Here is a 55,826-nt window from a genome sequence, read left to right on the forward strand (position 1 = left end):
CTTCTGGATGTAGTTTCTTTCAATCGTCCGATCGAAGCTGTTGTCGCGCATCGAAGCCTCCCTGATGGGTGGATTCGATCACCGAATTGTTGAACATGCACAGCAATGACGGGGAGAGGCCGTGCCTTTGCCGCAGGTAAGGACGACGGACCGCGCCCTTACCCGCCCAGCGCGGCGCTGATTGCTCTTGCTGCATGTGCCAGCGCCGGGCCGTGGTGCTCGATCAGTTGCTGCTGCGACACCAGATAGGCGGGGCCGCCGAAGCTCAAGGCATACACCGGGCCGCCATTCGGCGGCATGATTGCGGCGCCGACCGCGTTGATGTCCTTGCGCCACTCGCCGGTCGAGATGCAGAAGCCCTGTCGGGCCATCTCACGCATCGATTTGGTGATCGATTTCTCGATCTTCGGCCAGTCGGCGCCGTGGTGGTCGCGCAATTCCGCCAGCAGCGCCCGGCGCTCATCCTCGCCGATCGTCGCCAGATAGGCTTTGCCGAGCGACGTTGTGGCGAGCGGCACGCGGGAGCCCGGTGGCAGCCGCAGGCCGATCAGCGCGTCGCTCTCGCAGCTTTCGATGTTCAGCATCATCAGCCGTTCGCGGGTGCCGAGCCCGACATGCAGCTGGCTGTCTTCGGCCAGCTTGGTCATGATCGGCAGTGCGGCTTTGCGGACGTCGAGATTGGCGAGCGCCGCGTAGCTCAGCGCCAGCGCGCGGGCGCCGAGCTGGTAGGTCGCCGAGCGCGGCTCGTAGGTAAGGTAGCCGAGCTGGATCAACGTGTGTGTCATCCGCGAGATCGTCGGCTTCGGCAATCCGGTGCGCTCGGCGAGCTCCTGATTGCCGAGCGCGCGGTCGCCGGCGCGAAACGCGCCGAGCACGTCGAGGCCGCGCGCCAGCGCCGAGACGAACAGTCGGCCGCCGGCATCATCGCGTTCGGCGGCGTCGGCGCGGGGCCGGCGCGATGCGCGCTGCAGCGATTGTCGCTCGGCGCGGCGTTGCGCGCGATCTTCCGAGCTCGCAGCAGGAGGTCGCTTCGCGACTTTCGCTCCACCGCGTCGCTTGGCGGCTGCGGGCCCGCGCGTGGTTGTCTTCGCCGCCATGATCGTGGTTTCCGTGCGGCGCGGCCGCGAGTCAAAGATGTTTGCGAAAATCGATTTCGCATATTGTGCGACAGCCACCGCGGTGGCAAGCTGCACAAAAACAAGAGGAAGCGGAAGGATGCCGATCGACCCCGCGCGCTTGCGCAACTGGCCCATTCCCGACATCGAGCAGAGCTATACGGAACGCGACACCATGCTGTACGCGCTCGGCGTCGGCTATGGCGACGCCCCGCTCGACGCGAAGCAACTGCGTTACGTCTACGAGCAGAATTTGCAAGTGCTGCCGTCGATGTCGGTGGTGCTCGGCTATCCGGGGTTCTGGCTCGGCAATGAGGACACCGGCGTCGACTGGCGCAAGGTTCTGCATGGCGAGCAGGGCTTCGAGATCTTCAAGCCGCTGCCGCCGAAGGCGACGGTGGTGGGGCGTTCGCGCGTCACCGGTCTGTTCGACAAGGGCGCCGGCAAGGGCGCTGTGTTGTTGTCGGAGCGCGATGTCGTCGACAAGGCGACCGGCGAGCTGCTGTGCCGCCTGACCTCCACTACGATGCTGCGCGGCGACGGCGGGTTCGGAGGACCTTCGGGGCCGTTGCCGGTGCCGCACGCGCTGCCCGATCGTGCGCCTGATCTGTCGCTGCGGATCGCAACCTCGCCGCGCGCCGCGCTGCTGTATCGGCTGTCCGGCGACTACAATCCGTTGCACGCCGATCCCGACGTCGCGCGCAAGGCCGGATTCGACAAGCCGATTCTACACGGGCTGTGCAGCTTCGGCGTGGTGTGCCGCGCCTTGGTCGAGCTGTGCTGCGATGGCGATCCGACACGGCTGACCAAGATGCAGGTGCGGTTCTCATCGCCGGTGTATCCCGGCGAAACCATCGTCACCGAAGTGTGGAACGATGCAGAAGGGCGAGTTTCGTTCCGCGCCAAAGTGGCCGAACGGGATGTCGTTGTGATCAACAACGGTCTTGCCGCGGTTTCGTGACATCGCCCGGATTATTCCGCGTGCAGGAAAACGATGCGGCTGGCTTCCAGGCTGGTCGCATCGCCGCAACAGCCTCCGCGCGACTGCGCGAGAACGACGCCGTCACAACGTAGGCTGGTAGTTAGGCCGGCGTTTAGAGAGTGACTTTCGGCGGGCATCACGTATAAGTCCGCCGACGCTGCAACAACAACGAACAACAAAGAGGAACGCCCGTGTCCATTTCCCGACGTTCATTCGGAATCGGTGCGACTGGTCTGGTGCTCGGAACGGTCGCAGCGCCTTGGGTTCGCAACGCCAGCGCCGAGCCGGCGCCGATCAAGATCGGCGTGATCAATTCGATGAGCGGCGGTCTGTCGGCCTACGCGCAGGAAGGCAAGCCGGCGTTCGACTACATCATCGATCAGATCAACAAGAACGGCGGCATCAAGAGCAAGGATGGCGCCAAGATTCAGTTGCTGCAGGCCGACGATGCCAGCCAGCCGGCGCGGACCGCGACCGAAGCGCGCCGCCTGATCACCGAAGAAAAGGTGCCGCTGCTCACCGGCACCATCCTCAGCGCCCAGATGCTGGCGCTGACGCCGGTGCTCGACGAATTGAAGGTGCCGACGCTGTCGATCTGGGCCGGGGGCGCCAAGTCGAACTACATGTTCTCGCTCGGCTACCCGTATGACCGCGGCTACGCGCAGTCGATGCACGATTTCATCGTGTCGCTGCGCGACAACGACAAGTTCCCGATCAAGACCGCGGTGATGTGCTACTCGAACTACGAGGCCGGCCAGCAGGTCAACAAGTTCCTGGTGGAGAAGCTGAAGGCCAGCGGCATCGAAGTGATCGGCGAGGCGCCGCTCGACACCAAGGCGCAGGACCAGACCTCGGCGATGATCCGCATCCGCTCGCTCAAGCCGGACGTGGTCACCGGGTTGGTGACGCCGCGCGACGGAATTCTGATGCATCAGGCGCGCTATAACCTGAATTACCAGGGCAGTCTGTTCGTCGGCGGCACCGGCGGCTATTCGGACCTGTCGCTGTGGAAGGATCTCGGCCCGGAGATCGGCAAGGCGGTGCTGACGCGCAACCTGTTCGGCATGACCGGCTTCAGCGCCGGTGCCAAGATGGACTCGATGCAGAAGATCATCACCGAGCTGCGCGACGTCGCCAAGCTCGATCGCATCGGTCAGGGCGCGGTTCAATACGCCCAGGGAGCGCGCGTGCTGCAGCAGGTGCTGGAGAACGCCAAGTCGCTGGAGCCGGACGCGCTGCTGGAGGCTTTCAAGAGCTTCAAGATCCCGTTCGGCGATCCGCATCTCTACATCGCCAAGCCGAAGGGCCTGCAGTTCGCCGAGGATCGTCTGCTGACCGACGGCTCGGCGATGATGATCCAGTGGATGCCGGATCAGAGCCAGGAGGTCGTGTTCCCGAAGGAGTTCGCACAGGCAGCTCCGCGTCCCAAGAGCTGATCTCGTCGTGGCCCTTCTCGAAGTCGACAACATCAGCAAACGCTTCGGCGGCCTGCTCGCGCTGAACGACGTCTCGTTCGGCGTCGAGAAGGGCGAGATCCTCGGCATCATCGGCCCCAACGGCGCCGGCAAGACGACGCTGTTCGGCGTCGTCTCCGGCTTCATTGCGCCGTCGAGCGGCGACGTTCGGTTCGACGGCCAGCGCATCACCGGCATTTCGCCCGACCGGCTGACGCGCCGCGGCCTGGTGCGCAGCTTCCAGATCGTCCAGACCTTCGCCGACATGACGACGCTCGAGGTCGTCACCACGGCGGCGCTGACCCGGAGGCCGTTGCGGCAGGCGATCGATTATGCAGCCGAGGTGCTTACGCGCGTCGGCCTCGGCGCGAAGCTCGATGAAACGCCGGCGACGCTGTCGCTGCAGGACAAGAAGCTGCTCGAGGTCGCCAAATGCGTCGCGACCGATCCGCAGTGCATCCTGCTCGACGAGGTGATGGCCGGCCTCACCATGGCCGAGACCGAAGCGCCGATGGCGATCATCCGCGAGCTCAACCGCTCCGGCGTCACCATCGTGATGGTCGAGCACGTGATGCCGGTGATCATGCGGATGGCGACCCGGATGGTGGTGATCAATTTCGGCGAGAAGATCGCCGAGGGCACGCCCGACGAGATCATCAAGGACCGCAAGGTGATCGACGCTTACTTCGGAGAGCATCTCGATGCTTGAGGTCGAAGGTCTGGTCGCAGGCTATGGCGGCTCGCCGATCCTGCGCGATGTGTCGCTCAGGCTCGCGTCCGGCGAAATCGTCGGCCTGCTCGGCGCCAACAATGCCGGCAAGACCACGCTGATCAACTGCCTGTCAGGGATCGTGACGCCGATGTCCGGCCGCATCCTGTTCGACGGCCAGGACGTCACCCGCGCCACCGCGCGCGAGCGCGTCGAACTCGGCATCATCCAGGTGCCCGAAGGGCGGCTGGTGTTTCCGGAGATGAGCGTGCGCGAGAATCTGCTGCTCGGCGGGTTCTGCGACCGCGCCCGGCCGCATCGCCCCGCGCAGATGGAAAAGGTGCTGGATCTGTTCCCGCGGCTGAAGGAGCGGCTGACACAGGCCGCCGGCACGCTGTCCGGCGGTGAGCAGCAGATGCTGGCGATCGGCCGCGGGCTGATGGCGGAAGCGCGCATTCTGATGCTGGACGAGCCCTCGCTCGGCCTGTCGCCGCTGTTCGTTCAATACATCTTCGAGATCATCGACCAGTTGCACCAGAGCGGCCTCACCATGCTGCTGGTCGAGCAGAACCTCAATCTGACGCTGCGCCATGCGCAGCGCTGCTACGTGCTCGAACGCGGGCAAGTCGCGGTCGAGGGCGCGGCCGATTTGGTCAGGGACGATCCGCGCACGCGGCAGGCCTATCTGGGCCTGTAAACGGAGACGGCAAGTGAGCGAATTCTGGCAGGCCTTGGCGCAAGGCGTTCTGATCGGAAGCACCTACGGGCTGCTCGCGCTGGGCATGGGCCTGGTGTACGGCGTGTCCGGCATCGTCAACTTCGCCCATGGCGACTTCATTTCGCTGGCGATGTTCATGGCGCTGGCGCTGTTCTCGGCGTTCGCGCTCGATCCGTACGTGTCGGCGCTGATCACCATCCCGGTGATGGCGCTGATCGGTGGGCTGGTCTACCGCTATCTGTTACGGCCGATGGCCGGGCACCAGTTTCTGATGATCGTGCAGCTCACGCTTGGTCTCAGCCTGGTGCTGCAGAACGGCATCCTGATGGTGTTCGGCGGCCAGCCGGCGCGCACGCCCTCGATCGTTGAATCCAAGCTGATCATCCTCGGCGACGTCGTGCTGCGGTTGCCGCATCTGATCGCATGTGCGGTCGCGTTCGCGATGGCGATCGGGCTTTACGTGATGCTGCGCTCGACCGACTTCGGCCGTTCGATCCGCGCTGTGCATCAGAACGCGCGTGCCGCGGCGTTGATGGGGGTCGACGTCGGCCGTGTTCAGGTCGTCACCTTCGCGATTGGCGTCGCGATCCTCGCCGTCGCCGCGGCGCTGCTGCTGCCGGGCACGCCGATCACACCGACCCAAGGCCTGCAGTACACCGTGATCACGCTGCTGGTTGTGGTGCTCGGCGGCATGACCAATTTCGTCAGCATCATGCTCAGCGGCCTGGTGATCGGCATCTCCGAGGCGTTCGGCCAGATCTACGTGTCGGATACGCTCGGCCGTCTGGTGCCTTACGCGATCTTCGTGCTGATCATGCTGTTCCGGCCGCAGGGCCTGACCTGGAGGACGTCATGATCGGCAAGGGCTTCTACCAGACCCTGGCGTCGCCGTGGCTGTGGGGCATTCTGGTTCTCGCGGCCTGCCTGCCGCTGGCGCTGAACAGCTACCACCTGCACCTTCTGACCCTGGCGCTGGTCTATGTGGCGCTGGCGTCGGCCTGGAACATCGTCGGCGGCATGGCCGGGCAGGTGTCGCTGGCGCACAGCCTGTTCATCGGCATCGGCGCGATGCTGTCGACCGCGCTGCTGGTCAAGTTCGGCATCAACATGTGGGCCGGGCTGGTGATCTCCGCGGCGATCGCCGGCGCACTCGGCGCCATGATCGCCTGGATCGACTTCCGCTTTCAGCTCGGCCATCTCTCCTTCGTGCTGATCACGCTGGCATTCGCCGAGATGGGCGCGATCATCGTCGAAGGCTGGGAATTCCTCGGCGGCGCCTCAGGCCTGCTGCTGCCGCGTGACACCGGTGATTTCTGGGCGTTTCAGTTCGGTGGCGGCCGCGGTGCGTTCTGGGTGATGCTGGGACTGGCGGCCGCTGTGGTGCTGGTCAACGTCGCGATCCTCAATGCGCCGCTCGGCTATTATCTGCGCACCATCCGCGATAACGAGAAGGCCGCGCAGGCGATCGGCGTCAACGTGCTGCGCCACAAGATCACCGCGATGACGATCTCGGCGGTGCTGACCTCGATCGTCGGCACCTGCTATGTGCGTTACCTGACCTTCGCCGATCCGTATCTGCTGGCGACTCCGACGATCACGATCGAGATCGTGCTGTTCGCCACCGTCGGCGGGCTCGGCCGCGCGTTCGGCCCGGCGCTCGGTGCGCTGCTGCTGGTGCCGCTCGGCGAGGTGCTGCGCGGCCAGCTCGGCGGTGCGGTGCCGGGCCTGCACTATTTCATCTATGGCGTCGTCGTGATCGTGGTGATCCTCGTCACGCCGCGCGGCCTGCTGCCGCTCGCCGAACGGGCGTGGCGCAGCTTGCGCCGCCGCGGCCCGGAGCCGCGGCCGGCTTCAGCGTCTTAAGCCAGCCATCAGCGGCCGGGAGCAACTACGCTCCCGGCGCCAGCGCCGCACCGGCCTCGCCGCGGCGGGCTGCGCGGTTCAGCCTAAAGCCTTCGATCAGGCCGTAGATCGCCGGGATCACGATCAGCGTCAGCAGTGTCGACGACACCATGCCGCCGATCATCGGCACCGCGATCCGCTGCATGATCTCGGAGCCGGTGCCGCTGCTCCACAGGATCGGCAGCAGGCCCACCATGATCGCCACCACGGTCATCATCTTCGGCCTGACGCGCTCGACCGCTCCCTCCATGATCGCGTCCTGCAGATCGCGCGGAGTCAACCGTTGGCCTTCAGCGGCGCATCGCGCTTTGGCTGCGGCCAGGGCGTGGTCGAGATAGATCAGCATCACCACGCCAGTCTCTGCTGCGACACCGGCCAGCGCGATGAAGCCGACTGCGACTGCGACCGACAGATTGAAGCCGAGCGCCCACATCAGCCACAGCCCGCCGACCAGCGCGAAGGGCAGTGACAACATCACGATCAGCGTCTCGGTCAGCGATCGAAAGTTCAGGTACAGCAGCAGGAAGATGATCGCGAGCGTGAGCGGCACCACGATCTTCAGCCGTGCGGTGGCGCGTTCGAGATACTCGTACTGCCCGCTCCAGGTCACATAGGTGCCGGGCGGGAAGCTGACGACGGCCTGCACCGCCTGCTTGGCGTCGGCGACGTAGCCGCCGAGGTCGCGATCGCGGATATCGACATAGATATAGGTCGCCAGCTGGCCGTTCTCGGTGCGGATCGAGGTTGGGCCGCGCGCCGGCTGCACCGTCGCCACCTCGCCGAGCGGCACGGCGCCGCCGGCCGGCAGCGGCACCAGCACGTCGCGGGCGATTCCTTGTGGATCGTCGCGCAACTCGCGCGGATAGCGCATGTTGACGGTGAAACGCTGCCGGCCTTCCACCGTCGTGGTCACGGTTTGGCCGCCGAGCGCAGTGGCAATGGTGTCCTGCACGTCCTGGATCGCGAGGCCGTAGCGTGCCAGCGCCGTTCGATCCGGAACGATCTCCAGGTAATAGCCGCCGATGGTGCGTTCGGCATAGGCCGAGGAGGTGCCGGGGACGGTCTTCAGCACCTGCTCGACCTGTTTGGCGAGGCGGTCGATCTCGGCCAGATCGGTACCGATCACTTTGACGCCCACCGGCGTGCGGATGCCAGTCGACAGCATGTCGATCCGCGCCTTGATCGGCATCGTCCAGGCATTGGAGACGCCGGGGAATTGCAGCGCCTTGTCCATCTCGGCAATCAGCCCGTCGGTGGTGAGACCCGGTCGCCATTCTGCTTTCGGTTTGAGGTTGATCACCGTCTCGAACATTTCGGTCGGTGCCGGATCGGTCGCAGTCGAAGCGCGGCCGGCCTTGCCGTACACCGAGGCGACCTCGGGGAAGCCGCGGATGATGCGATCCTGCATCTGCAGCAGCTCGGCCGCCTTGGTGATCGACAGGCCGGGCAGGGTGGTCGGCATGTAGAGCAGCGTGCCTTCGTCAAGCGAGGGCATGAATTCGGTGCCGAGCTGGCGCGCCGGCCAGATCGAGACGCCGAGCACCACCAGCGCCAGCACGATCACCAGCGTCTTGGCGCGCAGCACGCCGCGGATCACCGGACGATAGATCCAGATCAGCGCGCGGTTGATGATGTTGCGATGCTCCGGCACGATCTTGCCGCGGACGAAGATCACCATCAGGGCCGGCACCAGCGTCACCGACAGCAGCGCCGCTGCCGCCATCGCGAATGTCTTGGTGAAGGCGAGCGGTCCGAACAGCCGCCCCTCCTGCGATTCCAACGTGAAGATCGGCAGAAACGACACGGTGATGATCAAGAGGCTGAAGAACAGCGCCGGTCCGACTTCGGAGGCAGCCTCGATCAGGATCACGACGCGTGATTTGCCCGGCTCGGCGCGCTCCAGGTGCTTATGGGCGTTCTCGATCATCACGATCGCGGCGTCGACCATGGCGCCGATGGCGATCGCGATGCCGCCGAGGCTCATGATGTTGGAGCCGAGGCCGAGCAGCTTCATTGCGGCGAAGGCCATCAGCACGCCGATCGGCAGCATCAGGATCGCCACCAGCGCGCTGCGGACGTGCAGGAGGAAGATGATGCACACCGCGGCGACCACCAGGCTCTCTTCGAGCAGGGTGTGTTTCAACGTATCGATCGCGCTGTAGATCAGCGTCGAGCGGTCATACACCGGCACGATCTCGACCGATTTCGGCAGGCTGCTGGCGATTTCCTGGAAGCGCTTCTTGACGTGTTCGATCACGTCGAGCGCGTTGACGCCGAAGCGCTGCAGCACGATGCCGCTGGCGACTTCGCCTTCGCCGTTGAACTCGGCGATGCCGCGGCGTTCGTCGGGGCCGAGTTCGACCCGCGCCACGTCCTTCAGCAGCACCGGTGTGCCGCCGCTGGCCTTCAACACGATGTTGCCGAGGTCGTTGATGTCCTTGATGTAGCCCTTGCCGCGAATGACGTATTCGAACTCCGACAGTTCGACGGTGCGGCCGCCGACATCGGCATTCGACGCGCGGATCGCCTCGCGCATCCGCGCCATGGTGATGCCGCGGTCACGCATCCGCTGCGGATCGAGCACGACATTGTACTGCTTGACGAAGCCACCGATGCTGGCGACCTCGGCAACGCCTTCGGCCTTGGCCAGCGCAAACCGCAGATTCCAGTCCTGGATGGTGCGGGTGTCTGCAAGGTTCAGCTGCTTCGACATCACTGCGTATTGATAGACCCAGCCGACGCCGGTGGCGTCCGGGCCGATGCTCGGCGCGACGCCTGCCGGCAGGCGCGAGGCGGCGCCGTTGAGGAATTCCAGCACCCGCGACCGCGCCCAGTAGATGTCGGTGCCGTCCTCAAAGATCACGTAGACGAACGACACGCCGAAGAACGAGAAGCCGCGCACCACTTTCGACTTCGGCACCGTCAGCATCGCGGTGGTCAGCGGATAGGTGACCTGATCCTCGATCACCTGCGGCGCCTGCCCGGGATATTCGGTGTAGACGACGACCTGGGTGTCGGAGAGATCCGGTATGGCGTCGAGCGGCAGATGCAGCAGGGCGTAGAGGCCTGCGGCTGCCGCGAAGCCGGTGCCGAACAGCACCAGCAGCAGATTGCGCGCCGACCAGGCGATGATCCGGGCAATCATGGCTGGGCTCCGGCGTGGTCGTGTGCGTGATTGTGAGACGACGTCTGCGGCTCGTTGGTCGGGGCGTTCGCTCCGTCGGCAAAGCCCTTTAGCGCGGCCTTCAGGTTGCTCTCGGCGTCGATCAGGAAGTTGGCGGAAGTGACCACCGCCTCGCCTTCGTCGATGCCGTGTTTGACCTCGACGACGCCGTCGCCGCGGCGTCCGAGTGTCACCGTCCGCGGCTCGAACCGGCCGTCGCCCTTGTCCACCAGCACGATGCGGCGGCTGCCATTATCAAGCACGGCGGAGGTGGGGATCGTCAGCGCCGGCTCATCGCCGGCGATGTCAATCTCGGCATCGACATACATGTCCGGCAGCAGCTTTAGGTCCGGGTTTGCCAGCTCGACGCGCAGCCGCGTAGTGCGGGTGTCACGATTGACCTGCGGATAGATCACCGCGATCGTTCCGGACAGCGCGCGATCCGGGAAGGCGCGGGCCCGGATCGTTACCTTCTGGCCGACAGCGACAGAGCCGAGATCGCGTTCAGCGACGTCGACCAACGCCCACACCGTTGAGATGTCAGCGATCCGAAACAGCACATCGCCGACATTGGCGCGCATGCCGTCGATTGCATTGCGCTCCAGCACGATGCCGTCGCGAGGAGCGCGCCATTGCACCGTCACCGGCGCGGTCCGCGTCCGCTCCAGTTCGGCGATGGTCTCGTCGGGCACGTCGAGATTGACCAGCCGCTGCCGCGAGCCGCGGCCGAACGCTTCGATCGTGCTGGTGGTCTTCGAGTTGATGGTCGACAGATATTCGGCTGCAGCCGACGCGATTGCCGAGCTGTAGATCTGCATCAGCGGCTGCCCGGCCTTGACAAAGCTGCCGGTGGTGACGTCGGCGATCTTCTCGACGAAGCTCTCGCTGCGCATCGTGATCACCGAGACGCGGCGCTCGTCGAGCTGGATCACACCCGGCGCCTTCACCATCACATGCAGGGCGCGGCGTTCGGCGGGCTCGGATTTGACGCCGCTGCGCTGGATCTTACCGGGCGACAGCTTCACCGTGCCGTCCGCACTGTCCTCGCCCTCATAGACGGGGACGTAGTCCATCCCCATCGAGTCCTTCTTCGGCACCTTCGAGATGTCGGGCAGCCCCATCGGATTGCGGTAGTACAGGATCTTACGGGTGGGATCGGCTGCGGGCTTCGGCGCCGGCTGCGCAGAGGGCTCGTCGGCCTCATACACCGGCAGATAAGCGCGGCCTTGCGCATCGGCCTTCGGCACCGCCGACCAGCGCGGCGCACCGGATGGATCGCGGTAGTACAGCGGCGACCGGTCGTCGGCCGCAGCGGGCGACGCGAGACAGAGGCCGATCAGAAACAGCAGGGAGGGTGAGCGCAGCTTGGTCATGACGTGCACCGTCGCGCGCCGCGAGGGCGCATCCGAATTCGGGAGATAGGAAGGATGGCGGCGCCGCGGCTGCGGCGCCGCGCTGGCCTATTTGAACGCCTTGACGATCACCTTGCCGGTGACGGTCTCAGGCTCGCCCTGGACCTTCGCCGACAGCGTGATCTGGTAGCGGCCGGCCATCGGCAGGTCGGTCTTGAAGGCGTACACGCCGGGCTCCGGCGACGGCAGCGCCGTCACCGGCGACACCATGTCGGCCATGTTGTCCGGCGCCATGTCGACGCGGGTCTTGAAGATCACCGCCCCTTCCACCGGTTTGCCGGTGGTCTTGTGGGTGAGGCGGATCGCGACGGTGACGTCGTCGCCCTTCTTCATCTCGGGGGTCTTGGGCTCGAAGGTGTAGTCACCCGCGTCGGCCGTTGCGGCGGTCGCAAACAGGGTGAGTGCGGCGGCGCAGGCCGCTGCGGTGCTGAATTTCGCAGTCATTATGATCTCCAAACGTGTCTGATCTCGTGCTGCGGCCGAACGGCACGCAGCATTTGTCGGCGCGGGCGAAACGCCAGCGCGGCGGTCAGCGAGAGATCAGACGCGAGGAGGCCGGAACGGCGGGCTGCCGGCGTGGTCCGGCACGAACAGGTCGGCCGGGGGGAACACCGTGCCGGCGCGTTGGGCGATGAACTTCACCGGCACCGTAGCCACCGGCGAGAAGCCGACCGAGGCGCCGACGCAGCAGAACCCGAGCGGGCACTTGGCCGGATGTTTCGGCAGGGAGGGCGTTATTGGCGCCGCATCGGCGGTGGCGCCGTGGCAGGATTCGACGGCGGCGGTGACGTGGGTGCCAGCGTGATGCTCGTGGTGCTGGACGTGCTGCGCAGCTTCCGCCGGCCCGGTAGGCAGCATGACGGCCGACGCCGAGCCGACCGGCAAAGCCGCCAGCGACAACGCCATCATCAGCGCCAAGATCGTCCGGAACAGTCGCATCCCGCTTTCAGCTCGCCAAGGGCTATCGGTGATCCGATAGCACGACGCCAGAGGTAAGACTTGTCACGCGTCAATTTCAAGACCGACGCTTATGGAAGGTGCAACGGTCTCCATTTTGATAACTATACCCCTGCAGGGTATCCAGGCGCAAGGGTGCCGTTTCGGCATCCGCCACGGGGCTGGCGCGCGCGCCGGCTGCATCGAGCCCTTCCTGGTGCGGTGACACCGGTCCGGCGCCTACTGCCGGCCCCGCAGTGGCCGCCGGGCCACAATTCCACATCCATCTAAAGAATTATTCTCGTGGCGCGAAGGAACTCATTCTTCGATGGGTGCCTTCGAGAAAATGCACTGCTAATCGCCCGGGCTGAATCGACAGCTATGAGTTGAGTGCATCTGTTAGTAGAAATCTATTCTATTAGTTGCGTGTTTGGCGACAGATCGCTGACATGGACACAACTCAAATCTTCTCCTATTCCGCGAAGGTGGTCCATTTGAGCGACGCGCCGGCACTTGGGTGCCGCGGCGCCGAGGGTAGTGATTCATGACTGAAGATACCGAAGTCCGCAGGACGCTCGCTGAAGGCGCTGCGCGCCAACTCGCCAACGCGACCAAGACCCGTGCGCAATGGGGCGGCATCTCACCGCGCTGGCTGGTGCCGCTATTGCAATGGACTCCGGTCGAGGCTGGTATCTTCCGTCTCAATCGCGTCAAGGAAACGCGCGGCGCGACCGCATCTGCCTCGTTCGATGTCGAATGCAGCCCGCGGCGCGACCGCGATCCGGATCTGCCGGAGACCTTCGTCGACTACGAGGAGCATCCGCGCGAGTACTTTCTCAACGCGGTGACGACTGTGCTGGACGTGCAGACCCGCGTGTCCGACCTCTACAGCCATCCGTTCGATCAGATCCAGGAGCAACTCCGGCTGCTGATCGAGAAGGTCAAGGAGCGCCAGGAAGGCGAACTGATCAACAACGCCGAATATGGCCTGCTCGCCAACACCGCGCCGTCGCAGCGGATTTCGACCCGGAAGGGCCCGCCGACCCCGGATGATCTCGATGAGCTGATCACCAAAGTCTGGAAGGAGCCGGCGTTCTTCCTGGCGCATCCGCGCGCGATCGCTGCGTTCGGTCGCGAGTGTACCCGCCGCGGCGTGCCGCCGCCGACCATCAACATGTTCGGCTCGCCGTTCCTCACCTGGCGCGGGCTGCCGCTGGTGCCGTCCGACAAGGTGCCGTTCGACGAAGCCGGCCGCACCAAGATCCTGCTGCTGCGCACCGGCGAGAAGAAGCAGGGCGTGGTCGGCCTGTTCCAGCCCGGCGTGCCAGGCGAAGTGGCGCCGAGCCTGTCGGTGCGGTTCATGGGCATCAACCGCAAGGCGATCGCCTCGTATCTGATCTCGCTGTACTGCTCGCTGGCGGTGCTGACCGAGGACGCGCTCGGTGTGCTCGATGACGTCGAGGTCGGTACGTATCATGAGTACACCTGAGCCGACTCTGCCGCATCCCGGCTCTGCGGCTCTGCCGCAAGGCGGAGCGCTGCCGCATCCGGCGTCGCTGGAGCAGGCGTCCGCCGCAGCGGTCGGTGCACCGGATGTCGCCTCGATTGCGCGGCTGGCCAACGCGTTCTTCTCGGCGTTGCCGACCGGGGCGGTGCCGGAGCCCGGTGCGGCGCTCGGCTCGGCGCCGCTGTTTGCCGCCGAGCCGCTGCACAATGCGATTCCCGGCACGCCGGCGCTATCGCCCTCCTATAAGCCGAACCACAATCCCGGCGCGGCCTCGCCGATCCCCACCGTGGGCGCGGCGCGGCCGTCGGCACCGATCTTCGCGCTCGATCCTAATCTGGCGCCGGAGCCGACCACGGCGGTTGGCTCGTTGCCACAGGAGCTGAAGGTGCCGCTCGCGGCTCCGCCGGTGGCGCCGCCGCCTCCGTCTGCACCGGCGGTGCAGCCGGTGTTCGCGCGCGACACTGATCTGGCCGCGCTACCAGGCCGGCTCGACGAATCCCGCAGCTTCGTGCCGCGTACTGCATGGCCGAGCGCGGGGCCATTCGGTGCCGACGCCGCGGCGACGGCAGCGCCGCTGTACTTTCTTGCGGACCATCCGGCCCTGGCCCATGCGACGCCGGCATCGGCCGCGCCGCCCCGTGTCGAGACCTTCGACCTCACCGGGCTGGCGCCGCAGCATCGCACCGACGTTCATGTGCTCGATCTGTCCGGTGCACGGCCGTTCGACGCCAACGTCTTCAAGCGTGATTTCCCGATCCTGCGCGAGACCGTCAATGGTCGGTCGCTGGTGTGGCTCGACAACGGCGCCACGACGCAGAAGCCGCAATGCGTGATCGACCGGCTGGTGCAGTTCTACACGCACGAGAACTCCAACATCCATCGTGCCGCCCACACGCTGGCGGCACGGTCGACCGATGCCTATGAGGCGGCCCGCGACAAGGTGCGCGGCTTTATCAACGCGCCTTCGGTGAAGGATATCGTGTTCGTGCGCGGCGCCACCGAGGCGATCAACCTCGTGGCGCAGGCCTGGGGCCGCCGCAATGTCGGCGAAGGCGACGAGATCGTGGTGTCGCATCTCGAGCACCACGCCAACATCGTGCCGTGGCAGCAGCTCGCGGCCGAGAAGGGCGCTCGCTTGCGCGTCGCGCCGGTCGACGATCACGGCCAGATCCTGCTCGACGAATACGAGAAGCTGCTCGGGCCGAAGACCAAGATCGTTGCGTTCACGCAAGTCTCCAACGCGCTCGGCACGGTCACCCCGGTCGCTGAGATGACCGCGCTGGCGCATCGCCACGGCGCCAAGGTGTTGGTCGACGGCGCCCAAGGCGTCTGCCACATGCCGGTCGACGTCCAGGCGCTGGATGTCGACTTCTACGCCTTCTCTGGTCACAAGATGTTCGCGCCGACCGGCATCGGCGTGCTGTACGGCAAGGCCGATGTCCTCGAAGCGATGCCACCGTGGCAGGGCGGCGGCAACATGATCGCCGACGTCACCTTCGAGAAGACGATCTTCCAGGGGCCACCGGATCGGTTCGAAGCCGGCACCGGCAATATCGCCGATGCGGTCGGTCTTGGCGCGGCGATCGATTACTTGACGCGCATTGGCATGGCCAACATTGCGGCGCACGAGCACGAGCTGCTCGCCTATGGCACCGAGCATCTGCTGACGGTGCCGGGCCTCAAGCTGATCGGCACCGCGCGCGAGAAGGCAGGCATCCTGTCGTTCGTGCTCGATGGCTGCCGCAGCGAGGATGTCGGTAAGGCGCTCGACCGCGAAGGCATCGCAGTGCGCGCCGGCCATCATTGCGCCCAGCCGATCCTGCGTCGGTTCGGTCTGGAAAGCACGGTGCGACCGTCGCTCGCCCTTTACAACACCCATGACGACATCGACGCGCTGGTCGACGCGTTGCGCCGACTGCAGAGTGGGCGAGGTGTGCGAGCGTGATGGTCGTTGACCAAACGAAACACTCATCAAGCTCGTCATTGCGAGCGCAGCAAAGCAATCCAATGCCCTGGACGCAGCTGGATTGCTTCGTCGCTTCGCTCCTCGCAATGACCCGTGGATAGGCGCGAAACGCACGTTACAACCACTCACCGGAGCTGACCCTGCATGTCGCAATCCGCCGAGCCCCGTGTCGTCACTGAGCCAGCATGGGACCTCGGCGAGATCGTCGCCGAACTCGCAGGGCTCCGCGCCATCTCTCAGCGGCGGCGCTATCGCGGCCGGTCGCTTCCGGAATTGCCGTCGCGCGAAGCGGTGGCGGGCATCGTTGATGCGCTGGTCGCGGCATTGTATCCGCGTCACTTCGGCCCGGCTGGCCTGTCGGAAGACAGCCTCGACATCTATGTCGCCGACACCATCGAGCAGGCGCTGCGCCGGCTGCGCCGCGAGGTCGGGCGCGAATTGCGCCTTGCCGATCTCGACGGCGCCGCCAAGCCCGGCGAGATCGAACAGCAGGCGCTGACTATCGCGGCGGATTTCGCCCACGACCTGCCGCGCATCCGGGCGCTGCTCGACAGCGATATCCGCGCCGCGTTCGATGGCGATCCGGCAGCGAAGAGCCTCGACGAAGTCGTGTTCTGCTATCCGGGCGTCGCCGCGATGATCCGGCATCGCATCGCGCACCGGCTGTACGTGCTCGGCGTGCCGATGCTGGCGCGGATCGTCGCCGAGATCGCCCATGCGCAGACCGGCATCGACATTCATCCCGGCGCGACCATCGGCGAGAGCTTCTTCATCGATCACGGAACCGGCGTGGTGATCGGCGAGACCGCGCGGATCGGCAAGCGGGTGCGGCTGTATCAGGCGGTGACGCTTGGGGCCAAGCGGTTCGAGACAGATGAGCACGGCCGCATCGTCAAGGGTGGCGACCGGCATCCAATCATCGAGGACGAGGTCGTGATCTATGCCGGCGCCACGGTGCTCGGGCGGGTCACGATCGGGCAGGGCTCACAGGTTGGCGGCGGCGTCTGGCTGACGCGCGACGTGCCGCCGAACAGCGTCATCACCCAGGCAAAGGCGCGGTATGACGCCTTCGAGGACGGTGGTGGTATCTGAGGTCGCGCGCCTGCGAAAGAATTTTCTCCTGTTTGGCGCTTTCGGGTCAGATCTTGGTCGCGATTTGCTGTCAGTGCGACGGACGCGTTGTTTTTATTCTCCAGGCATTGCGATGCGGGAGGCCGGCCGGTAGTCGATAGGGAACGCCGCCACGCGGGCGGCCACCTGGAATCGATGAACGAGCCCATCATGAATGCTCCCTGGCAACCGCCCGCGGGAGAGCGCCCCGCCTTTGTATCGTCGCAGCCGACGACCGGTATCCTGATCGACCGTGTCCGCAAGGTGTATCCGGCGCGGAAGAGCAGCGCCGAAGTGGTCGCCCTCGACGACATCAGCCTGACCGTGCCGAAAGGCTCGATCCTCGGCGTGATCGGCCGCAGCGGCGCCGGCAAGTCGACGCTGATCCGGCTGATCAACGGCCTCGACAAGCCGTCGAGCGGTCGCGTCGTCGTCAACGGCGTCGAAATCACCGCGCTGTCCGAACGCGATCTGCGCACTGCGCGGCGCTCGATCGGCATGGTGTTCCAGCACTTCAATCTGCTGTCGTCGCGCACCGCGTTCGGCAACGTCGCACTGCCGCTCGAGATCGCCGGCACGCCCAAAGCCGAGATCGAAAAGCGCGTGCTGCCGCTCTTGGACATGGTCGGGCTCGCCGACAAGCGCGACCGCTATCCGGCGGAGCTGTCCGGCGGCCAGAAACAGCGAGTCGGCATTGCGCGCGCGCTCGCGACCGAACCCTCGGTGCTGCTGTCGGATGAAGCCACATCGGCGCTCGATCCGGAAACCACCGATCAGATCCTCGAGCTGCTGAAGCAGATCAATCGCGATCTGCATCTCACCATCCTGTTCATCACCCACGAAATGGCGGTGGTGAAAGCACTGGCCGACCGCGTCGCGGTGATTGAAGGGGGCCGGATCGTCGAGGACGGCGCAACCTTCGACGTGTTCGCCACCCCGCGCCACGAGGTGACGCGGCGGTTTGTCTCGTCGGTGACCGGCAGCGGCGCGCCGGACTGGCTTTTGGAGAAGCTGCAGCCGCAGCAGCCGCCGGGCGGCCAGGCGGTGCTGCGCATCACCTTCAAGGGCAGCGACGCCAACCAGCCGCTGCTGTCGCGGGTGTCGCGCGATCTCGGCGTCAATCTCAACATTCTCTCGGGTCAGGTCGAGATGATCGCCGGCCATCCGTTCGGCACGCTGATCGTGTCGCTCGACGCTGGCCCCGACGTGCTGCGCCAGGTGATCGCGCAACTGTCGGCGGGCAACAATCTGGTGGAGCAGCTCGGCTATGTCGCCTGAACTCATTCGCATGATTGCGTCGTCGACGCTCGACACCCTCTATATGGTCGGCTTGGCGGGGCTGTTCGGCACGCTGATCGGTCTGCCGCTCGGTATCTTCCTCGCCACCTCTCAGGCCGGCGAGCTGTTTGCCGCGCCGATCGCCAATCGCCTGATCGGCGTCGTCGTCAATGCGACGCGCTCGACGCCGTTCATCATCCTGGTGGTGGCGATCGTGCCGTTGACCCGGCTGATCGCCGGCACCTCGATCGGCACCGCGGCGGCGACCGTGCCGCTGACGATCGCTGCGATCCCGTTCATTGCCCGCGTCATCGAAGCGGCCATCCGCGAGGTCGATCACGGCCTGATTGAAGCCGCGCGTGCGTTCGGCGCCAGCCCGCTGCAGATCGTCCGCAAGGTGCTGCTGCCCGAAGCGATGCCGGCGGTGACGATGGCGCTGACACTGACCATCGTCAGTCTGCTCGGCTATTCGGCGATGGTCGGTGCCGTCGGCGGCGGTGGTCTCGGCGACCTCGGCATTCGCTACGGCTACCAGCGCTTCATGCCGGAGGTGATGCTGACCGTGGTGTTGGTGCTGATCGCGCTGGTGCAGGGCGTGCAGACACTCGGCGACACGCTGGCGCGCAAGCTCGATAAGCGCCGCATCCGTCGTCACTAATTTTCGCTGTTCAGACCAGGAGTATTCGAATGCGCCGTCTTGCCGTTTCCCTGATCGCGCTGGCTTTCGCCGGCGCCGCCCATGCCGAAACCATCCGTGTCGGCGTCACCGCCGGTCCGCATGCCGAGATTCTCGACGTGGTCAAGAAGGTCGCCGCCGAGCGTGGCCTCGACATCAAGCCTGTCGAGTTCACCGACTACGTGGTGCCGAACCAAGCGCTGGCGCAGAAGGAACTTGAGGCCAATTCGTTTCAGCACGAGCCGTATCTGAAGGCGCAGGTCGCCAAGACCGGCTGGAAGATCGTCAAGGTCGCCAACACCATCGCGTCGCCGCAGGGCGTGTACTCGGTCAAGGTCAAGGCGCTGGCCGATCTCAAGCAAGGCGCCACCGTGGCGATCGCCAACGATCCGTCCAACGGCGCGCGCGGCCTGCAGATCCTGGCGCTGCATGGCTTGATCAAGCTGAAGGAGGGCGTCGGCGCCACCGCGACGGTCGCCGACATCATCGACAATCCGAAGAAGCTGAAATTCGTCGAACTCGACGCCGCGCAGCTGCCGCGCTCGTTGCAGGACGTTGATCTGGTGTCGATCAACAACAACTATGCGGTGCAGGCCGGCCTCGATCCGTCCAAGGACGCGCTCGCCCGCGAGAACGTCGAAGGCCCCTGGGTCAACATCATCGCGGTGCGCGAAGAAGACAAGGACAAGCCCTGGGTCAAGCAGCTGATCGACGCCTATCACTCCGACCCGGTCAAGCAGTTCGTCGAAACCCGCTTCAAGGGCACGTACATTCCGGCGTGGTGAGGATGCGCCGCGCTCTGCGGCTACTCCTGACAGATGCGTCATCGCCGGGCTCGACCCGGCGATCCATCAGTCTTTGCAAGATGCGCGCTACGCGCGCGATGGATCCGCGGGTCGAGCCCGCGGATGACGCTGTATTTGCGGTGACGCCTCAACTTCAATCAACCTGGCCAAACAACTACGCCGCCTCGATCCGCAGAACGTAGCCCGGATGGAGCGCAGCGCAATCCGCCGGGTCCTTTAATAACGCCGTGCTTAACGGCAGGCGCTGCCCCGCATTTCGCTTCGCTCCATGCGAGCTACCGGACTCGTCGCCTGTTAGCAACGCCCCCATTCCCCGTCATTGCGAGCGCAGCGAAGCAATCCACAAGGCCGCGCGTACGGAGCTGGATTGCTTCGTCGGCTTCGCCTCCTCGCAATGACGGTGCGGAGAGGTGCGGCGGAACGCTGACACTCCGCCGCCTGATCCTCCGGCTTCTTCCTCAGCTCCACACCCCGCTGCGCCGGTCCTCGACCCGCTTGGCCTTGTGCGTGGCCCGCGGCAGGGTGTCGGGCTTCAGCACCGAGACCGCGGCCGAGACGCCGGTGATGGCCTTGAGCTTGCGTTCGAACCGGTCGGCGAGCGTGTGAGTCTCGCCGTTGTAGCCGTGGATGTGCTCGACCTCGACGGTGAGACGGTCGAGGTGATTGATCCGGTCGACCACCAGCCGATATTCGCCGGTCAGCTCATGATCCTGCCGCGCTACGGCTTCGACGTCGCTCGGGAACAGGTTGACGCCTTTGATGATCAGCATGTCGTCGCGCCGGCCGTGGACGCCGTTGAGGCGGATCGCGGTGCGGCCGCAGCGGCACGCCTCCGGATTGAAGCTGACGATGTCGCCGGTGCGGAAACGGATCATCGGCCGCGCTGTCTTCTGCAGTGTGGTCAGCACCATCTCGCCGCGGTCGCCCGGCTTCACCGGCTCGCCGCTGTCGGGATCAATCACTTCAACCAAGATGTGATCCTCGGCCCAGTGCAGCCCTTCCTTCTGCTCGCACATCCCGGCGCAAGAGCCGAAGATGTCGGACAGGCCGTAATAATCGTACACCGACGCGCCCCACAGCTGCTCGATGCGGCCCCGGGTCTCGGGGATCGAGCCGCCGGGCTCGCCAGCGACGAAGATCCGGCGGACGGCCAGATCCTTGCGCAGGTCGTAGCCTTCCTTGATCGCGGTCTCGCCGAGGTACCAGGCGTAAGACGGTGTAGTCCAGATCACCGTGGCTTGGAACTGGCGCAGGATCTGCAGCAGCCGGTCGGACGGAATGGTGCCGGCGTGGATCGTCAGCGCGCCGAGCTTCTGCGCACCGAGCACGCACGGGCCGCCGATGAACAGCGAGAAGTTCAGCGAATGCACGTAGCGATCGCTTGGCCGCATCCCGGACGACCAGAATTGCCGCGCCTCATAGTCGATCCAGCCGTCGAAGTCGGACTGCGTGAACGGCGAGGCGGTCGGCACGCCGGTCGAGCCGGACGACGCGGAGATATAGACGATGTCCCGTTCCGGCACTGCGACGAGATCGCCGAACGGCGGTACTGCGATTTGGCGGTCACGCAGCGTGCGCTTGTCGATGAACGGAAAGCGGCGGATGTCGTCGAGCGATTTGATCTGGTCGGGCGAAACCTTCGCGGCGTCGAACGCGGCGCGATAGGCCGGCGAGCCCGCATAGGCGTGGGCGACGTGCTTTTGCAGCAGCGACAGTTTCAGCGCGTCCCAGTCGGCGCGCGATTGGGTTTCGAGCTTGGCGTCCCAATACGGCCGCTCGTCGGAAGTCGTGGTCATGTGCAGTGTTCCTGAATGCCGACGACCGGCCGCAGGGCGGCCGGTCGCGTTGTCGATGACAGAAATGGCGTGGATCGTCGTCGCGGCGGCCGGTCTCACCAGGTAGTGAGAATTGTGCCGTTGAAGCGCTTTTCGGTGAAGGCCTTCACCTCCGGCGAGCGATAGATCTCGACGAACTTCTTCAGTGTGGCGTTGTCCTTGTTCTTGGCGCGGACCGCGAACACCAAGTTCCAGTTGGTATCGGCGCCTTCGAGCAGCAACGCGCTCTTCGGATCAAGCCCCGCGCTCAGCGCGTAGTTGAGGTTGACCGCCGAGAAGTCGAGATCGTTCAGCGAACGCGGCAGCTGTGCGGCGTCGAGTTCGACGATCTTCAGATGCTTGGGATTCTCGGCGATGTCGGCGATTGTCGCCTTGATGCCGATGCCCGGCTTCAGCTTGATCAGCCCGGCTTTCTCGAACAGCTGCAGCGCACGAGCGCCGTTGGAGGGATCGTTCGGGATCGCGGCGCTGGCGCCGTCCTTGATGTCGGTCAGCGTCTTGACCTTGTTCGAATAGATTCCGATCGGCACGATGATGCTCTTGGCGATCGAGACGATGTCGTAGCCGCGCTGCGCCACCTGGTTGTCGAGATAGGGCTGGTGCTGGAAGTTGTTGATGTCGAGATCGTCCTGCGCCAGCGCCGCATTCGGCACAGTGTAGTCGGTGAATTCGGTGATCTTCACCTCGATGCCCTGCTTGGCGGCGAGGTCGCCGGCGTAGCGCAGGATCTCGGCGTAGGGACCGGCGGTGGTGCCGATCCGGACCACCTCGGTGCTGAAGGCCGGAGCCGCGGCGGTGAGCGCGGCGAAAGCGGCCGCGGCGAAAACGAGTTTACGAACCATGGGAATTCAACCTCGATACGTGACCATCTTGGTGGTCGTGGTTTGCGGGGAAACTATCGGCCGCCCGATCCGGCGGCCATTTCGAAATCCGCGGCGGAGCGAGATCGGCATTTCCCGATCCTGCGCTGCCGCAGAAGATTCGTGTCGTGGGCGCGGCTCATGGTGCCAGCCGCGCCTCCGCGACGATCACGTCGCGAAAGCGGCTTTGGCGAGCCGTTCTGGATAAGGGAGAGAAACGCTGCCGCTCCGGGCTATTGCAGCCGCGGACGACCTTCCTTCCAGCAGCGGGTCGCGGCCTTCTGGGCGGCGACCAGCGAACCGAACGAGCGGCGCTCCAGACTGTTGAAATCGTGATGCGCGGCGAAGAAGCAGAACTTGCGTCCATCCCGGACGACGATGCCGGCGGTGCGGGCTTGAACTTCGATAACGTAAGCGTCGGACATGAATCTCCCACTGGCAAAGCCAGCGCCTTCTGATCTCTGATGATGTCGGTGGTGTCGAAACGGCGTCGGCGTCAGCCGAGATTCATTCGACAGCTACGACAGAGGCCGGAGCGGGAGAGTGCGTGGCCCGACGAGATCGCACCGCGCGAGGCCGAGACGGCCGTGATGAGCGCAAGCGGAGTACCGAATTGCGGTGCAGATAAGTCAGCAATGATCGAGATGTTGGCGTTCATGAGCCGATCTCCGTCAACAAAGGAGCCCACGAGCCGTGTCGTGGCGCTTTAGCGATTAAACCCGCGGCGCAAGCTGCTCCGTCAAATCCCGCGATCCGCGCTCACGAAGAACATCGGACGAGCCAACTCTGCCAAACGCCGTTGTGAAGTCAACGTGCGCCGAAAAATAAGATCGATTTGGCGCGGGATCGCACGAATGAGAAAACGCCGCGGTTTGCGCGATCGGATGAAGAGAACTTTCTGCTGCGGCGCACGCACCCGCGAACCGGTTCGAAACAGGCGCTCTGTCCGCGAATCTCTGTTGAGTACGGAAACGATGGCTCGCTTGAAGAGGTGTCATCCAGGATAAGTTGCGAGTCACTCGTGATCAGAGCAGCTGCCCCCTCCGACAGGTGGGCTTGATGAGGGACCGATGTCCCGATCAAATGCAGCGTCGGCACTCCGGTCTCGCAGCCACGCATGGACGAACCTATCCCTTCTCCTCCGGTGAGCGAGGATCCCGAACGCTGGTACTGCACCAATATGGTGGGCGTGCCGGTCGGGCTGATCGGCTCGACGGCGTTCAATCGCTGCCTGCGGCGCATCACCATCCATGGCACGCGAGAGACCCATCCGGGGCTGTTCCGGCTGCTGGCCGCCTGCGAGTATCCGGCGACGGCGGCCGAAGTGTTCGAGCACTACATGGAGCTCGAGTTCGGCCTCGCGCCTGGAGCGCAGCAGCCCGGCTCAGCGCGGCATCCGACCAGCTATCTCGATCTACTGCGCGGCTGGGGTGTCGAATCCGACTGCCCGAAGGCGGCGGTGCTGAAAGGCTGGGTCGAAAGCCGGTTCGGTCTGGTGCCGACCTTTCACAAGCAGCGGCTCGGACTATTTCCGTCGGCGGCGTGGGCGACTTACTTGCAGGAAAAGACCGACGCCCGCTTTCACAACAACTGCATCTTCCAGCAATTCGATTTGCTGTACGAATATTGCCAGTGGAGCATCCGCCGCTTCAAGACACCGGGCCCGCGCTTCGTTCGGTTGTGGCGCGGCACCAATGATGTCGAGCAGCAGCTGGTCGAGGGCGATGCAAGACAGCGGTTATGCACGGTTCGGCTGAACAATCTGGTGTCGTTCAGCGACTCCAAAGAACGCGCCGAGGAGTTCGGCGACTGGGTGCTGGAGACCGAGGTGCCGACAGTGAAGCTGCTGTTCTTCCCCGGCCTGCTGCAGCGCCAAGTCCTCGGCTATGAAGGCGAGTTCCTGGTGATCGGCGGCAACTACAAGGTGCGCGCGTATCACGGGTGGTTTTGAGGGCCGCTCAACGTCTGTGCTGTTGTGAGGCGTCCTGCACTTCCGCCAGTCATTCCGGGGCGCGAGCGCAGCTCGCGAACCCGGAATCTCGACGTTCAGAGCACCTCGAGATTCCGGGTTCGTGGCCCTTCGGGCCGCGCCCCGGAATGACGGCGTTGGGAGGCTGATCCGATAAATCGGTCTCGCCGGGCTGCTCGGGGCGCGGTTCGCCGAAGCCGTAGGCTTTGCCCTTGATGCTGTCGATGTCGATCCGGATCACCTTGGTGATGCCGAGCTTTTCCGCTGGATAGTCGAACTTGCGGTCGGTGAAACGGCTGACAATCAGGTCCAGCGCCCGGGTCTTCTCGGCGACGTCGTCGACGAAGCTGGCGCGGCCGAAGCCGATCACGGTGCGGTGCTTGGCTTCGAAATCACAGGCCGCCTCTGCCGTCACAACGCCGTTCTCGGTCGTCACTTCGAAGCAGACGCGGTTGTTGGCCTTGAGGATCTCGATCTTGGTGCCGGCGCTGGCCGAATGGACATACAGCGCCTTGCCGTCGAAGCCGTAAAACACCGGCACCAGGAACGGCACGTTGTCGCGCGCCAGCGCCAGATGCAGCACTCTGTCGCTCGCCAGAATCGCGTCGATCTCGGCGCGGTCGGTGATTTCGCGGCTCCGCCGCCGCATCGGTCGGGACAACAGGTCGGAGGCGGGGTCGGTCATTCCAAGTCTCCTAATGGCGCGGTGCTCCGGCTTTGCCGGGACCGCTGGATCACATTGTCAGCAGGCGCAGGACAGCTTCGAGGCCAGCGCTTTGATGTCGGTGTTCATCTTCGGCACCGGATAGCGCGCCTGCACCGCAGGGCAGGCTTCGAGCGCTGCGATTGCATGTGCCGGCAGGCCCCGGGCGCGCGCGCCGGCGAGAATGAAGTCGAGATAGTCGCGGCTTGCCGGCTGTTGCGGCCCCATCTCGGTCTTGCGGTGGAACAGCGCGTCGAGCGCCTGGCCGTGCTCATCGATCACTTCGACCGGGTAGTGGAAGTACGATCCGCCGCCGTCGAGCTTGACGCCCTGCCAAGCATCGAAGCGGTCGAGTTCGGTGGCGGAGAGCTCATAGAGCACGCCCCACACCTCCGCGCCGGGCTCATCAACCAGGGTTTCGAGGCCGCTGTCCCAGATCTCCGAGTGGCCGTGGAAGCCGAGCCGGTAGTCGGGCAGCCGGGCGATCGCGCGGACCTTCGGTTGGCACAGTCGCACCATGATGTGCTCGGGGTTCAGCGTCGCCCCATAGGCAAACAGCAGCGTGGTCGGACGGCGGGCGGGCTTCGCGCGCGGCGCGGTCGGGAGCGGCGTGGTGATCGTCGGGGTCATGTCGCCTCAGCCTGTTGTTTCGGGGTGATGGTGGCGGCGACGCCGAGGCCTGGCAGCTCCATGATCTCGGCATCCATGTTGAGCGCGCGCATGGCACGGGAGAACCAGCGCGGAATGTGGTCGCAGACGAGATCGAGCTGACGGAATGGCGTGCCGGTGAGGAACGGGATCAGAATGTCCCAGGAATTCAGCCCGGGATCGTCCTGCAATAGCCGCACCAGATCGAGCCGGAAGTGACCGCTGTCGTCATCACCGACCAGCACCGGCTTGATGTCGTCGAGATCATTGCCTGCGCCGTCCTGGTGATGGCGCCGTCGGCGCGAGCGCCGCTCGGCTCTGGCGGCCTTCACACTCTGCTGCGCGCGCTCGTTCTCTTTGCGGGCGATTGTCTCGAGCTGGGTGAACAGCGGGCCGTGCGACTGCCAGGTCTGCACGCCCAGCTCCTGCAGCAGCGAGTTGACGACGCCGCGCACGCTCCTGGAGAGAAACAGCCGGCAGTCTTCCAGCTCGGGGACCATGGCGGCGAGCGATGCGTGGATCTCGGCCAGCCCATCGTCCGGCCTTACCACGAAGCGGATCGTCTTGCGGACCTTCCAGACTTCTCCCTGCTGCTCGAACAGCAGGATCACGCCCTTGTCCGAGACCTTGGCGACTTCGCCCTCGGCGTTGACGTAAACTGCGATCTTCATTGGTTGTCTCGCGGCCGTCAGGAGAAAGAAGAGTCCGGCGACGGACATGGCAAACCGTCGCCGGACCAGATCATGACCGTGATCACCACACGTTCAGGATCCATTCGCGGTTCTTCTTGACCTCCATGTCGTTGAACAGCGTGTTGGCCATCTGTTCAGCGAGCCAGGTCGCGCCGGCGTAGCCGACGACGGGGTAACGATACAGGCCGGCGCGGTCATAGGTCGGGAAGCCGACCCGCAGCATCGGGATGTTGTAGTCGATCGCGACGAACCGCCCCTTGGAGTGGCCAAGGATCAGGTCGAGTTCGAGCCCGTTCTTGATGCGGTCTTCGAGTTCGAACAGGTCGGCGTTGGTGATGATCTCCATCGGATAGTCGACGTTGTCCTTGAGCGCCGCGATCCGCGGGTCGGTGGCGTAGCCGGCGTGCTCGTCGCCGAGCAGCAGCAGTACCGGCTTCATTTCCAGATCGAGGCAGTATTCGGCGAGGCCGAGCACCAGATCCGGATTGCCGTAGATCGCCACCTTCTTGTCGGCCAGGAACATGTGGGCGAGGTCGGTGATGGCGTCGAGCGCGATGCCACGTTCCTTGACCAGCGATTCCGGGATCGGCTTGCCGGTCATCTCCTTGACGTTGCGCAGGAAGGTGTCGGTGTTGCGGATCCCGATCGGAGTTGGGCCGATCACCGCCGGCACGTCCCAGCGGGTCTGCAGCCAGCTGGCGGCGAGGCCGCCTTCGTAGCGATTGAGCGCGATGGTGCCTTGCGCGTCCGCGGTCGCGGTCAGGTCCGCAATCGTGGTCGAGCCGTGCGACACCGCGCTCTTGTCCGGCATCAGCGGACTATCGAAGCTCTCGATCTCGAACAGCACGTTGGCCTCGACCTGCATCTCGGCCAAGAGATGCTTGAGCTCCTTAACGTCGCCCGGATTGACCCAGCCGGTGATCAAATTGATCTTCAGGCTCGGCTTGTCCTTCTTGGAGAAGTGCTTGACGAAGTCGCGCACCGCGACGTCGTAGCCCGTCACCATGCTGCCGACGAAGCTCGGGCAGTGGATCGGGATCAGATGGACCTCGCGGTCCGGATATTTCACATCGAGCAGCTCTTCCTGGAGCTTGGTGACGACGCCGTCGACGTCGTCGCCGATCACCTCGGTCGAGCAGGTGGTGATGATCGGCACCACCTTGACGTGGGGATAGCGCATCAGCAGCACGTCGACCGCTTCCTCGACGCGGTCGAGCGCGCCGAACACCGCGCCGTCCTCGTGCACCGACGAGGAGGCGATTTCAAAGCTCTCCTTCAGGTGCTGCGAGATCAGCAGGCGGACGAACATCACGCAGCCCTGGCCGCCGTGCACGATGCCGATGCAGTCCTTGATGCCGATCGAGGCGTATTGCGCGCCGGCCGGCTGGCAGGTGAAGATCGGATTGATGGTGCCGATCCGATCCTTCGGCTTGAATTGACAGTTCATGGCGGGATCCAATCAGTAGTGCTGGTCGGTGAGCTCTTCGTTGAGCGAGCCGGTGACGGTGAGATAGTCGACGCGGGCGTGCAGATCTTTCATCAGCGCCTTGATGTCGTCCTTAGACATCGTGGCGAGCCACGGACAGGTGGCCTGATAGGCGCGCTGCAGCGTCACCGAATCGACCCAGTAGCAGCGGTCTTCCGGCGTCTCCGGCGTGAACGGCTCGCCGGCGAGTAGCTTGGCGGCGATACCGAGGATGCCCTCGTTCTGCCGCTTGCGGTCCCACGCCCGCGAGTGGAACTGCCAGAGGCAGTTCTTCATGATCCAGTCGACCATCTGGTCGACACGGGCTTTGGTGACATCGTCGAGCGCCTCATAGGCCGCGAGTGAGGCGGCCGCTGCGGCGGCGTCTGCGGGGAACGGATGTTCCGAGGCGACTTTGTAGGTAATCTTGGTCATGGGGCTCTCGTCTCACTCGGCCGCTTCGGCTTTGACGATCGGGGTGAAGTAGGGCGCGTTCTTCTTGCGCAGGTCGGAGATGATGTCGTCCTTGCCGGTGTAGCGCCGCAGCGTCTCCGACTTGGCGATCTCCTCCGGCAGCTTGGCGTCAGACAGCATCCGCTGCGTGACGAAGCCGCGATCGGCCGGGATCTCGTCCTTGCTGATGTCGAGCCCGGAGAGCTGGTGCATCGGCGAGTAGATGCCGTTGTAGATGTCGCGGGCGAACCGCACCCAGCCTTCGAAGCCCTTGTACGGACCGTTGTGATAGGCGTGAGCGTTGAGGTAGGGGACGCGCACCTTCTTGGCGACTTCGCCGGGGCGCTTGCCGGTGAAGATGATGTCCGGCTGCAGCTTCTCCAGCTCCTCGAGGCCTTCGAGTTCGTTGGGATCGTCGATCGCCAGCGCATCCTCGCCGCAGCGCGCGATGCCCTTCTCCATGTCGCCCTGGTGGCCGAACTTGGTGTAAACCGAGACGACCTTGACGCCCATCTCCTCTTCGATGGCGTGCGCCCAGTGCCACAGCTTGGAGCCGCCGGGCCACAGGCAGACCTTCTTGCCCTTCAGCCGTTCCTTGTACCAATCGAGTTCCGGCTTCCAGCGTGCGGTCTCTTCGGCGATGATCGCTTCGGCGCGGTCTTCGATGCCGAAGAACATGCCGATCTTGCGCAGCGACTGCGACAGCGGCTCGAAGCCGAAACCGTCGATATCGAGCCGCGGAATGCCGTAGCGGACGCGCAGCTCGTTGCAGATGTATTCGGCGGAGCGGGCGCATTCGAGCACGTTGAGATGCGCGCGGTGCATCGCCCGCAGGCCGTCATAGGTGCCGTTGCCGGTGAAGGTCGACAACACCTGGATGCCCATGCGGGTGAAATAGTCGAGCATCACCTCCTGGTCGCCCTGGATGTTGTATTCGCCGACATAGTTGATGACGTAGTCCGAGGTGATCTCGGGCTCGACGGTGCCGACTTTGTCGTTGATCCAGGCGATGTTGATCTTGTGGTGGCCGCCGGACTGGCTCGGGCCCCCGAAGCCGGGCGAGTTGCAGGTGAAGATGTCGACGTCCGGCATCTCCTCCATCACCTCGGCGGCGACCGCGTTGATGTCGTCGCCGATCAGCGCGGTGGCGCAGGTCTGGTAGATCGTCATCCGCTTGATGTCAGGGCAGGCCTTGAACGCCTCGATGATGTTCTGCTTCAGCAGACCTTCTGCGCCGAACACGATGTGCTTTTCGCGGACGTCGGTGGCGAAGGTGTATTTGAGCTGGAAATTGTTGTTGTCGGAGATGTAGCGCTTGGTCTGCCAGGTGTCGTAGGTGCAGCCGACGGGGCCGTGACTCATGTGAATCACGTCCTTCATCGGCGTGCCGATCACATGCTTGGCGCCGCAATAGGCACAGCCGCGCTCGGAGATCGATCCCGGGATGGTGTTGAGATAGCCGAGCGGCAGTGCGGTCGCCAGATTGTCGCCCGCGCCCTTGGTGACGGCGTGCTTCTGACGTTCGGGGAGGCATTTCGAACAGTCGAACTCGTGATATGGCATCTTGTTGTCCTCGTGCGGGAAGTACGCCGTCAGGCGCGGGTGCGCAGGTCAGTCCATCAGGCCGTATTTCACGACCATCTTTTCGAGTTCATCCATCGTCAGCGGCTTCGGGATCACGAAGTCCTTGTTGTCGATGATGGCGGCGCCGAGCTGCTTGTATTCGAGCGCCTGATCGGCGGCGGGATCGAACTCGGTGACGGTCTTCTTGTTGAACTCGGCCTTCTGCACGATGTTGTCGCGCGGCACGAAGTGGATCATCTTGGTGCCGATCGCCGCGGTGAATTCCTCGAGGAACTCGCGCTCGCCGTCGACCTTACGGCTGTTGCAGATGATGCCGCCGAGACGCACGCCGCTCTGCTTGGCGTATTTGACGAGGCCCTTGCAGATGTTGTTGGCGGCGTAGATCGCCATCATCTCGCCCGAGGCGACGACGTAGACTTCTTGCGCCTTGCCGTCGCGGATCGGCATCGCGAAGCCGCCGCACACCACGTCGCCCAGCACGTCGAAGAAGATAAAGTCGAGATCGTCGGTGTAGGCCTTGTTGGCCTCCATCAGGTCGATCGCGGTGATGACGCCGCGGCCGGCGCAGCCGACGCCCGGCTCGGGACCGCCGGATTCGACGCAGCGGATGTCTTTGAAGCCGCTCTTCACGACGTTGTTCAGCGTCACCTTTTCGGCGCCGAGCGTGCGCAGCGTGTCCATCACGGTGTCCTGCGGCTTGCCGCCGAGGATCAGGCGGGTCGAGTCCGCCTTGGGGTCGCAACCGTGAATGAAGATGTTCTTGTCGTGATAGTAAGCGAGCGCCGCTGCCGTGTTCTGAGTGGTCGTCGATTTGCCGATGCCACCCTTGCCGTAGATCGCCACCTTGCGGGTCATGGTCCGAAGCTCCTGCGATGAATTGACGGGACGATGAGTGATCCATCGCCTCGCCATCCTTAAGAGCAACGGACGTGCCAACGCGTGCGCATTGCGCAGTGCTGAATCGGAATTACGCGAAGTGGCAAAAGCGCGTGAGACTCGAGAGAGAAGGATGTTAAGCGTTCGCATGTGTCGACGATGACGTGACGTCGCGGCGCGATGACGGATCGTGGCGAGCGCCATGGAATCGGGTACTTCGGCCGCGGCGGCGGCGAGTTGATGAGTGGACGAGAAGGGTCGATCTCTGGTCGCGTCGCGAGCTCGCAGCGAAAATGTTCTGGATGCGTAAATTCCGATGGAGGCGTGACGCAGGGGGTAACTTCCTGCTCCTTTGTGCCGGGCGCGGCAAAAGTTACGTCAGGCGTAGATTTCAGGGACAAGAGTTACCCGGCGGTCGATTGCGTGGGAGCCCTCCGCCAACGCAAAACGGCGGCTCGTGAGAGCCGCCGTTAGAGTCTTCAACGCATCGGGCGAGAGGCCATCAGTTCCTTGGTCGCAGCCCTGCGGTTCGGAACGTCTTGTAGGTCAGGCCGTGTCGGTCCATCCGCAGGCCGAGCATGCGCCGCGTCAGGCCGAGCGCGGTGGCGGCCTGGCCGACATTGCCGTTGGAGGCTTTCAGCGCCTCGACGATCATCTCGTATTCGACTGCGGTGACGCGGTCTTCCAGCGTGCCGCTGAAGCCGGTGCCGGTCTCGGTCGGCGTCTGCAGCGACGGCGGCAGGTCGTAGCCGTGGATCACGCCTTCCTCCGCCAGGATTACCGAGCGTTCGATTACATTCTCCAGCTCGCGCACGTTGCCGGGCCAGTGATAGCTCATCAGCATGTTGATCGCAGGCGTGGAGATCCGTTTGATCGGCTTGCCGATTTCGGCCGAATAGGTGGTGACGAAGTGGTCCGCGAGGGTGATCACGTCGGAGCCGCGGTCGCGCAGCGGCGGGATGATGATCGGAAATACGTTGAGGCGATAGAACAGGTCCTCGCGGAACGTGCCCTCAGCGACCATCTCGGCGAGGTTGCGGTTGGTCGCGGCGATGATGCGGACGTCGACCTTGACCGGCTTGGCGCCGCCGACCCGCTCGAACGTCCGTTCCTGCAGCACGCGCAGCAGCTTGGCCTGTGTTGGCAGGCTGAGTTCGCCGACCTCGTCGAGAAAGATCGTGCCGCCCGAGGCTTGTTCGAAATAGCCCTTGTGAGTCGCCACTGCGCTGGTGAAAGCGCCGCGCTCGTGGCCGAACAGTTCGCTTTCGGCGAGCGCCTCCGGCAGTGCCGCGCAGTTCGCCTTGATGAACGGGCCGTCGCAGACCGGGCTGTTGTAGTGCAGGGCGCTCGCCACCAGCTCCTTGCCGACGCCGCTTTCGCCAAGCAGCAGTACGGTGGCCTTGGTCGAGGCCACCTTGTGGACCATGGCGTAAACTTCCTGCATCGGCTTGGAATTGCCGATGATGTTGGCCGGGCGGAAGCGCTGCTTTAGCTCGCTTTTCAGTCGCCGGTTCTCGGTCTCGAGACGCACCTTGTCGACGTTCTCGATCAGATACAGCTCGACCGCCGGCGCGATCAGCGAGGCGACCATCGCCAGCAGCTCGGCGTCCTGCTTCAGCAGGCGCTGATTCATATAAACGCGCTCGGCGCAGATCGTGCCGACCACCTTCTGGGCGAGCACGATCGGCACGCAGAAGAACGCCAGTTTGTCCTGCTTGCGGCCCTTGTTGTGGGCGCGGGTGCGATCGAGGAAATCGGGGCTGTCGATCACGCGCGGGATGATGATCGGCTTGCCGGTCTCGACCACCTTACCGGTGATGCCTTCGCCTGGCGCATAGATGCCGCGGCCGCGCTCTTCCTCGGTCAGTCCGAAGCTGTCGTGGATGAAGATCGCGTCGGAGTGGCGGTCGTACAGCATCATCACGCCGCGCTGCATCCGCATCTGCTGGCGCATGCCGTCGAGAATGATCGACACCAGCGTCGCGAGGTCGGCGTTTTGCGTCAGCACCTGATTGATGCGAAACAGGATCTGCAGCACGTTCACCCGGCATTCGCCGGTGAAGCAGTGCGTGAATTCGTCGACGAAGCCTTCGGGTTCGTTGCCGAGGTCGAGCGTTGTCAGGGGCTTTGCACGCTCGGGCTGCACCGGATCGGCGGGGACGCGGCGTTGGTTTTGGGCCATCGGCATCGCTCACTCCACCGGCAGGATCGCCAGAGCGATCGTTTCGGAGCTGACGCCGCTGAGTTGCAGCAGCAACTCACCTGCGGCGAACTCGTAGCGCACCAGCTTGCGCACGCCCTCGCAATCGGTGGCGCCACTGAAGCCGCTGGGCTTCAGTGTGCGGTCCGCTTGCACGGCGTCGATCCACGCGGTCGCCGGCAGCGCCACCGTATAGGTGCCAGCCTTACCGACCTGCTTGATGCGGACGAAGCCGGCGAAACGCTCCGGCGCCGAACCGCGTTCGGGCGGCTTCGGCAGAGAAGCTTCGGCCGCCGGCTTCAAGGCCAGCACGATCGCGCGCGTCGGCAGCGCGTCTAATGTCTGACCGGACGTGAGTTGCGTTCTGTCGGGCGCGGTCAGGCTGGCGCGCTCCCGATCGATCGGCCATTTGAACGCCGCGCAGCCGCTCGGCTCCGCGGCGCCGGCCGTGATGGTGGAAATTCCGAGAAGGATCAAAATGATCGCGGCCTGCCGGGCGCGTGCGATCGACATCATGCAGGCTCCAACCTTCGACCCGCAGAAAATGCGGTCGAGTTGCAGATGGTTGGAACCCTCGTTCCTGACGACGGTGGGCGCTTACGGCGCGGCACCGTCATCAGGATAGCAAAAGCGGCGAGAGATGGAAGCGCGCTGCATCAAAAGCTGCGCGCCTCCGTGTCGCAACGGTCAGGCCGGCTGCGCGCCGGTCTTGATCAAGGTGCCGACATGCTGGCCGCGCAGCGCCGCGGTGAGCTTGCCGTGCTTAAGGCCGTTGACGACCTGCACCCGCTCGATGTGGCGCGCATTGGCCATTACGTCGAACAGCGCGCGGTCGAGCGGCAGGGTGCCGTCGTGCTTGGCGAGATCGGCATAGCTGGTCTCGGCGATCAGCTTGGCCTTGTCGCCGCCGGGCGCGTTCGGATCAGCGCTGTAAACGCCGTCCACATCCTCGACGATGGTCAGGCCAGCGGCGCCGAGCGCATCCGCCAGCAGGAAGGCGCCGACGTCGCAGCGATGCGGCGGCAGCCGCGCGCCGGGGAATTCGTGGTTGTGGTAGGGCGGAAAGGCGCTCGCCACCACCGCACGCGCCGCGCTGAGATGGATCGCAAGCTGGTTCGCCACCGTCGGCTTCTCGACGTAGGATACGCCTTCCGGCGCCAGCATGGTCGCAAGGATGTGGCCGTTCTGTCCGGCCTCGCTGGCTGCCAGCGGCGCGAGCGAACCGACCGGCAGGCCGAGATCGAGCGCGACGCTGTAGAGATGCCGGGCGCGGACGCCGGCGCCGGTCAGGATCAGCAGGCGATGCTCGGGCAGCAGCGCGCGCAGTTCGTCGACGATCGGCAGGATCGCCTCGGCGCCGCGGTCCATGATCGAGCGGCCGCCGATCTTCACGACCTGCAGCCAGGGCAGAATGCGGATCGGCTTCTTGCCGGCGACCGGTCGGGTGAGGTTGTTGTCGAGCAGCGTCTGACGCGCGAGCGGCGAGGCGACGTGCTTGATGTGGTTGGTATCAGCCATGGTCGATCCTCAGTTCGCGGTGATGATGGTGCCGACGTGCTCGCCGGCGAGCGCGCGCGTCAGGTTGCCTGGCACCAAGCCGTTGACGACCTGAACCTCGCGCACGTGGCGTGCGGACTTCAGCAGGTCGAGCACGGGGAATTCGAGGATCGAATCGTGCAGGCCCTTGGCCTTCATCTCGTCGACCGAGATCTTCGGAATGAAGGTGGCGTTCTTCGAGGTCTTCGGGTTCTCGGTGTAGAGGCCGTTCTCGTCCTTCACATAGATCATCGCCTTGCAGCCGAACTGCTCGGCCATCAGGTAACAGCCGGCGTCGGTGCGATACGGCGGGATCACGCCGTCGGCGGAGGGGCGCATCCACAGGCCGTAGGGTGGCATGCCCGAGAACACGACGGCATTTACTTCCTTGAGATACAGCGGCACCGCCGACAGCCCGGCATCGCCGACCGACGAGATGCCGTGCTTGGCGAGCAGTTGCCCGAGCATTTCGGCGTTCTGGCTGGCGACCGAAGCGCCGAGCTGTGACAGCACGCCGGCCGGCAGGTTCAGGCCCGCCGCGATCGAATACAGGTGCCGCGCGCGTGTGCCGGCGCCGGTGCCGATCAACAACTTGTGGTCCTTGCGCGCCGAGACGATCTCCTCGACCAGCGGATAGACCGCAGCACGGCCGCGGTCGATCACGCTTTGGCCGCCGATTTTGATCACGGTGGCGTCGGGCAGGATCCGATAATCCGCGGCAGCTTCGGTGGCGGCCAGAAGCTCGGGATCGGACATCGATCGCTGCATCAGCAGCGCTTCGAGCTCCGCAGGGGTGTGGGCCATGAAAGATTCCTTGTGCATAGGCAGGTCAACGCTGCCGGGGCGGCGTCAAAGAGGGATTCGCGCTGGCGTTTATGGGAGGCAGGGGCCTCGGCCGTCTGGCAGCAGGGCACCGCAAACCGAAACAGTTGCGGTAGCTGGTTCCGTAGTGGAACTCGCCAAATGTTGCGCTAACGGACCTGTCCGTCAATTAGAAATAGTAGCTATAAATGAGGAAAATCAAGGCGTTATGTGGCTATCGGTGACGACGCTGCCAGCTTTGCGAAGCGTCATTTGGCGTACAGATGGGCTGCGATCAGGGCTGAGCGACTGGACGTCCCGAAGAGCGGGCCGAACGTTCTGCAATACCGGCGCTCTCCGCAGCCGCAATCCCGCTGAAGTCGATCGCTTCGCCGCGCATCCGCGATAGCGTCGCCAGCGCCCGGTCCCGGTCGCCCTCGAGCAGTTCGCGATAGTGCGTCTCGGCCGCATTCGGGCGGCGCTGACGGATCGCCCTCAGCGTCGAGGCCATCAGGTCGGCACTCTGCCGGCGGATCTTGCGGGTCTGATAGTCGAGCGGTGATTTCCAGATCGTCGTCCACACCGTCTGGTTGGCGAGGTCGGCGAGGAGTTCGACCAGCAGCTCGTTGCCGGAGCCGCGCGCGATGGTGCGCACGGCGCGCGTCGTGGTGCGCGCGAAGCTGAGCGGATCGTCGATCTCGACACCTGCGTTCAGCTCATCGCAGCGCCGCGCCAAAGTATCAACGAAGCTCTCGATCGGCGAGGTCGCCATCGTTCGCACCGCCAACATCGACAGCGCGGTGCGGACGTTGAACAGATCGGCGACCGATTTCAGCGACAGCGGTTTGACGTAAGCGCCGCGGCGCGGATTGAGCTCGACCAGACGGCGCCGCTCGAGAATGCGGATCGCTTCGCGGATCGGGCCACGGCTGACGCCGAAGTCACGCGCGAGGTCGAGCTCGACCAGACGTTCGCCCGCCTTACGACGCCCGGACACGATGTCGGCGCCAAGCTCCTCAGCGATCTGATCCGGCAGCGTGCGCAGAGAAAACCGCCCCACCGGTGCGGCCTCATCGTCGCCAGCGGCCCTGCGATAGGTTGTCGCTGCCATGTTGTCTCCTCGGCTCCCCGCGGCGGTTCGCGTGCAGGTTCTCATTCGTAGCGTGACAGTCGATTGTTGACAATCGACAACCGGTGTCCTTTGATGGCCTCGCCGTCGCCGGACAGATACCGGCGCCAAGCTGGAACAAGCGACGGACCGCGTGTGCATGCAGCGGATCAAGGGAGGTAGTCGCGATGACGTTCGCGCAGATGCGAACCCGCACCCGCAATGTCGGGGCGAAGATGCGCGGACTATCCGCCGCGCCGCAGCATGTCTCCGAGTTCAAGCAAATCGCTTCGGCTATTGCTGTGGCTGCCAGCGGCTTTGTGAGCTGACGCGCGGTGATGTCGGCCAGTCAAACCATTGCGCTCGATCGTGCAGCCGTGCCTGGCAATGCCGGAGCGCCTCTGCTTTCGGTGCGCGATCTGTCGCTGTCGTTCGCGACCGCCGGCGGTTCGCTGCCGATCACGCGCAACGTCGGCTTCTCGATCGCGCCAGGCGAGCGCGTCGGCCTGGTCGGTGAGAGCGGCTGCGGCAAGACGGTGACCGGACTGTCGCTGCTGCGATTGCTGCCGGCGCACAACGCACAGGTACGCGGCGAGATCGTGTTCGACGGCGTCGATCTGTTGAAGCTGTCGCCGCGGCGAATGCGGGCGGTGCGCGGCCGCGATATCGCGATGATCTTCCAGGAGCCGATGAGCGCGCTCGATCCGGTGTTCACCGTCGGCGATCAGATCAGCGAAGCCTACCGGGTGCATTTTCCGGTGAGCCGTGCCGAGGGCCGCGATCGCGCCATCGAGGCGCTGCGCGAAGTCGGCATTCCGGCGCCGGAGCGGCGCTGCGACGAATATCCGCATCAGCTCTCCGGCGGCATGCGGCAGCGCGTGATGATCGCGATGGCGCTGATCTGCAAGCCGAAGCTTCTGATCGCCGATGAGCCGACCACCGCGCTCGATGTCACCGTGCAGGCGCAGATCACCGACCTGCTGCGGTCGCTGAGCGAGCGTACCGGCACCGCGCTGATTTTCATCACCCATGATCTCGGCGTCGTCGCCGAAACCTGCACGCGGATGATCACGATGTATGCCGGGGAAGTCGTCGAAGACGCGCCGGTCGACGACGTGCTGATGCGGCCACGCCATCCTTACACCTCGGGCTTGCTTCGTTCGCTGCCTGGGCTCAGCGCCCGCCGCGGCGTGCTCTCCTCGATTCCCGGCCGGGTGCCGTCGCCGAATGCGATGCCGGCCGGCTGCCGGTTTCGCGCGCGCTGCGCACATGCGGCGGCCGGCTGCGAGCGCGAGCAGGCGATGGTCGCGGTCGATGCCGGCCATGACGCCCGCTGCTGGCGGGCGACCGAACTGGCCTTGCCGGGAGCAGTGAATTGACCGAGCCCGTGTCCGCGTCTCCGAGCGATGTCATCGCGGTGCGCGATCTGCGCATCCTGTTTCCGACGCGCGACGGCCACGACACCGTCAAGGCGGTCGATGGCATGGATTTCGAGGTTCGGACCGGCGAGACCTTCGGCATTATCGGCGAGTCAGGATCGGGCAAGACCACGCTCGGCCGTGCTCTCGTGTCGTTGCTGAAGCCGACCGAGGGCCAGATCCTGCATCAGGGCGTCGACCCTGCCGTGCTCGGCGCCAGGGCGTTTCGGAAGCATCGCCGCGACTATCAGATCGTGTTTCAGGATCCCAACGCGGCGCTCAACCCGCGGATGACGATCATCGACAGCGTGATGGAGCCGCTGGAGATCGTCGGCGAGGGCGATGCGGCGTCACGCCGCCGCCGCGGCATCGCGGCGCTGGAGCGCGTCGGCCTGTCGCCGGAAGCTGCCGATCGCTATCCGCACCAGCTCTCCGGCGGACAGAAGCAGCGCGTCAACATCGCGCGGGTGCTGACGCTGCGCCCCAAGGTGATCGTCTGCGACGAGGTGGTGGCGGCGCTCGACGTTTCGATCCGCGGCGACGTGCTCAACCTGTTCGCTGACCTGCAGCGCGAGTTCGGCCTCACCTACGTGTTCATCACCCACGACATCTCGGTGGTGTCGCACATCTCGGACCGGATCGCCGTCACCTATCTGGGCAAGCTGATGGAGCTTGGCCCGGCCGAAGACGTGATCGAGCATCCGCTGCATCCCTATACGCGCGCGCTGCTGTCGGCCGAACCGATCCCGCTGCCGTCGCATCTGCGGGTCGATCGCCGCATCATTCTCGAAGGCGAGATCCCGAGTCCGGTGGCGCCGCCGTCCGGCTGCCGGTTTCGCACCCGCTGCCCGTCGGTGCAGCCGCGCTGCGCGGATGAGATGCCGGCCTGGCGCGAGGTGAGGCCGGGGCACCGTGTCGCTTGCCACTTCGCGACCGCCGACGGTCCGCCGCCTGATCAACGACAAGCACAAAACACAACAATCATGGGAGGACCAACATGCGCGTGATCGATTTCGGTGAACGCACGCTGCGCCGTCGCGAGGTTCTGGCGCTGCTCGGCGGCGCGGCTGCGGCCGGCGTGCTTGGACTGCCGGGGCAGGCGCTCGCCGCCAAGACCGGCGGCATCCTGAAGGTCGCTGCGCCCGCCAATCCGTCGTCGCTCGATCCGGCGACTGGCGGCGCCGGCTCCGATCACAGCATCCTGTGGACGATCTATGACACCCTGGTGGAGTGGGACTACGACACCCTGAAGCCGAAGCCGGGGCTGGCGAAGTGGTCGTATCCCGATCCGAAGGTCATGGTGCTGGACATCTCCGAAGGCATCAAATTCCACGACGGCACGCCGCTCGATGCCGAGGCGGTGAAGTTCAACCTCGATCGCAACCGCTCCGACCAGCGCTCCAACGTCAAGCCGGACCTGTCCAGCGTCGACAGCGTCGAGGTCACCGGCCCGCTGCAGGTCACGCTGAAGCTGAAGAATCCCGACACCGCGCTGCCGGCGATCCTGTCGGATCGCGCCGGCATGATGGTGTCACCGACCAACATCAAGGCGCTCGGCAACGACACCGATCGCAAGCCGGTCGGCGCCGGCCCGTGGAAGTTCGTGCGTTGGAACGACAATGAGATCGTTGTCGTCGCGCGCAACGAAAGCTATTGGCGCAAGGGCCGGCCGTTCCTTGACGGCATCGAGTTCAACATCATCCCGGAAAATGCCACGGCGCTGCGGTCGGTGGTCGCCGGCCAGAACGACATGGCGTTCCAGTTGCCGGCGCGGCTGAAGCCGGTGATCGAACGCGCCAAGGACCTCAAGCTGGTGTCGTCGCCGACGCTGTATTGCATTCAGGTGTATTTCAACTACGCCCGCGCGCCGCTCGACAACGTCAAGGTCCGGCAGGCAATCAACTATGCGCTGGATCGCGACACCTTCGTCAAGGCGGCGCTGAGCGGCCTCGGCGAGCCGGCGCGGATGACGCTGCCGAGCTCGCACTGGGCCTATGCCAAGGACGTTGCCGGCACCTATCCGTACGATCCGGAGAAGGCGAAGAAGCTGCTCGCCGAGGCCGGCTACAAGGACGGGCTGGAGATGACCATCGGCGGCTACACCGATCAGGACTCGGTACGGCGCGGTGAAGTGATTCAGGATCAGCTCGGCAAGGTCGGTATCAAGCTGAAGTTCACTCGCGGCACCATCGCCGAAATCAGCGCGCAATTCTTCGCCCAGGAGAAGAAGTTCGACATGCTGGTGTCGGCTTGGACCGGGCGTCCGGATCCGAGCATGACCTACGGGCTCGGCTTCGATAAGGGCGCGTACTACAACGCCGGCCGCACCGCCGATCCTGAGCTGTCGAAGCTGATTCAGGAAAGCCGCGCCAGCCAGGATCTCAACGAGCGCGCCGCCGTGTTCGCCAAGATCCAGCGCTTCACGGTGGAGCAGGCGCTGTCGGCGCCGCTGGCGTTCCAGTACGAACTCGACGCGCTATCGGCGAAGGTCAAGGACTTCCAGCCGAACCTGCTCGGCAAGCCGAAGTTCGAGAACATCTCGCTCGCCTGATCAAACGGCGCCGCGACTGCTCGCGGCGCCGTTCTGCCAAATGGGTTTGGTCATGTTGAACGCCATGCGTCTGCGCATCATCGGTCGCCGCCTGTTGCACGCGGTGCCGGTGGTGGTGCTGTCCACCTTCATCGTGTTCGGGCTGCTCAAGCTGGTGCCCGGCGACGTCGCGGTGACGCTGGCGGGCGACAACGCGTCCGAGCAGCGCATCGCCGAAATCCGCGAGCTGTATGGCCTGAACCAGCCGTTCCTCGTGCAATACGGCGCCTGGTTGTGGAAGGCCGTGCAGGGCGATCTGTCGACCTCGCTGGTGTCGAGCGAGGCGGTGCTGACTTCGATCGAGCGCTGCCTGCCGCACACGCTGCTGATCGTGGCGCTTGCACTGCTGACCGCGCTGGTGATCGGCGTGCCGCTCGGCATCGCGGCAGCGGCAAAGCCGGGCTCGTGGATCGACGGCATCGTGATGGCGATCGCCTCGCTCGGCGTCGCCGTACCTAACTTCTGGCTCGGCATGTTGCTGGTGGCGTTCTTCTCGCTGCAGCTCAATTGGTTGCCGGCGACCGGCGCCGCGTCGCTGATGAAGGACCCGGCGGCCGCGCTTAGCCATGCGATTTTGCCGGCGCTCGCACTCGCCTCCGGTGGCATCGCCGAGGTGGCGCGGCAACTGCGCTCCTCGCTGGTGGAAATCCTGTCGTCGCAGCAGGTTCGTACGCTGCACGCCAAGGGGCTGCCGCCGTCGTCGATTTTGTGGCGGCACGGCTTGAAGAACGTCAGCGTCAATCTGCTCACCGTCATCAGCCTGCTGGCGAACCGAATGCTCGCGGCGACGGTGGTGGTGGAAGCGGTGTTCGCGATCCCCGGCATGGGTGGGCTGATCGTCAACGCCGCGATGCATCGCGACTTCCCGGTGGTGCAGGGGGTGGTGTTCACCATGGTGCTGATCGTGGTGACGCTGAACCTGCTCACCGACATTCTCTACAGCGTGCTCGACCCGAGGATCGCGTCATGACGTCGGTGTCGCTCACCGCCCCTCCGCATCAGCATCGCCGCCGCCGGATGCTCCGCTTCCTGCGCTGGTTCGTGTCCGATCTGCGCGGCGCCATCAGCCTGACGTTTCTGCTGGTGCTGCTGGTGATCTCGCTGCTGGCGCCGTGGATCGCGCCGTATAATCCGGTCGCCCAGGACATCGATGCGGCGCTGGCGCCGATGTCGGCGCAGCATTGGCTCGGTGCCGACGACCTCGGCCGCGACACGCTGAGCCGGCTGATCTACGGCGGCATGGCGTCGCTGTATGCGAGCTTCCTGGCCGTGGCGATCGCGGTGCTGATCGGGGTGCCGGTCGGCATCCTAGCCGGCTATCTCGGCGGCTGGGTCGACACCATGATCAGCCGCGTCATCGACAGCTTTCTGTCGTTCCCCGCGATTGTCCTCGCGATCGCCGTCACCGGCGCGCTCGGCATCGGTCTCACCAACGGCATGATCTCGGTCGGCATCGTGTTCGCGCCGCAGCTTGCGCGGCTGGTGCGGGCTCGCACGCTGGTGGTGCGGCAGGAGCTGTATGTCGACGCCGCGCGCTGCTTCGGCGGTTCGACCACGCGCATCTTGTGGCGCCACGTGCTGCCGAACGCGATCCAGCCGGTGATCGTGCAGGTGACGCTGCTGCTCGCTGCCGCGCTGCTCGCCGAGGCCAGCCTCAGCTTCCTCGGTCTCGGCATTCAGCCGCCCGATCCGAGCTGGGGCGCGATGCTGGCACGCGCTTATCAGAACATGGAGATCGCGCCGGAGCAGATGTATCCGCCGGGGCTCGCCATCCTGTTCACCGCGCTCGCCTACAACACGCTCGGCGAGTCCTTGCGGGCGGCACTCGATCCGACGATGAAGCGCAACTGATCAAACAAGAACAACAAGGACGAGACATGACCGTGGACGCCAAGGAAGCCGATTATCTTGCAAAGCTGCATGAGCTGTGGGCGAAGGCATGGCCGAAGGGTACGCCGCGCGAGCCCCAATATCTGCACGGCGAGGTCGCCCTCAGCGAATATCTGCGCGCCTGGGCGAAATCGGCGCCGCTGCGGCCGGCGGTGATCTTCTACGGTCACGTCACCACTTATGCGGATCTCGACGAGCAGAGCGATCGGTTCGCGGCGCTGTTGATGCAGAAGGGCGTGAAGAAGGGCGACCGCGTCGCGGTGTTCCTGCCGAACTGCCCGCAGTTCCACATCGTGTTCTTCGGCATCTTGAAACTCGGTGCCATCCATGTGCCGGTCAGTCCGTTGTCGCGCGCGTTCGAGCTGTCCTACGAGCTCAACGACACCGACGCCGAAGTCATCGTCGCGCTCGACCAGCTCGCTGGCGTGGTCGAGCAGGTCCGTCCCGAGACCTCACTGCGCGAGGTGATCGTCACCAGCTTTGCCGATGTGATTCCGGCCAATCCGACGATCCCGGTTCCAGATTCGGTGAGCGGCCCGCGGATCGCCGTGCCAGGCGCGACCGACCTGCTACCGGCGCTCGCCGCGCTGCCGAAGCCGGAGCCGCTGCCGCCGGCCGCGCTCGACGAGGTCGCAGCGCTCAACTACACCGGCGGCACCACCGGCATGCCGAAGGGCTGCGTTCACACTCAGCGCGACATGGTCTACACGGCGGCCGCCAATCACGGCATCTCGGTGGTGGCCGATCAGAACAGCGTGTTCCTGTCGTTCTTCCCCGAGTTCTGGATCGCGGGCGAGAACTTCGGCCTGATCTTCCCGATGTTTACCGGCGCAACGCTGGTGCTGCTGGCGCGGTGGGATGCGCTCGGCGTGCTCACCGCGATCCAGCGCTATAAGGTCAACGTTACCGCGATGCCGGTCGACGGCGCGGTCGAGCTGATGGATCATCCGCGCTTCAAGGAATTTGATCTGTCTTCGCTCAGCCAAGTGCGGGTGGTGTCGTTCGTCAAGAAGCTCAACCCGACCTACCGCAAGCGCTGGAAGGATCTCACCGGCACGATCCTCACCGAAGCCGCGTGGGGAATGACCGAGACCCACACCTCGAACACCTTCACGGCAGGCTTTCAGGGCGACGATTTCGATCTGGTGTCGCAGCCGATCTTCGTCGGCCTGCCGGTGCCGGGCGCTGAATTCAAGATCACCGACTTCGAGACCGGCGAGCTGGTGCCGCTCGGCGGCGAAGGCGAAATTCGCGTTCGGACGCCGTCGCTGCTCAAGAGCTACTGGAATAAGCCGGAGGCGACCGCGCAATCGCTGGTCGACGGCTGGCTGCGCACCGGCGACATCGGCACCATCGATTCCGATGGCTTCCTACACTTCCTCGGCCGCCGCAAGGAGATGCTCAAGGTCAAGGGCATGAGCGTGTTTCCGCCGGAGATCGAAGCGCTGCTCGGTCAGCATCCGAAGGTGCTCGGTTCGGGCGTGGTCGGACGCGACGATCCCGGCAAGGGCCAGGTGCCGGTCGCTTTCATCCAGCTCAAGCCGGAGGCCGAAGGCACCGTCACGCCGGCTGAGTTGCAGGCCTGGTGCGCAGAGCGGATGGCGGTCTACAAGGTTCCAGAGATCCGTATTATCGACGCGCTGCCGATGACCGCGACCGGCAAGGTGAAGAAGCAAGAGCTCAACGCCAACGCGCCGCTGTGAAACGAGACGGCCGGCGACGCACAGGCGTTGCCGGCCCAAAGCTACCTGCCGAGGAAATCCCCAATGCCGTTCCGAAAACTGCTGATCGCCAACCGCGGCGAGATCGCGATCCGTATCGCGCGCGCCGCTGCCGAGTCCGGCCTGACCACGGTGGCGATCCATCCCGCCGACGATGCGGCGTCGCTGCACGTCCGCATCGCCGACCACGCCGAACAGATCCCCGGCCGCGGTGCACGGGCTTATCTCGATATCGAAGCGGTGATCGCGGCGGCGAAGGCGGCGGGTTGCGATGCGCTGCATCCCGGCTACGGCTTCCTCAGCGAGAACGCCGATCTGGCGCGGCGCTGCGCCGAGGAGGGCATCACCTTCGTCGGTCCGTCGCCGGAGGCGCTGCGGCTGTTCGGCGACAAGGTCGCCGCCAAAGAGCTGGCGAAACGCTGCGGCGTGCCGATCATCGCCGGCACCATCGGGCCGTCGACACTGGAAGAGGTGCAGGCGTTCTTTGCGTCGCTCGGCGACAAGCCGGCGGTGATGATCAAGGCGATGGCCGGCGGTGGCGGCCGCGGCATGCGCATCGTCGAGCGCGCCGAGGATCTTGCCGACGCCTATGCGCGTTGCCAATCCGAAGCCAAGGCGGCGTTCGGCTATGAGGGCGTCTATGCCGAGCGGCTGATCCGCAATGCCCGGCACATCGAAGTGCAGATCATCGGCGACCGCCATGGCAATGTCAGCCAGCTGTGGGAGCGCGAATGCACGATCCAGCGGCGCAATCAGAAGCTGATCGAAATCGCACCGAGCCCGTCGCTGCCGGAGGGGCTGCGCAGCCGCATCGTCGAGGCGGCCAAGACTCTCGCGGCAGCGGCGAACTACGATAGCCTCGGCACCTTCGAATTCCTGGTCGACGGTGAAGCCGGCGAGGGCGACGGCGCTTTTGCTTTCATCGAAGCCAATCCGCGGCTGCAGGTCGAACACACCGTCACCGAAGAGGTGCTGTCGGTCGATCTGGTGCGCTCGCAGCTCGCCGTCGCCGGCGGCGCGATGCTGGTGGCGCTCGGGCTCGATCAGGCCTCGGTGCCGCGGCCGCGCGGGTTCGCCATCCAGCTCCGCGTCAACATGGAAACCATGGACGCCAAAGGCGCGACCAAGCCGACCGGCGGCACGCTGGCGGTCTTCGAGCCGCCGTCCGGCCCCGGCGTCCGCGTCGATACGTTCGGCTACGCCGGCTACACCACCAGCGCGGCTTACGACTCGCTGCTCGCCAAGGTGATCGTGCATGGCCGCGGCGATTGGGCCGAGGCGGTCGCCAAGGCGTCCCGTGCGCTGCGCGAGTTCAGAGTTGGGGGCGTTGCCACTAACATTCCGCTGCTGCAGGCGATCCTCGCGCACGCCGACTTCAAGGCTAATCGCGTCAGCACCAGCTTCATCGATCGGCACGTCGCCGATCTGGTCGAAGCCGCGCAGCAGTTTGGTCAGCCGCTGATCGCGACGGAGAGCCTGGAAAAGCAGAGCAGCGGCGCCGTGGCCAACGCCGAGCCGGTGCCGGAGGGCGCGGTCGCGATCGCCGCGCCGCTGCAGGGCACCGTCGTGGCGATCACCGTTGCCGAGGGCGACGTGGTACGGCCGGGGCAGCAGCTCGCGGTGATCGAGTCGATGAAGATGGAGCATCTGGTCGCGGTCGAGCAGGGCGGCCGCATCCGCCGCATCGTCGCCGCCGACGGCGTGACGCTGATGCAGGGCGAGCCGATCTTGTATTTCGAGCCGCAGGACGTCGAAGGCGACCACGTCGTCGCCGAAGAGGATATCGATCTCGACGCGATCCGGCCGGACCTCGCCGAGATGCTGGCGCGGCAGGCCAACACGCTCGACGAGAACCGCCCCGACTCGGTCGGGCGGCGGCGCAAGACCAATCAGCGCACCGCGCGCGAGAATGTCGCGCAGCTCGTCGACGAAGGCTCGTTCATGGAATACGGCAGCCTCGCGATTGCCGCGCAGCGCCGCCGCCGTCCGCTCGACGACCTGATCAAGAACACGCCGGCCGACGGCCTGATCACCGGCGTCGCCACCGTCAACGCCAAGCAGTTCGGCGAGCACGCCGCGCGCTGCATGGTGATCGCCTACGATTACACTGTGCTGGCCGGCACCCAAGGCCACATGAACCACAAGAAGATCGACCGGATGCTGACGCTGGTCGAGCAGTGGCGGATGCCGCTGGTGTTCTACGCCGAAGGCGGCGGCGGCCGGCCAGGCGACACCGATCGGCTCGGCATGACCGGACTCGACGGTCCGTCGTTCGTGCAGTTCGCCAAGCTGTCCGGCCTGGTGCCGGTGGTCGGCATCGTCTCCGGCTATTGCTTTGCCGGCAACGCCGCGATGCTGGGCTGCTGCGACGTCATCATCGCCACCCAGAACGCCTCGATCGGCATGGGCGGTCCGGCGATGATCGAAGGCGGCGGCCTCGGCGTGTATCACCCGGCGGAAGTCGGACCGGTGTCGTTCCAGTCGCCGAACGGCGTGGTCGACATTCTGGTGCAGGACGAAGAGGAGGCGACCCGGGTCGCGCAGAAATATCTGTCCTACTTCCAGGGCGCGGTGCGCGAGTGGAAGGCTCCGGACCAGCGGCTGCTGCGCCGGGCAATCCCTGAGAACCGGCTACGGGTGTATGATATCCGCACCGTCATCGACCTGATCGCCGACGAGGACTCGGTGCTCGAACTGCGCCGCGATTTCGGCGTCGGCATGATCACCGCCTTCATTCGGATCGAGGGCAAACCGTTCGGCCTGATCGCCAACAATCCGAAGCATCTCGGCGGCGCGATCGACGCCGATGCCGGCGACAAGGCGGCGCGCTTCCTGCAGCTCTGTGATGCGTTCGACATTCCGATCGTGTCGCTGTGCGACACGCCCGGCTTCATGGTCGGCCCGGAAGCTGAGAAGACTGCGATCGTCCGCCACGTCGCGCGGATGTTCGTCACCGGCGCCAGCCTCACCGTGCCGCTGTTCGGCATCGTGCTCCGCAAGGGCTACGGCCTCGGCGCGCAGTCGATGATCGGCGGCGGCTTCCACGCCTCGTTCTTCACCGCCGCCTGGCCGACCGGTGAATTCGGCGGCATGGGGCTTGAGGGCTACGTGCGCCTCGGCTTCCGCAAGGAGATGGAGGCGATTGCCGATCCGGCCGAGCGCGAGGCTTACTACAAGAATAAGGTCGCGGAGCTGTATGCCAACGGCAAGGCGGTCTCGATCGCCTCGGTGTTCGAGATCGACAATGTGATCGATCCTGCTGAGACGCGGCGCTGGATCATGGCCGGGCTGCGCTCGGTGCCGACGCCGCCGGAGCGCAGCGAGCGCAAGCGGCCCTGCATCGACACCTGGTAACAGCCGGCGCAGAAACGATTGGGAGCGAAACGATGACGCAAGCTGCATTCGAGACGCCGATCGACGACACCGGCGAGGCGCTGGTCGGGCCGTGGCGCCAGCCGCGGCAGATGCTGCACGCCCAGGTGTACGACTCGCACGCCTCGATCCACGACGACGCCACCGCTCAGAAGCTCGGCTTCAAGGGCGGTACCATCGAAGGCCCGACGCATTTCAGCCAGTTCGCGCCGCTGTGCGAACGGCTGTGGGGCAAAGAATGGTTCGAGACCGGCTGCATCTCGGCTCATTACCGTAACGCCGCGTTCGAGGGCGAGGACGTTCAGGCGATCGTCGACAAGCCCGCGGCCGGTGGCCGTCACACCACCATCCGCATGGTGAAGCGCGACGGCACCGAAGTGCTGCGCGGCACGGTCTCGGTCGGCCGCGACGCGCCGCCGTCCGCGCTCGACGTCCGCCTTACCGAACTGAAGCCGCTGGCCGATCCGGTGATCCTGCGGGACGTCTCGGTCGGGATGATGACCAAGACCCAGGCGGCGCGCATGGATCACGATCAGGTCATGGGCGAGCTGTATCCGTTCTCGCTCGCCCAGAAGCTGGAAGTGATCACCGAGCCGTCGCCGTACTATCGGCCGGGCGGAGCTTCGCCGTGGGGCAAGGCGATCATCCCGCTGGAGATGCTGAGCGTGTTGTTCCAGTATCTCAGCAAGCAGGACGGCTTGCAGGTGCGCGGACCGGTGGTCGGCCTGTTCGCCGATCAGGAAATCCGGCTGATCGACGGGCCGCTCTATGTCGGCGAGCCGTATCGGATCGAGCGCAAGGTGGTGGCGCTGTCCGGCAGCAAGCGAACCGAGAGCATGTGGGTGCGCAGCGAAGCCTATGACGCCACTGGCCGTCTGGTCGCGACCATGCTGCTGAATTCGGCGACGTTGAAGGACTCCTACGCCCCGTATGCGCAGGAATATGCTGCGCTGTATCCGACGGGATAGTCCTGCCTATTGGGTCAGGAACAGACTGGCCGCAATCGCCACCGTGATGATCGCGGTGGCGACCACGCCCGTGGTTTGCAGCGCGCCGAACCGCCGCATCGCGAACGCGAAGGTGATGATGATCACCGAGACGACGATCAGCCCCAGCTTGGCTTCGGTCATGGGCCCCTCATGGTTTGACGGAGCCATCCTAGCGGCCGCCGGGAAGCGCTGTTTGTCGGGGCGCAAGCTCTGGTGAAATGTCTGCGAGTTTGTCGCGGCACAACGTTCCGGCGGGACCCGCCTCTATCGTCGCGCCATGACCGACGCGATCGCAGCGGGCGTGCCCGCGCTCTCCGACAGCACCGATAGCCGCACCGCGTCCGGTGTCAGCACGCTGGATTCGCTGCCTGGTCACCTGATGATGTGGGTGTTGATCTTCAGCGAACTCGCCGCGTTCGGCGCGCTGCTGATCGGGTTCCAGATCGCGCGGGCGCTGCAGCCTGAAGCATTCGCGGCCGGGCAGGGCCAGCTCGATCCGGCGCTCGCCGCCGCCAATACGCTCTGCCTGGTGTCGAGCGGCTGGTTCGCCGCCAAGGCCAGCGCCGCTGCTCATGCTGGCTCACGCCAGGCGACGTGGCGCTGGACGCTGGGCGCCTGTCTGCTCGGCGCCGCGTTCATCGCCATCAAGCTGTTCGAATATGCCGGCGAGATCGGCCGCGGTGCCGATATCGATGGCAGCACCTTCTTCACGCTGTATTTCCTGCTCACCGGATTCCATCTGCTGCATGTCGCACTCGGGATCGCGATCCTGCTCGGCGTCGCGTGGCGCACCAATGCGGCTGCGGTCGAAAGCGGAACCTGCTTCTGGCATATGGTCGATCTGGTGTGGCTGGTGATGTTCCCGATCGTCTATCTGATGCGGTGACGCGATGATCCGGTTCGCTCAGCGCCGAGATCGCAGCGCGATCGCTCTCCTGCTGCTGACCATCCTCGGTGTTTTACTCAGTCGTGGTGCCGCTGCTGCGTTTGCCGGCGGCGCTGTGCTGATGGTGATCGCAGTGCTGAAAGCCCGACTGGTTGTGCTCGATTACTTCGGGTTCCGCGGCGCGCCGGGGCCGTGGCGGGCGCTGCTGTTCGGCTGGATTGCGCTGGTGGCGTGCGGTGCACTCGCCTCGCCATTGGTACAAGCTCTGCGCTAATCGTTCCGAACCTTGAGCCAGCACAAAGTTGCGGCGGCCCGGTCGATTAGTGTCGCGGACGAAGCTGCAGCGCCGCACCTTCGCCTCCCCCACATCGAAAAGGAATCACGTGATGGCTGAACGCCTCACCAAGTCTGCCGCGCGCAATGTGTTCTTCGGCGGCTCGGCCTTCTTCTTCGCGATCTTCATCGGGCTCACCGCCCACAGCCATTATTACATCGCGACCAAGTCGACCGACACCGGGACGCTGACCCCCTCGGTGGCCCGCGGCAAGCATGTTTGGGAAAAGAACTCCTGCATCAACTGTCACACCCTGCTCGGCGAGGGTGCGTATTTCGCTCCTGAACTCAGCAACGTCTGGGTGCGCTGGGGCGGCGACAAGGATCCGGCTCAGGCCCGCGAGATGCTGAAATCCTGGATGGCGTCGCAGCCGTCCGGCGTCCAGGGACGGCGGCAGATGCCGCAGTTCCATTTGACCGATCAGGAGGTGGGTGACCTCGCCGATTTCCTGGAATGGACCAGCAAGATCAAGACCCAGCACTGGCCGCCGAACGACGCCGGTTGATCCGACCTTCACGCATCCGCATCAGAAAGACCTCGTGATGAAATATCAAACCCAAAAGGTCGCGTTGCTGTATTTCTACGGCGCGTTGACGTTGTTCCTCGCCCAGGTGTCGTTCGGCGTGCTCGCCGGCACCATCTATGTGCTGCCGAACACGCTGTCGGAGCTGCTGCCCTTCAACATCGTCCGGATGATCCACACCAACGCGCTGATCGTCTGGCTGCTGATGGGCTTCATGGGCTGTGCCTATTATCTGGTGCCCGAAGAGGCCGAGAACGAGCTGTTCAGCCCGCTGCTGGCGAAAGTGCAATTCTGGCTGTTCTTCGGCGCCGCCGGCGCCGCGGTGGTTGGCTATCTGTTCCACTATCATGAAGGGCGGGAATTCCTCGAGCAGCCATTCGTGATCAAGGTCGGCATCGTCGTGGTCTGCCTTATCTTCCTGTTCAACATCACCATGACGGTGCTGAAAGGGCGCAAGACCACCATCACCAACATCCTGCTGTTCGGGCTGTGGGGCGTGGCGATCTTCTTCCTGTTCGCGTTCTACAACCCAGCCAACCTCGCGCTCGACAAGATGTACTGGTGGTACGTCGTGCACCTCTGGGTCGAGGGCGTGTGGGAATTGATCATGGCGTCGGTGCTGGCGTTTCTGATGATCAAGCTCAACGGCATCGATCGCGAAGTGGTGGAGAAGTGGCTCTACGTCATCATCGGCCTCGCGCTGTTCTCCGGCATCCTCGGCACCGGCCACCACTATTACTGGATCGGTGCGCCGGGCTACTGGCAGTGGATCGGCTCGCTGTTTTCGACCCTGGAGGTCGCGCCGTTCTTCACCATGGTGGTGTTCACCGTGCAGATGACCTGGAAGGCCGGCCGCAAGCATGAGAACCGCGCCGCGCTGCTGTGGTCGGTGGGCTGTTCGGTGATGGCGTTCTTCGGCGCCGGCGTCTGGGGCTTCCTGCACACGCTGTCCAGCGTGAACTACTACACCCACGGCACCCAGGTCACCGCGGCGCACGGCCATCTCGCCTTTTTCGGCGCCTATGTGATGCTGAACCTGGCGATGATGACCTACGCGATCCCGCAGCTCCGCGGCCGTGCGCCGTACAACCAGGCGCTGTCGATCGCCAGCTTCTGGCTGATGTGCACGGCGATGAGCGTGATGACCTTCGCGCTCACTTTCGCCGGCATCATCCAGGTGCATCTGCAGCGCGTGCTCGGCCAGGGCTACATGGAGGTGCAGGACCAGATCGCACTGTTCTACTGGGTGCGGCTCGGCTCCGGCGTCGCCGTGCTGATCTCCGCGCTGATGTTCGTCTGGGCGATCCTCGTCGCCGGACGCACCAAGCAGGCCACGCTGACAGGCGCCCTGCAACCGGCCGAATAGGCCCCCTGGCGGCCATGGGAATCCGTGGCCGCCTCTTTCCATTCACGGAGATCGCCATGAAGCCCGCTCTGCACGCCATTGATGCGACGCTGCCCGCTCCGCCGCCCTATACGCCAGCCGGCAACGAATGCGCGCTGTTCGAACACGCCTGGAAGCGACGGGTGCCGCTGCTGCTGAAGGGGCCGACCGGCTGCGGTAAGACGCGCTTCGTCGCGCATATGGCGGCGCGGCTCGGCCTGCCGCTGTTCACGGTGTCCTGCCACGACGACCTCACCGCGGCGGATCTCACCGGCCGCTACCTGCTGAAGGGCGGCGAGACGGTGTGGGTTGATGGTCCGCTGACCCGCGCGGTGCGGGAAGGCGGCATCTGTTATCTCGACGAAGTGGTCGAGGCCCGCAAGGACGTCGCGGTGGTGCTGCATCCGCTCGCGGATGATCGCCGCGTGCTCCCGCTGGAGCGCACCGGCGAGGAACTGCAGGCGCCGCCGCATTTCATGCTCGTGGTGTCCTACAACCCCGGCTATCAGAGCCTGCTCAAGGCGCTGAAGCCGTCGACCCGGCAGCGTTTCGCCGCCATCGAATTCGGATTCCTCGCGCCCGAACAGGAGGTCGCGGTGGTGGCGGCCGAGAGCGGCCTGCCGAGCGAGCGCGTCGCGCCGCTGGTCGCACTCGCCGGCCGGCTGCGCAAGCTCAAGGGCCACGACCTCGAAGAAGGCGTCTCGACCCGGCTGTTAGTGTATTGCGCCAGCCTGATCAGCGAAGGCCTCTCGGTGCGAGACGCCGTCCTCGCCGGTCTGATCGAGCCGTTGACCGACGATACCGACGTGAAGGCCGCCCTGATCGAAGTCGCCAGCGCGGTGATGGGGTGACGTGATCGCCTCGACACGGTCATTCCGGGGCGCCGCGTAGCGGCGAACCCTGAATCTCTTTCGATAACAACTTCGGGATTCCGAGTTCGCGAGCTGCGCTCGCGCCCCGGAATGACGGACCCGGGACGTTGTGGACCATCACCATGCTCGACTTCCTCGAACTCGAAGAAACCGTCGGTCGCGCCTGGCATCGGCTGGTGGGGCGTGCGGCGAGCTATCCGGAGCATCCAGAGCACGCGGCAACGCTAAGCGACTGCCGCGCCGCGCTCGGCGTGATGTATCGCGGGCTCGGGGGAGAGACCGCGGTGCAGCTTGCCGGTAGCAGCGCCCGCACCTCGGGGCACCGGCTCGGCTGGCGGCAGCGCATCGGGCTCGGCGAGGAGCGGCTGATGCAGCCTGGCCGCGACGACGCCACGCTCTTCTTGCCCGACCGGATTGCGCTGTTCGCCGATGTCGCGCTGAATCGCGCGCTGTATCGCTGGCTGGCGGCCTGGTTCGCAGTGGCGCCGACCGGCAGCGTACACGAAGCCGATCCGCTGCGGCGCGACGTTCTGCTGCTGCGACGGGCATACGCGACGACGCAACGGGTGCTGGCCGCCTATCCCGGTTTCCGCGCCTCCTACCATCAACTTGCGGCAGCAACGGCTGCAGCGCGGCCACGCCGGGCGTTGCCGCGGACGGAGAGCGATCTCGAAACCGCGATCCAGGTGCTGCTCGGTGCGAACATGACGCCGGACCCCGAACTGTGGCGGATGATCGTGACCGACGGCGAGATCTCGGTTGGGTCGCCACCGGGCTATCAGCCGTTCCTGCCGTGCCCGTTGTGGGGTGAAGTCTGGACTCGCGATGTCGAGGCTCCGGTCCGCGATCCCGACGACACCGACGAGGCGGCGTCCAAGCCATGTTCGGAGCCGCGACGCAAGGCGGCAAAGCGCAAGGCGGACGACGGGCCGAAGCGCGATCCGCTGGCGCTCAACCGGTTCGAGAAGATCCTGGCGATGGCCGAGATGGTCAATGTCGATCGCCCGACCGACGAGGACGACGACGACCACGCCGACAAGGCGGCCGACGATCTCGACGAGATCACCATCGGCAAATCGACCAAGAAGCCCGCGAGCAAATTCCGTTTCGATCTCGATCTGCCGCCGCAGGCGATCGAGCACAGCCGGCTCACCGCCGGCAAGCTGTATCCGGAATGGGACTATAAGCGCGGCGCCTATCTTGCGGATCATTGCCGGGTGCTGGCGCAGCAGGCGCCGGAGCAGGGCGAGGCGTGGCAATGCGGTGAGGCGACGCGGGCGCTGGTCAAACGGGTGCGGCGTCAGTTCGAGGCGTTGCGGCCGCGGCACGAGGTGCTGCGGGCGCAAGCCGACGGTCATGATCTCGATCTCGACGCGCTGGTGCGCTCGCGCTGCGAGATTGCCGCAGGCGATAGCGGCTTCGATCGTTTCCATCTCGCAGCCCGGTCGCAGGCGCGCGACCTGGCCGTGACGCTACTGGTGGACGTTTCGCTGTCGACCGATGCCTGGATCGACAATCGCCGCGTGCTCGACGTCGAGAAAGAAGCTTTGACGGTGCTGTCCCACGGCATCGAAGCCTGCGGCGATCAGCACAGCATCCTGACGTTCACGTCGCGGCGCCGGGATTGGGTGCGGGTGGAGACGGTGAAGGCCTTTGCTGAGAGCATGAGCCCGCTGGTCGAGCGGAGGATCGCGGCGCTGAAGCCCGGCTACTACACCCGGATCGGCGCTGCGCTGCGCCATGCCAGCGCGGAGCTGGCCAAACAGCCGCAGCGCAAGAAGCTGCTGCTGGTGCTGACCGACGGCAAGCCCAACGACGTCGACCACTACGAGGGCCGGTTCGCGCTCGAGGACAGCCGCAGGGCGGTGCAGGAAGCGCGCCGCAGCGGCATTGCAGTGTTCGGCGTCACCATCGATGTCGATGCGCAGTCGTACTTCCCGACGCTGTTCGGCCGCGCCGGTTATGCCATCGTCGGACATATCGGTCGGCTGCCCGCAGCGCTCCCGGGCATCTACCGCAACCTGATGGGGTGACCGGCGGCCGCCGCTCACTCCATCTCCTTCATCACCTGCGCATAGGTCAGCAACGCGAACAGCGCGGTGCCGCCGATGACGTTGCCGATCAGCACCGGTACGCCGAATCCGCCGAACACCTGGGCGATGCTGACCGAGCCGTCCAGCATCAGCATGAACGCCTCCATGCTGCCGGCGACGATGTGCATGAAGCCGCCGGCCGAGATCAACCAGGTCATCACCACGATGATCCAGACCTGACTGCCTTCCGCGCTCGGCAGCAGCCACACCATCGCGGCGATCAGGAAGCCGGCGGCGATCGCCTTCATCATCGCGGCGAACCAGCCGTATTCGACGACGTGGCGGCTGATCTCCAGCATCTCGTGCTTCAGCTCCGGCGTAATCGCCGGCGTGAAGCTGCAGAATGCTGCGGCGAATAGCGTGCCGGCGAAATTCGCCAGCAGCACCACGGCCCATAGCCGGGCTGCGCAGCCGAAATTACGCAGCGACCAGTTCGCCATCACCGGCAGCACCACCGTGATGGTGTTCTCGGTGAACAGCTGCTGACGTGCCAGCACCACCATCAGAAAGCCGATCGAATAGCCGAAGCTGGTGACCAGCGGCCGCCAGCCGGTCGGCTCGAGATGCTGTTGCAGCACTGCCTGCGCGAGCAGCGAGAAGCTGATCGACAGGCCGGCGGCGAGCCCCGACCACCACAGCGACACCACCGGCCGCGTCATTTCCTCCTCGCCGAGGCGGCGGACGATCTCGTAGATCACCGGCGTGCGCGGGCTCGATCGCGACTCGACGTCCTCGACCTCGCGCTCGGTGATCGCCGCGTGATTGTCCTGCGGATCGTCGGCCCGGTGCGACGAGGTGGAGGCTGGGTGGTGCTGCGCTGACGCCATCGACGGTCCTTGGCCGCAAAGGCGCAAGCCGGATCGCTCGCCGCCTTTGCGGAAACCGCGGGTCAAGTACGGCGCCGGATGGAAGTTCCAGCCGATCAGCAGTGGGAGGTTCGCGGCCGCTATTGCGGGGCGTCGATGATCAGAATGTCGAGGTCGCGGCTCGGCTTGAAGCTGGTCTTGCGCACTTCAAACCGGGTGGGGCCGGTTTTGACCACGCCGGTCTCGCAGAAGCTGACCAGCGAGTTCGGCTTGCCTTTGTCGATCGTTAGATGGAAATCGCCGATTGGCTTGGCCCAATTGGCGCCGGTGGTCAGGACATAGGAGACGCGCTGCTCCGGCAGCGGCTGGTTGCCGTTCTTGCGCGTCATCGCTGCGACCGCCTGGACGAACGAAGGCTCGGCGCAGAACTTGCGCGTGTAGTTGGCGCGCTCCTCTGCCGTCGCATATGGGCCCGTGATGCCGG

At 65.2% G+C, this 55,826-nt stretch carries 52 protein-coding genes and 1 pseudogene (1 of these 53 running past the window's edge); 29 read left to right on the forward strand and 24 right to left on the reverse strand.

The genetic code is table 11. The features are described 5' to 3' along the window. Positions 1–158 precede the first annotated feature (158 nt). A complete protein-coding gene (locus VRZ08_RS20150; protein WP_414533673.1) occupies positions 159–1,097 on the reverse strand; it encodes an IclR family transcriptional regulator in 939 nt (312 codons plus the stop codon). A gap of 118 nt (positions 1,098–1,215) precedes the next feature. Between VRZ08_RS20150 and VRZ08_RS20155 the strand changes: the two genes are divergently transcribed. The 6 genes from VRZ08_RS20155 to VRZ08_RS20180 all read left to right on the forward strand — a co-directional run bounded on the left by VRZ08_RS20155 (position 1,216) and on the right by VRZ08_RS20180 (position 6,841). Continuing rightward, the gene (locus tag VRZ08_RS20155) at positions 1,216–2,076 is read left to right on the forward strand and encodes a MaoC/PaaZ C-terminal domain-containing protein (protein WP_414533674.1); all 861 of its coding nucleotides are present in this window, start codon (positions 1,216–1,218) and stop codon (positions 2,074–2,076) included. A gap of 212 nt (positions 2,077–2,288) precedes the next feature. Beyond that, positions 2,289–3,533, forward strand: coding sequence for an ABC transporter substrate-binding protein (locus VRZ08_RS20160; protein WP_107354666.1), 1,245 nt, complete (start codon positions 2,289–2,291; stop codon positions 3,531–3,533). A 7-nt stretch (positions 3,534–3,540) separates the two neighbouring features. After that, positions 3,541–4,260 (forward strand): ABC transporter ATP-binding protein, encoded by a 720-nt coding sequence (locus tag VRZ08_RS20165; RefSeq protein ID WP_107343456.1) that lies wholly within the window; start codon positions 3,541–3,543, stop codon positions 4,258–4,260. Continuing rightward, positions 4,253–4,957: an ABC transporter ATP-binding protein gene (locus tag VRZ08_RS20170; RefSeq protein WP_346296769.1), complete on the forward strand. Its 705-nt coding sequence runs from the start codon at positions 4,253–4,255 to the stop codon at positions 4,955–4,957. Before VRZ08_RS20165 ends, VRZ08_RS20170 begins: the two co-directional genes overlap by 8 nt. Before the next feature lie 13 nt (positions 4,958–4,970). Beyond that, a complete protein-coding gene (locus VRZ08_RS20175) occupies positions 4,971–5,834 on the forward strand; it encodes a branched-chain amino acid ABC transporter permease (RefSeq protein ID WP_107354668.1) in 864 nt (287 codons plus the stop codon). Then, positions 5,831–6,841 (forward strand): branched-chain amino acid ABC transporter permease, encoded by a 1,011-nt coding sequence (locus VRZ08_RS20180; protein ID WP_164635141.1) that lies wholly within the window; start codon positions 5,831–5,833, stop codon positions 6,839–6,841. Before VRZ08_RS20175 ends, VRZ08_RS20180 begins: the two co-directional genes overlap by 4 nt. A 25-nt stretch (positions 6,842–6,866) precedes the next feature. Here VRZ08_RS20180 and VRZ08_RS20185 read toward each other — a convergent pair whose 3' ends face one another. The 4 genes from VRZ08_RS20185 to VRZ08_RS20200 form a co-directional block, all read right to left on the reverse strand. Beyond that, complete coding sequence (locus tag VRZ08_RS20185; RefSeq protein ID WP_414533675.1) at positions 6,867–10,025, reverse strand: efflux RND transporter permease subunit; 3,159 nt, start codon at positions 10,023–10,025, stop codon at positions 6,867–6,869. After that, the gene (locus tag VRZ08_RS20190) at positions 10,022–11,416 is read right to left on the reverse strand and encodes an efflux RND transporter periplasmic adaptor subunit (protein ID WP_414533676.1); all 1,395 of its coding nucleotides are present in this window, start codon (positions 11,414–11,416) and stop codon (positions 10,022–10,024) included. The genes VRZ08_RS20185 and VRZ08_RS20190 overlap by 4 nt, the downstream gene beginning before the upstream one ends. Positions 11,417–11,503: 87 nt before the next feature. Then, a complete protein-coding gene (locus VRZ08_RS20195; protein ID WP_414533677.1) occupies positions 11,504–11,899 on the reverse strand; it encodes a FixH family protein in 396 nt (131 codons plus the stop codon). A gap of 96 nt (positions 11,900–11,995) precedes the next feature. Next, positions 11,996–12,394 carry a hypothetical protein gene (locus tag VRZ08_RS20200; protein ID WP_414533678.1) on the reverse strand — a complete coding sequence of 133 codons (399 nt, stop codon included), beginning with the start codon at positions 12,392–12,394 and terminating at the stop codon, positions 11,996–11,998. 541 nt (positions 12,395–12,935) lie between these two features. Here VRZ08_RS20200 and VRZ08_RS20205 point away from each other — a divergent pair. From VRZ08_RS20205 to VRZ08_RS20230, 6 genes are all read left to right on the forward strand, one after another. Next, positions 12,936–13,880, forward strand: coding sequence for a family 2A encapsulin nanocompartment shell protein (locus VRZ08_RS20205; RefSeq protein WP_230762352.1), 945 nt, complete (start codon positions 12,936–12,938; stop codon positions 13,878–13,880). Beyond that, entirely contained in the window at positions 13,867–15,843 is a 1,977-nt protein-coding gene (locus VRZ08_RS20210) for a family 2A encapsulin nanocompartment cargo protein cysteine desulfurase (protein WP_414533679.1), read from the forward strand. The genes VRZ08_RS20205 and VRZ08_RS20210 overlap by 14 nt, the downstream gene beginning before the upstream one ends. 165 nt (positions 15,844–16,008) lie before the next feature. Beyond that, the gene (gene epsC / locus VRZ08_RS20215) at positions 16,009–16,956 is read left to right on the forward strand and encodes a serine O-acetyltransferase EpsC (protein WP_230762355.1); all 948 of its coding nucleotides are present in this window, start codon (positions 16,009–16,011) and stop codon (positions 16,954–16,956) included. Positions 16,957–17,145: 189 nt separating this feature from the next. After that, entirely contained in the window at positions 17,146–18,252 is a 1,107-nt protein-coding gene (locus VRZ08_RS20220; protein ID WP_107343464.1) for a methionine ABC transporter ATP-binding protein, read from the forward strand. Continuing rightward, the gene (locus tag VRZ08_RS20225; RefSeq protein WP_107343465.1) at positions 18,242–18,910 is read left to right on the forward strand and encodes a methionine ABC transporter permease; all 669 of its coding nucleotides are present in this window, start codon (positions 18,242–18,244) and stop codon (positions 18,908–18,910) included. Before VRZ08_RS20220 ends, VRZ08_RS20225 begins: the two co-directional genes overlap by 11 nt. A 29-nt stretch (positions 18,911–18,939) precedes the next feature. Further along, a complete protein-coding gene (locus VRZ08_RS20230; protein WP_264054702.1) occupies positions 18,940–19,713 on the forward strand; it encodes a MetQ/NlpA family ABC transporter substrate-binding protein in 774 nt (257 codons plus the stop codon). Positions 19,714–20,192: 479 nt separating this feature from the next. On the opposite strand, the gene VRZ08_RS20235 is transcribed toward VRZ08_RS20230, so the two are convergent. The 4 genes from VRZ08_RS20235 to VRZ08_RS20250 all read right to left on the reverse strand — a co-directional run bounded on the left by VRZ08_RS20235 (position 20,193) and on the right by VRZ08_RS20250 (position 23,087). Next, positions 20,193–21,530, reverse strand: coding sequence for a phenylacetate--CoA ligase family protein (locus tag VRZ08_RS20235; RefSeq protein WP_414533680.1), 1,338 nt, complete (start codon positions 21,528–21,530; stop codon positions 20,193–20,195). Positions 21,531–21,625: 95 nt separating this feature from the next. Beyond that, positions 21,626–22,411: a MetQ/NlpA family ABC transporter substrate-binding protein gene (locus tag VRZ08_RS20240; RefSeq protein ID WP_263990989.1), complete on the reverse strand. Its 786-nt coding sequence runs from the start codon at positions 22,409–22,411 to the stop codon at positions 21,626–21,628. A 251-nt stretch (positions 22,412–22,662) separates the two neighbouring features. Continuing rightward, complete coding sequence (locus VRZ08_RS20245; protein WP_012495068.1) at positions 22,663–22,854, reverse strand: hypothetical protein; 192 nt, start codon at positions 22,852–22,854, stop codon at positions 22,663–22,665. 71 nt (positions 22,855–22,925) lie between these two features. Further along, complete coding sequence (locus VRZ08_RS20250) at positions 22,926–23,087, reverse strand: hypothetical protein (RefSeq protein WP_414533681.1); 162 nt, start codon at positions 23,085–23,087, stop codon at positions 22,926–22,928. Between the two features lie 459 nt (positions 23,088–23,546). On the opposite strand from VRZ08_RS20250, the gene VRZ08_RS20255 reads away from it, so the two are divergent. Continuing rightward, complete coding sequence (locus tag VRZ08_RS20255; RefSeq protein WP_414533682.1) at positions 23,547–24,380, forward strand: NAD(+)--dinitrogen-reductase ADP-D-ribosyltransferase; 834 nt, start codon at positions 23,547–23,549, stop codon at positions 24,378–24,380. Between the two features lie 49 nt (positions 24,381–24,429). On the opposite strand, the gene VRZ08_RS20260 is transcribed toward VRZ08_RS20255, so the two are convergent. From VRZ08_RS20260 to VRZ08_RS20315, 12 genes are all read right to left on the reverse strand, one after another. Continuing rightward, positions 24,430–25,083 (reverse strand): pyridoxamine 5'-phosphate oxidase family protein, encoded by a 654-nt coding sequence (locus VRZ08_RS20260; protein WP_414533683.1) that lies wholly within the window; start codon positions 25,081–25,083, stop codon positions 24,430–24,432. A 57-nt stretch (positions 25,084–25,140) separates the two neighbouring features. Next, positions 25,141–25,731, reverse strand: coding sequence for a gamma-glutamylcyclotransferase family protein (locus VRZ08_RS20265; RefSeq protein WP_414533684.1), 591 nt, complete (start codon positions 25,729–25,731; stop codon positions 25,141–25,143). After that, a complete protein-coding gene (gene anfO / locus VRZ08_RS20270) occupies positions 25,728–26,420 on the reverse strand; it encodes a Fe-only nitrogenase accessory protein AnfO (protein ID WP_414533685.1) in 693 nt (230 codons plus the stop codon). Before anfO ends, VRZ08_RS20265 begins: the two co-directional genes overlap by 4 nt. 82 nt (positions 26,421–26,502) lie before the next feature. After that, positions 26,503–27,888 carry a Fe-only nitrogenase subunit beta gene (gene anfK, locus VRZ08_RS20275; RefSeq protein ID WP_414533686.1) on the reverse strand — a complete coding sequence of 462 codons (1,386 nt, stop codon included), beginning with the start codon at positions 27,886–27,888 and terminating at the stop codon, positions 26,503–26,505. 12 nt (positions 27,889–27,900) lie between these two features. Next, a complete protein-coding gene (gene anfG, locus VRZ08_RS20280) occupies positions 27,901–28,341 on the reverse strand; it encodes a Fe-only nitrogenase subunit delta (protein WP_414533687.1) in 441 nt (146 codons plus the stop codon). Positions 28,342–28,353: 12 nt separating this feature from the next. Further along, a complete protein-coding gene (gene anfD / locus VRZ08_RS20285; RefSeq protein ID WP_414533688.1) occupies positions 28,354–29,922 on the reverse strand; it encodes a nitrogenase iron-iron protein, alpha chain in 1,569 nt (522 codons plus the stop codon). A 48-nt stretch (positions 29,923–29,970) separates the two neighbouring features. Then, the gene (gene nifH, locus VRZ08_RS20290; protein WP_107343474.1) at positions 29,971–30,798 is read right to left on the reverse strand and encodes a nitrogenase iron protein; all 828 of its coding nucleotides are present in this window, start codon (positions 30,796–30,798) and stop codon (positions 29,971–29,973) included. Positions 30,799–31,321: 523 nt separating this feature from the next. Continuing rightward, positions 31,322–33,007: a sigma-54 interaction domain-containing protein gene (locus tag VRZ08_RS20295; RefSeq protein ID WP_414533689.1), complete on the reverse strand. Its 1,686-nt coding sequence runs from the start codon at positions 33,005–33,007 to the stop codon at positions 31,322–31,324. Positions 33,008–33,010: 3 nt separating this feature from the next. Beyond that, entirely contained in the window at positions 33,011–33,535 is a 525-nt protein-coding gene (locus tag VRZ08_RS20300) for a hypothetical protein (RefSeq protein WP_414533690.1), read from the reverse strand. 171 nt (positions 33,536–33,706) lie between these two features. Beyond that, entirely contained in the window at positions 33,707–34,537 is an 831-nt protein-coding gene (locus VRZ08_RS20305) for a molybdenum storage protein subunit alpha (RefSeq protein ID WP_414533691.1), read from the reverse strand. Positions 34,538–34,546: 9 nt separating this feature from the next. Next, the gene (locus tag VRZ08_RS20310; RefSeq protein ID WP_107346481.1) at positions 34,547–35,359 is read right to left on the reverse strand and encodes a uridine kinase; all 813 of its coding nucleotides are present in this window, start codon (positions 35,357–35,359) and stop codon (positions 34,547–34,549) included. A gap of 292 nt (positions 35,360–35,651) precedes the next feature. After that, on the reverse strand, positions 35,652–36,467 hold the full coding sequence (locus tag VRZ08_RS20315) for a GntR family transcriptional regulator (RefSeq protein ID WP_263991000.1): 816 nt from the start codon (positions 36,465–36,467) through the stop codon (positions 35,652–35,654). A 185-nt stretch (positions 36,468–36,652) separates the two neighbouring features. On the opposite strand from VRZ08_RS20315, the gene VRZ08_RS20320 reads away from it, so the two are divergent. From VRZ08_RS20320 to VRZ08_RS20365, 10 genes and pseudogenes are all read left to right on the forward strand, one after another. Beyond that, entirely contained in the window at positions 36,653–36,793 is a 141-nt protein-coding gene (locus tag VRZ08_RS20320; protein ID WP_159059322.1) for a hypothetical protein, read from the forward strand. A 141-nt stretch (positions 36,794–36,934) separates the two neighbouring features. Next, positions 36,935–37,498 (forward strand): annotated as a pseudogene (locus VRZ08_RS20325) (ABC transporter ATP-binding protein); the annotation flags it as partial. Between the two features lie 39 nt (positions 37,499–37,537). Then, complete coding sequence (locus VRZ08_RS20330; protein ID WP_413776053.1) at positions 37,538–37,843, forward strand: oligopeptide/dipeptide ABC transporter ATP-binding protein; 306 nt, start codon at positions 37,538–37,540, stop codon at positions 37,841–37,843. Then, positions 37,840–38,889: an ABC transporter ATP-binding protein gene (locus tag VRZ08_RS20335; RefSeq protein ID WP_414533692.1), complete on the forward strand. Its 1,050-nt coding sequence runs from the start codon at positions 37,840–37,842 to the stop codon at positions 38,887–38,889. The genes VRZ08_RS20330 and VRZ08_RS20335 overlap by 4 nt, the downstream gene beginning before the upstream one ends. Beyond that, complete coding sequence (locus VRZ08_RS20340) at positions 38,880–40,433, forward strand: ABC transporter substrate-binding protein (RefSeq protein ID WP_414533693.1); 1,554 nt, start codon at positions 38,880–38,882, stop codon at positions 40,431–40,433. Before VRZ08_RS20335 ends, VRZ08_RS20340 begins: the two co-directional genes overlap by 10 nt. Before the next feature lie 52 nt (positions 40,434–40,485). Next, positions 40,486–41,442, forward strand: coding sequence for an ABC transporter permease (locus tag VRZ08_RS20345; protein ID WP_107346482.1), 957 nt, complete (start codon positions 40,486–40,488; stop codon positions 41,440–41,442). Further along, on the forward strand, positions 41,439–42,323 hold the full coding sequence (locus VRZ08_RS20350) for an ABC transporter permease (protein ID WP_414533694.1): 885 nt from the start codon (positions 41,439–41,441) through the stop codon (positions 42,321–42,323). The genes VRZ08_RS20345 and VRZ08_RS20350 overlap by 4 nt, the downstream gene beginning before the upstream one ends. 26 nt (positions 42,324–42,349) lie before the next feature. After that, positions 42,350–44,065, forward strand: a complete 1,716-nt coding sequence (locus tag VRZ08_RS20355) for an AMP-binding protein (RefSeq protein WP_414533695.1) — start codon at positions 42,350–42,352, stop codon at positions 44,063–44,065. A 63-nt stretch (positions 44,066–44,128) separates the two neighbouring features. Continuing rightward, positions 44,129–47,437, forward strand: coding sequence for a carboxyl transferase domain-containing protein (locus VRZ08_RS20360; protein ID WP_414533696.1), 3,309 nt, complete (start codon positions 44,129–44,131; stop codon positions 47,435–47,437). A gap of 32 nt (positions 47,438–47,469) precedes the next feature. After that, positions 47,470–48,423, forward strand: coding sequence for a hypothetical protein (locus VRZ08_RS20365; RefSeq protein WP_414533697.1), 954 nt, complete (start codon positions 47,470–47,472; stop codon positions 48,421–48,423). Positions 48,424–48,429: 6 nt separating this feature from the next. On the opposite strand, the gene VRZ08_RS20370 is transcribed toward VRZ08_RS20365, so the two are convergent. After that, on the reverse strand, positions 48,430–48,585 hold the full coding sequence (locus VRZ08_RS20370; RefSeq protein ID WP_230765584.1) for a hypothetical protein: 156 nt from the start codon (positions 48,583–48,585) through the stop codon (positions 48,430–48,432). A gap of 136 nt (positions 48,586–48,721) precedes the next feature. On the opposite strand from VRZ08_RS20370, the gene VRZ08_RS20375 reads away from it, so the two are divergent. The 6 genes from VRZ08_RS20375 (at position 48,722) to VRZ08_RS20400 (ending at position 54,476) form a co-directional block, all read left to right on the forward strand. After that, positions 48,722–49,330: a cytochrome c oxidase subunit 3 family protein gene (locus VRZ08_RS20375; protein ID WP_414533698.1), complete on the forward strand. Its 609-nt coding sequence runs from the start codon at positions 48,722–48,724 to the stop codon at positions 49,328–49,330. Positions 49,331–49,334: 4 nt separating this feature from the next. Then, on the forward strand, positions 49,335–49,604 hold the full coding sequence (locus VRZ08_RS20380) for a cytochrome C oxidase subunit IV family protein (RefSeq protein WP_263991008.1): 270 nt from the start codon (positions 49,335–49,337) through the stop codon (positions 49,602–49,604). 112 nt (positions 49,605–49,716) lie between these two features. Continuing rightward, positions 49,717–50,169, forward strand: coding sequence for a c-type cytochrome (locus tag VRZ08_RS20385; RefSeq protein WP_107354698.1), 453 nt, complete (start codon positions 49,717–49,719; stop codon positions 50,167–50,169). Positions 50,170–50,206: 37 nt separating this feature from the next. Next, positions 50,207–51,553, forward strand: a complete 1,347-nt coding sequence (locus VRZ08_RS20390; RefSeq protein WP_107354699.1) for a cbb3-type cytochrome c oxidase subunit I — start codon at positions 50,207–50,209, stop codon at positions 51,551–51,553. Positions 51,554–51,609: 56 nt separating this feature from the next. Next, positions 51,610–52,422: a CbbQ/NirQ/NorQ/GpvN family protein gene (locus VRZ08_RS20395; protein WP_414533699.1), complete on the forward strand. Its 813-nt coding sequence runs from the start codon at positions 51,610–51,612 to the stop codon at positions 52,420–52,422. 143 nt (positions 52,423–52,565) lie between these two features. Next, entirely contained in the window at positions 52,566–54,476 is a 1,911-nt protein-coding gene (locus VRZ08_RS20400; RefSeq protein ID WP_414533727.1) for a nitric oxide reductase activation protein NorD, read from the forward strand. A gap of 14 nt (positions 54,477–54,490) precedes the next feature. On the opposite strand, the gene VRZ08_RS20405 is transcribed toward VRZ08_RS20400, so the two are convergent. Both VRZ08_RS20405 and VRZ08_RS20410 read right to left on the reverse strand, forming a co-directional pair. Then, the gene (locus VRZ08_RS20405; RefSeq protein ID WP_414533700.1) at positions 54,491–55,363 is read right to left on the reverse strand and encodes a formate/nitrite transporter family protein; all 873 of its coding nucleotides are present in this window, start codon (positions 55,361–55,363) and stop codon (positions 54,491–54,493) included. A 119-nt stretch (positions 55,364–55,482) separates the two neighbouring features. Continuing rightward, on the reverse strand, positions 55,483–55,826 hold the end of the coding sequence (locus VRZ08_RS20410; RefSeq protein ID WP_414533701.1) for a DUF4424 domain-containing protein. It continues 613 nt past the right edge of the window; only the last 344 of its 957 coding nucleotides appear in the window; the start codon falls outside the window, past its right edge — the gene reads right to left on this strand; its stop codon occupies positions 55,483–55,485.

The sequence above is a fragment of the Rhodopseudomonas sp. G2_2311 genome (assembly GCF_047501505.1).
Classification (GTDB): Bacteria; Pseudomonadota; Alphaproteobacteria; order Rhizobiales; family Xanthobacteraceae; genus Rhodopseudomonas; species Rhodopseudomonas palustris_H.

Excerpts from the sequence above, each read along its gene's own strand:
- VRZ08_RS20150 (WP_414533673.1), bottom strand. The coding sequence starts at position 1,097 with ATGGCGGCGAAGACAACCACGCGCGGGCCCGCAGCCGCCAAGCGACGC.
- VRZ08_RS20155 (WP_414533674.1), top strand. The coding sequence starts at position 1,216 with ATGCCGATCGACCCCGCGCGCTTGCGCAACTGGCCCATTCCCGACATC.
- VRZ08_RS20170 (WP_346296769.1), top strand. The coding sequence starts at position 4,253 with ATGCTTGAGGTCGAAGGTCTGGTCGCAGGCTATGGCGGCTCGCCGATC.
- VRZ08_RS20180 (WP_164635141.1), top strand. The coding sequence starts at position 5,831 with ATGATCGGCAAGGGCTTCTACCAGACCCTGGCGTCGCCGTGGCTGTGG.
- VRZ08_RS20185 (WP_414533675.1), bottom strand. The coding sequence starts at position 10,025 with ATGATTGCCCGGATCATCGCCTGGTCGGCGCGCAATCTGCTGCTGGTG.
- VRZ08_RS20190 (WP_414533676.1), bottom strand. The coding sequence starts at position 11,416 with ATGACCAAGCTGCGCTCACCCTCCCTGCTGTTTCTGATCGGCCTCTGT.
- VRZ08_RS20195 (WP_414533677.1), bottom strand. The coding sequence starts at position 11,899 with ATGACTGCGAAATTCAGCACCGCAGCGGCCTGCGCCGCCGCACTCACC.
- VRZ08_RS20200 (WP_414533678.1), bottom strand. The coding sequence starts at position 12,394 with ATGCGACTGTTCCGGACGATCTTGGCGCTGATGATGGCGTTGTCGCTG.
- VRZ08_RS20205 (WP_230762352.1), top strand. The coding sequence starts at position 12,936 with ATGACTGAAGATACCGAAGTCCGCAGGACGCTCGCTGAAGGCGCTGCG.
- VRZ08_RS20210 (WP_414533679.1), top strand. The coding sequence starts at position 13,867 with ATGAGTACACCTGAGCCGACTCTGCCGCATCCCGGCTCTGCGGCTCTG.
- epsC (WP_230762355.1), top strand. The coding sequence starts at position 16,009 with ATGTCGCAATCCGCCGAGCCCCGTGTCGTCACTGAGCCAGCATGGGAC.
- VRZ08_RS20220 (WP_107343464.1), top strand. The coding sequence starts at position 17,146 with ATGAATGCTCCCTGGCAACCGCCCGCGGGAGAGCGCCCCGCCTTTGTA.
- VRZ08_RS20225 (WP_107343465.1), top strand. The coding sequence starts at position 18,242 with ATGTCGCCTGAACTCATTCGCATGATTGCGTCGTCGACGCTCGACACC.
- VRZ08_RS20230 (WP_264054702.1), top strand. The coding sequence starts at position 18,940 with ATGCGCCGTCTTGCCGTTTCCCTGATCGCGCTGGCTTTCGCCGGCGCC.
- VRZ08_RS20235 (WP_414533680.1), bottom strand. The coding sequence starts at position 21,530 with ATGACCACGACTTCCGACGAGCGGCCGTATTGGGACGCCAAGCTCGAA.
- VRZ08_RS20240 (WP_263990989.1), bottom strand. The coding sequence starts at position 22,411 with ATGGTTCGTAAACTCGTTTTCGCCGCGGCCGCTTTCGCCGCGCTCACC.
- VRZ08_RS20245 (WP_012495068.1), bottom strand. The coding sequence starts at position 22,854 with ATGTCCGACGCTTACGTTATCGAAGTTCAAGCCCGCACCGCCGGCATC.
- VRZ08_RS20250 (WP_414533681.1), bottom strand. The coding sequence starts at position 23,087 with ATGAACGCCAACATCTCGATCATTGCTGACTTATCTGCACCGCAATTC.
- VRZ08_RS20255 (WP_414533682.1), top strand. The coding sequence starts at position 23,547 with ATGGACGAACCTATCCCTTCTCCTCCGGTGAGCGAGGATCCCGAACGC.
- VRZ08_RS20260 (WP_414533683.1), bottom strand. The coding sequence starts at position 25,083 with ATGACCGACCCCGCCTCCGACCTGTTGTCCCGACCGATGCGGCGGCGG.
- VRZ08_RS20265 (WP_414533684.1), bottom strand. The coding sequence starts at position 25,731 with ATGACCCCGACGATCACCACGCCGCTCCCGACCGCGCCGCGCGCGAAG.
- anfO (WP_414533685.1), bottom strand. The coding sequence starts at position 26,420 with ATGAAGATCGCAGTTTACGTCAACGCCGAGGGCGAAGTCGCCAAGGTC.
- anfK (WP_414533686.1), bottom strand. The coding sequence starts at position 27,888 with ATGAACTGTCAATTCAAGCCGAAGGATCGGATCGGCACCATCAATCCG.
- anfG (WP_414533687.1), bottom strand. The coding sequence starts at position 28,341 with ATGACCAAGATTACCTACAAAGTCGCCTCGGAACATCCGTTCCCCGCA.
- anfD (WP_414533688.1), bottom strand. The coding sequence starts at position 29,922 with ATGCCATATCACGAGTTCGACTGTTCGAAATGCCTCCCCGAACGTCAG.
- nifH (WP_107343474.1), bottom strand. The coding sequence starts at position 30,798 with ATGACCCGCAAGGTGGCGATCTACGGCAAGGGTGGCATCGGCAAATCG.
- VRZ08_RS20295 (WP_414533689.1), bottom strand. The coding sequence starts at position 33,007 with ATGCCGATGGCCCAAAACCAACGCCGCGTCCCCGCCGATCCGGTGCAG.
- VRZ08_RS20300 (WP_414533690.1), bottom strand. The coding sequence starts at position 33,535 with ATGATGTCGATCGCACGCGCCCGGCAGGCCGCGATCATTTTGATCCTT.
- VRZ08_RS20305 (WP_414533691.1), bottom strand. The coding sequence starts at position 34,537 with ATGGCTGATACCAACCACATCAAGCACGTCGCCTCGCCGCTCGCGCGT.
- VRZ08_RS20310 (WP_107346481.1), bottom strand. The coding sequence starts at position 35,359 with ATGGCCCACACCCCTGCGGAGCTCGAAGCGCTGCTGATGCAGCGATCG.
- VRZ08_RS20315 (WP_263991000.1), bottom strand. The coding sequence starts at position 36,467 with ATGGCAGCGACAACCTATCGCAGGGCCGCTGGCGACGATGAGGCCGCA.
- VRZ08_RS20320 (WP_159059322.1), top strand. The coding sequence starts at position 36,653 with ATGACGTTCGCGCAGATGCGAACCCGCACCCGCAATGTCGGGGCGAAG.
- VRZ08_RS20330 (WP_413776053.1), top strand. The coding sequence starts at position 37,538 with ATGTATGCCGGGGAAGTCGTCGAAGACGCGCCGGTCGACGACGTGCTG.
- VRZ08_RS20340 (WP_414533693.1), top strand. The coding sequence starts at position 38,880 with ATGCGCGTGATCGATTTCGGTGAACGCACGCTGCGCCGTCGCGAGGTT.
- VRZ08_RS20345 (WP_107346482.1), top strand. The coding sequence starts at position 40,486 with ATGTTGAACGCCATGCGTCTGCGCATCATCGGTCGCCGCCTGTTGCAC.
- VRZ08_RS20350 (WP_414533694.1), top strand. The coding sequence starts at position 41,439 with ATGACGTCGGTGTCGCTCACCGCCCCTCCGCATCAGCATCGCCGCCGC.
- VRZ08_RS20355 (WP_414533695.1), top strand. The coding sequence starts at position 42,350 with ATGACCGTGGACGCCAAGGAAGCCGATTATCTTGCAAAGCTGCATGAG.
- VRZ08_RS20360 (WP_414533696.1), top strand. The coding sequence starts at position 44,129 with ATGCCGTTCCGAAAACTGCTGATCGCCAACCGCGGCGAGATCGCGATC.
- VRZ08_RS20365 (WP_414533697.1), top strand. The coding sequence starts at position 47,470 with ATGACGCAAGCTGCATTCGAGACGCCGATCGACGACACCGGCGAGGCG.
- VRZ08_RS20370 (WP_230765584.1), bottom strand. The coding sequence starts at position 48,585 with ATGACCGAAGCCAAGCTGGGGCTGATCGTCGTCTCGGTGATCATCATC.
- VRZ08_RS20375 (WP_414533698.1), top strand. The coding sequence starts at position 48,722 with ATGACCGACGCGATCGCAGCGGGCGTGCCCGCGCTCTCCGACAGCACC.
- VRZ08_RS20380 (WP_263991008.1), top strand. The coding sequence starts at position 49,335 with ATGATCCGGTTCGCTCAGCGCCGAGATCGCAGCGCGATCGCTCTCCTG.
- VRZ08_RS20385 (WP_107354698.1), top strand. The coding sequence starts at position 49,717 with ATGGCTGAACGCCTCACCAAGTCTGCCGCGCGCAATGTGTTCTTCGGC.
- VRZ08_RS20390 (WP_107354699.1), top strand. The coding sequence starts at position 50,207 with ATGAAATATCAAACCCAAAAGGTCGCGTTGCTGTATTTCTACGGCGCG.
- VRZ08_RS20395 (WP_414533699.1), top strand. The coding sequence starts at position 51,610 with ATGAAGCCCGCTCTGCACGCCATTGATGCGACGCTGCCCGCTCCGCCG.
- VRZ08_RS20400 (WP_414533727.1), top strand. The coding sequence starts at position 52,566 with ATGCTCGACTTCCTCGAACTCGAAGAAACCGTCGGTCGCGCCTGGCAT.
- VRZ08_RS20405 (WP_414533700.1), bottom strand. The coding sequence starts at position 55,363 with ATGGCGTCAGCGCAGCACCACCCAGCCTCCACCTCGTCGCACCGGGCC.